Below are 54,964 nucleotides of genomic sequence, written 5' to 3'. Positions count from 1 at the left end.
GTCTCGGTGGAGAACCCGGAGTGCGGAACGGTGAGTTCGGCGATCTCCAGGTCGCTGCTCCCGGGCAGTCTGGCGGCCAGCCACGTCCGCAGCCGCTCCCGGGTCACCTCCGGGTCACGCTGTTGCGGTACCGGCATCGGCGCTCTTCGCGGGTTCGGCCACGGGCGGCGCGGACGGCGCCTGGGCCTTCGGCATGAACAGGGCCGTCAGCACGGCCAGGACGGCGAAGACCGCCCCGGTGAGGAACGCCGCCTGGTAGCCCTCGACGAGGCCCGCGGTGCCGGTGCCGGCGGTCTGGGACGCCGCGACGGTGGCCAGCACCGCCAGCCCGATCGCGCCGCCCACCTGCCGGGTGGTGTTGATGACGCCGGAGGCCAGCCCCGCCTCCTGCGGCGCGATGCCGGTCATCGCGGAGAAGCTGATCGGCATCATCGCCACGCCGGTACCGAAGGTGACCAGCAGCATCGGCACGAACAGGTTGGTGAGGTAGGTGCCGTCGGCGGGGATGAACGACAGCCAGAGCAGGCCGGCGACGACGAGCACCGGGCCGCCCGCGATGAGCAGCCGGGGGTCGACGCGCTTCATCAGGGCCGGACCGCTGTAGGCGCCGATGGTCATGGCCGCGGATCCGGGCAGGAAGGCCAGTCCCGCGTCCAGCGCCCCGTACTTCAGCACGTTCTGCATGTAGAGGGACAGGAAGAAGAAGTGGGCGATCACCGCGCACCCCAGCCACAGCATGGTGAGGTTGGCGACCGTGACCGGGCGGACCTTGAAGAAGCCCAGCGGCATGAGGGGTTCGGCGGCCACCCGCGCCTCGTGCACGACGAACCAGACCAGGAGTGCCGCGCCGCCGATGAGCGGCGCCAGGGTCTCGACCGAGCCCCAGCCCTTGGTCGGGGACTGGACCGTGCCGTACACCATGGCCATCAGGCCGGCGGTGACCAGCAGGGAACCGAACACGTCGAGCCGGGACTTGGCCGCGTCGGCGCGGCTCTCGTGCAGCAGGGTGTAGGCGCCGACGATGGTCAGCAGGCCGATCGGGATGTTGACCCACAGGATCCATCGCCAGTCGACGAGCTGGGTCAGGACGCCGCCGAGCACCGAGCCGACGGCGGCGCCGCCGCCCGCGACCGCGCTCCACGCCGCCATCGCCTTGGGCCGCGCCGGCCCGGTGAAGGTCGTGGTGACGAGGGTCAGGGTCGCCGGGGAGAGGATCGCGCCCCCGAGGCCCTGCGCGGACCGGGCGATGACCAGCGTCGTCGGATCCTGGGCGACGGCCCCGGCGAGCGAGGCGAGGACGAAGAGGGCCAGTCCGGCGACGAAGACGCGACGCCGCCCGAAGAGGTCCGCCGCGCGCCCGCCGAGCAGCAGGAAGCCGGAGTAGGTCAGGGCGTAGGAATTGACCACCCATTGCAGCCCGACCTGGCTGAAGCCGAGGTCGGAGCGGATGGCCGGCAGCGCGACGTTCACGATCGAGACGTCGACGACGACCATGAGCTGGCCGAGGCACAACAGGCTCAGCACGGCCCAGCCAGGGGCTCGTAACGATGGAGCCGACGGAGAAGTCACCAATGTCTCCCAACTATTTGGACTGTGGGTCCAAAGTATTGGGCGGCCCAGTCCAGCAAGTCAACCGTGTTCGCCCAACGAGACGCACACAGGGGCGCGTACATGACAAGCCGTTGGAGCCATGGGCCCGCGCGGCCCATGGGAAGAGGGGACGAGAGGCCGGCCTCAGCGGACGGGGAGGCGGCCGGCCTGGTCCAGCTCGAACTTGTCGGCGAGCAACTGCTCGTGCAGCCTGCCGATCTGCGGGGACGGGCCGAGGCCGAGTTCGTCGTTCAGGATGCGGCGGAGCTGGTGGTATACACCGAGGGCGTCCACCTTCCGGCCCACCTGGTACAGGGCGACCATGAACAGGTAGTAGAGGTTCTCGTTCACGGGATGGGCGCCGGTCAGCACGCTCAGTTCGCTGATGAGGTCGTGGTGGCGCCCGAGGCGCAGGTCCGCCTCGATGCGCTGCTGGGTGGCCTGGAGGCGGCACTCGTTCATGCCGGTGGTCTGGACGGCGAGGAGCGGGCCGTGCTGCACGTCGCTGAGCGCGGGTCCCCGCCACAGCGCCAGCGCCTCGCCGAGCAGACGGGAGGCCGCGCAGTCGTCGCCCGCGTCCAGGGCGGCCACGCCCCGGGCCCGCAGCCTGCGGAAGACCAGCCGGTCGAGCTCGTCCTCCTCCATGACCAGTTCGTACCCGCGGTCACGGGTGACCAGCCGCTCGGCGGCCGGCAGGCGCGGATCGGCGCCCTTCTTCAGCAGCCTGCGCAACTGCATCACATACGTCTGGAGGGTGGGCACCGCGCTGCTCGGCGGTGAATATCCCCAGAGCTCTTCTATGCAGTCGGAAACCGGAACCATCCGTCCGGCGTTAAGTAACAGCAGGGACAGGAGTTTTCGCTGCTTGGGAGCCGTTGGAATATGAATCGCCTCATGCGCTGAGACGTGAAGCGGACCGAGTATTCCATAGCGCATGCCATCCCCCATTGGAAGCTCAGCACTGAAATGTCCGTGAGCCAATGGGAGCAATATTTGCTATAGCCGTCAAGCCTTCAGAAGGTTACGTTCCGATGAAGTGACCGTCGATTATGTATAACAGTTTGCCAACTATGCACCTCTCGTGTCGGAGGCATAATCCACCGGAGCGGACCGGTAGGCGCGCAGGAAAAATGTGGCTGCCGAAGTGGCCAGTTTCTCGATCTCTTCATCGCTCAGCCGCCGGGTTCCGTAGGAGGTGAGCTGCTGTCCGGGAAAGGAGAGGAGCGCCACGAATTGCGAGGCCGCCTCCTCCGGATCCTCCACGGCCAGCACGCCGCCCACGGTGAGCAGGGCCAGGCGCAGGGTCAGCCACTCGACCGCCCGGGGGACGGTGCCGCCACCCGATCCCCCGCAGCGGTCGCCGAGTTCGGGATGGCGGGCCACCTCGGTGATCAGCAGGCGGCGCAGCGCGGACAGCCGCTCGTCGAGCAGCACCTGGAGCAGTTGCCGCCCCACGGCGGTGAGGTCCTCCTCCAGGCGGTCCGGTGTGCGCAGCAGCGAGTCGTCCACCGAGGACTGGGCGTCGACCTCGATCCTCGCGGCCTCGACGACCGCGAGGAACAGGCCCCGCTTGTCGCTGAAGTGGTTGTAGATCGTCTGCTTGGAGACACCCGCGGCGACGGCGATCTTGTCCAGGCTCGCACCACTGAAGCCGTCCTGGATGAACGCCTCTTCGGCCGCCGCCATGACGGCGGCCCGCTTGGCCGGCAGTCCGCGCGGCACGGTCGCTTCGCCCACGGTGCTCCTCGCCCCTGGATCGCCTGTTGGACTCCGAAGTCTAATCCTTTGGGTATCTATTACAAGGGGCGAGGCGGGCCGCCGGGTCAGGGGGCGTACGGCGCCACATGCCCGGCGAACAGGCGCATCGTCCGCTCCGACTCCGCCGCCGGCTGGTTGCCGGAGATGACCTGGAGACTGATCGTGACATCCCCGAACAGGGCTTTGATCTGCCGCAGCGACTCCAGCACCTGATCGGGGTCGCCGACCAGGATCTTGTGCTCGGCGAGCTGGCGGTCGAAGTCGGCGCGGCCGGCCCGTTCGGGGATCTTCTCGTACCCCTGGTAGCCGGAGCTGCGCGTGGTGCTCCAGGAGGCCACGGCCTCCGCGAGGGCGCGACCGGTGAACTCGCTGTAGGTCCTGCCGAGCCGTACCGCCTCCGCCCGGTCCTCGGCGAGGTAGCAGTTGTACGTCATGTGCACCGCGCCCTCGGAGGGGCCGTGCCCCGCGTCCGACCATGCCTTGCGGTAGAGCGCGAGCATCTCGCGCACCTTCTCGGCGCTGTTGATCGACGGCACCATCATGAGGCCGTGTCCGGCCCGGCCCGCGGCGGCGCACGACTCCGGCGAGACCGCCGTGGCGACCAGGATCGGCGGGTGCGGGCGCTGGTACGGCCTGGGCAGCAGGGTGACGGGGCCGAAGGTGTGGAACCGCCCGTCCCAGGTCACGTTCTCCTCGGCCCACAGCCGGCGGCACGCCTCGACGCCTTCCTCGAATCTGGGCCTGCTCTCGTCGAGCGGAATCCCGAACGCGGCGAATTCCTCGGGAAGAAAGGCCCGCCCGAAACCGACGTCGAGGCGGCCCTGGGAGATGTTGTCGAGCATGGCGAGCTTGCCCGCGAGTTTCACCGGGTGGGTGAATGCGGGGATGACCGCCCCCGTGACCAGTCGGATTCGGCTGGTGCGGGCCGCCACCGCGGCGAGAAAGGTGACCGGGTCGGGGCTGTATCCGCCGTAACGGGCGAAATAGTGCTCGACGGTCTTCACATGGTCGAATTCCAGTTCCTCCGCGAGTTCCGCCAACCGGAGGCTGTCGGCGAAATGACTGGCGGCACTCTTGTCCTCGGGACCCGCGGTGGGAAATATATTGATGCCGAATTTCATGAGGCAGTCCTTCCGGTCGGCAGAGAGGCTGCCGGGTCGTGGAGCAGCGGCGGACGGCCGGACGCCGCTCCCGCCACGACCCGGCCGAGCAGCACCGAGTGGTCGCCCGCCTGGATCTCCCGCACCACCCGGCAGACCGCGTAGGCCGCGGTCCACTCCGAGAGGATCGGGCTCGCGGCCGGCCCCGTCTCCCAGGACAGACCCGCGAACTTGGTGTCGCTCTTGCCCGCGAACAGTTCGGCGACGGCCTCGGCGCCCTCCGCCAGGAAGTTCACCGCGAAGGCACCCGAGCGGCGAACGGCGCCCAGGGTGCGGGCCCGTTCGTCGAGGCAGACCAGCAGCAGCGCGGGGCGCAGCGATACGGCGCTCACCGCGTTGCAGGTCATCCCGTGCGGCACCGCGTTCTCGTCCACGCAGGTGACGACGGTGAGCCCGGTGGGGAAGGCCCGGAAGATCTCCCGGAACCGGTCCACGCCGACGTCGCCCATCAGGCGGCCTTCCGGGCGGCGACCAGCGTGCCCGTCGCGCCGATCCGGCTCGCGGTGACGGTGGCGAACCCGGCGGCGAACAGCCGGGCGCGCAGGTCCCCGACCGGGTACTCCGACCCTCCCTCGGACCAGACGAGCATGTTGAGGCTGGCCAGCACGTTGGGGAGCTGGGGCCGGTGCTCGTCGATCATGGGGTCGTAGACCAGCACCGATCCCCCGGGGCTGACCGCCTCGTAGGCCTTGGCCAGCAGCACGTCCCGCCGCTCCTCGGGCCAGTTGTGCAGCACATGCCCGAAGATCACCACGTCGGCCGCGGGCAGCGGATCGGCGAAGAAGTCGCCGGCGGTGAAGGACACGGCGCCGGTGAGCCCGAGCGCCGCCATGTGCCGGTCGAACGCGGGGCGCAGTCCCGGCAGGTCGAAGACCCGGGCGTCCAGGCCCGGGTGGGCCTTGGCGATCTGCGCCGCGAGGTTGCCGCGCGCGCCGCCCACGTCGACGAAGGAGCGGTAGCGGTGCCAGTCGTACTCCGCGAGCTGGGCGGCGAGCGGGGAGTTGAGCACGTCCATCGCGTCGAGGAACCCGTCCCGGTCGGCCGCGGAGTCGTACAGGCCGTCGTAGGGATCACCGGCCCGCACCGCCTGACCGGTGCGCACGCTCTCGGTGAGCCCCCGCCAGGCCGGGTGCAGCACCCCGTCCAGGAAGGCGAGGAAGCCGCCCAGATGGGCCGGGCGGCCGCGGACCAGATAGGTGTCGGCGGCCGGGGCGAGGCGGTACCCGTCAAAGTCGCGCTCCAGCAGGCCGAGCGCGTGCAGCGCCGCCAGCAGGTCCCGTACCGCCCGCGGGTGCAGGCCGTGCCGGTCGGCCAACTCCGCTGCGGACAGGGGGCCTTCGGCGAGCGCGTCGAAGACGCCGAGTTCGAGTGCGGTGAACAGGACCTGGGCCTGGCGCACGCCGGACGCGATCCGCAGGACCGCCTCCGGCCCCGGGCTGGAAGTCATCGCTGGACTGCCTTTCGTCGCAGGGGCGGCTGTTTCGTCGTGGTCGATGGTGCGGTGGCGGGTCAGCCAGCGGCCGTCGGATCCGGTCAGCACGTCCCGGACCACACAGCTGCTGCGCAGCCCCGGACCGTCCGCGCCGGTGTCGACGACCAGCAGGTAGTAACGGGTGCGCACGGTGTCGGCATCGGTGCGCTCGTACGTGAGGGGGCCCACGAAGTGGCGGCGGACGACGCCCGCGTCGGCCCGGCGCCGCACGGTGCGCGCCAGGGCCCGGGCGATGCCGGCGCGGCCCCGGTGCACCGGGGAGGCTCCCGCGGCCCGCATGCGCGCGGACCCCGCGTTGCGGACCAGCGTGGCGTCGGCGGCGAAGGTCGCGGCACACTCCTCGGCCGCGCCGCGGTCGATCAGCCCGTACTGGCGGGTGTAGAACTCCCGCAGCAGCAGGCCGAGTTCAGGGCCGGTGGTTGTCATGGTGGATGTAGCGGTGCGCGACCAGCCAGCTCTCGCCCGCCGGGACCAGCACGTCGTCGCAGACGGTGCTCAGGTGCAGGCCGGCCTCGCCGTCCGCGGGGGTGTCGACGACGATCGCGTAGTAGCGGGCCCGCACCCGGCCCTGCTCCGCGCCGTCCTCGTCCTGTTCGACGCTGAGCATGCCGATCCAGTGGCGCCGGGTCAGGCCGCGCGCGGCGATGACGCCCACGTGGTGCTCCATGCGTTCGGCGAGGACCGCGCGGCCGCGCCTGCCCTCCGGCCGGGTGTCCTGGGCGAAGACGCCGTCCTCGGTGAAGGTGGCGGCCCAGTCCGCGGCGCGGCCGTCGTCGAGGAGCTGCATCTGCCGGTTGAGGAAGTGCTGGACGGAGACGAACTGTTCGGGGGTGGCGGGGGTGGCGGGGGTGCGGGTGGTGGGTGGCAGTGCCTGGGTCTCGGTCATGTCGAGGCGTTCCCTTCCGCGTGGTCCTTGGCATGGCGCATGGTGGTGGTGCTGTTGCGGCCGAGCGCCGAGCGCACGAAGTCCCGGGCGTCGGCCAGGGTGGCGTCCGCGCCGAGCACCCCGGGGACGGCGGCCGGATTCAGTACGACGGTGTGGGCGGAGGTGATGACGGCCCCGTCCGCCGTGTCGCTGAAGGTCCACGCGCCGGTGTGCACCTTCATCAGCGCGGGCACCTTGAGCTGCTTGTAGACGATCCGCTCGTGCGGGAAGCAGAGCCGGACCGACTCGGTGGTGTGGGTGGCGCCGTCGGCGGTCAGGGTGTCCATGCCCAGGCGCTGGACGCCGGGGGCCTCCTCGACGAGGGTGACCCGGGCGACGTGCGGCAGCCGTTCGGCCCACCGCCCCGCCTGGTCGACGAAATCGTAGAGGTCCTTGGCCTGGCCGCGTACGGCCAGCTCGTCCTGGAACGACAGGACCAGGCCGGCGGCGGACTCGGACTCGGCGTTCGCCTTGAGCGCGGCGAGTTCCGCGGTGCTGTTGCGTTCGACCGCGGCCGCGATCCACGCCTCGTTGTCCGGGGTGCCGCCGACCGCCGTGTAGTCGTGCGCGAGCGCCACCCTGCTGGTGTCGTGCCCGGTGGCGGTGATCTCCCAGGCGCCGCCCATGGAGGCGACCGGATGCTGGGAGACCTCCTGCCGGAACTCCACGCGCAGCGCGCCCGGATCGAGGTCGCGGCGCGAGGTCCAGTGCTTGACCGTCTCGCCGGCCGTCGCCCAGATGAGGATGCGCTCCTGCCCGCCGGTCCGCTCCGCGACCTCGGCGTGCACGGTCGGCGGGAAGATCCGCGGCCAGGCCGTCACGTCGGCGATCAGGGCGTAGACGAGCTCGGCGGGCGCCGCGACCTCCGTCTCGTGCAGGGTGTGGTGCACTCGGGGTGCTGCCATGACGTCTCCCGTCCGATCAGTAGGTGCCGAGACCGCCGCAGACGTTGATCGCCTGGGCCGTGATGGGGGCGGCCGCGTCGGTGGTCAGATAGCCGACCAGGCCCGCCACCTCCTCGGGAGTGGAGTAGCGGCCGAGCGGGATCTTCGCCTCGAAACGCCGCAGCACGTCGTCCTCGGTGGTGTCCCAGGCCGCGGCGTAGCCCTCGCGGACCCGCGCCGCCATAGGCGTCTCCACATAGCCGGGGCAGACCGCGTTGACGGTGATGCCGGTCTTGGCCAGCTCCAGGCCGAGCGCCTTGCTGAAGCCCACGACGCCGTGCTTGGACGCCGAGTACGGGGCGCCGAGCACGACGCCCTGCTTGCCGCCGGTGGAGGCGATGTTGATGATCCGCCCCCAGCCGCTCTCCCGCATGCCGCCGTCGGCCAGCACGGCCTTGCTCGTGAAGAACACGCTGTCCAGGTTGGTGCGCATGACGTCGCCCCAGAGCTCGTCGGGGATCTCGGCGGTGATCCCGCCGCCGCTGCGCCCGGCGTTGTTGACGGCGATCTCCACCGGGCCGAAGCGGTCGACGGCGGCCGCGACGAGTGCGCGTACCTCCGCCGGCTCGCGGACGTCGCAGTCGGTGCCGTCCACGTCGTGGCCCGCGGCGCGCAGTTCCTTGACGGTGCGGTCGACGTCTCCCCCACTGCGGGCGCAGACGTACACGCGGTGGCCCTGCTCGGCGAGCGCCTTGGTGACGGCGAGCCCGATACCGCTGGTGGCGCCGGTGACCAGGGCCGTGCGGGACTGTGTCGGTTTCATGGATCTCCTCACGTCAGGCCGCCCCCTCGTGGGCCGGCGGCTCCGTGCCGAACGGGGTGGTGCGCCCGGCCGGGGCGCGGGCGGCGGGCGCGACGGGCGGCGGGCAGCTCGCGGAACGTCACGCGCCCTCCGCCTGCCGCGCCCGGATCAGCACCAGCACCTGGCCGAACGCCACGCGCTCGCCGTCGGCGGCCACCACCGCGGCGACCTCGCCGCGCCAGGGGGACCGCACGGCGTCCCTGAGCCTCATCGCCTCGACGACGCCGAGCTGCTGGTCCTTCTCGACCCGTTCGCCGACCTTGACGAACGGCGGCTCCCCGGGGCCCGCGGCGCCGTGGAAGGTGCCGAAGATCGGGGCGATGACCTCGTGCAGGGAGGGGTCGGTCGCTGGGGCCGCGCCCTGCCGCAGGGCGCCGGCCGGACGGTCCGCGGCGCTCGCGCTCCCGGCGGCGTGGGCCCGCGTCACCTCGCCCGCGTGCTCGCCGGTCCGCGGCGCCGTTCTCGCTATCGGCCCCGGCACCCCGGCCGCCAGCTCGGCGACCAGCTCGGCCAGCTCCCGCGCCAGGCGGCGCAGCCCGTCGTCCCGCTCACTCACCGGCGATCACATCCGGCCGTCGGACCAGCCGGCATGGTTCCGGTGCCCCTCACGACGCGTCGGCCACGGGCTGGTTGACGCGGTCCAGGAACTCCCGGGGGGTGCGTACGGCGGAGATGTCGTCGGCCACCTTCACACCGTGGTGGCGTTCGATGAGGCTGGCGGTCTCCAGCAGGGCCAGCGAGTCGTAGCCGAGGCTGCCGAACTCCACGTCGAGGATGTCGCCGTCGAGGTCCGCCTCGCTCTCCCCGGCGGCCGTGCGCAGCAGTTGCCTGAGGTCGTCGATCGTCACTTCACTCATCAGTGGTTTCCTTCCGCTCGTCGCACGACCATGGCGGAGTTGAAACCGCCGTGGCCGCGCGCCAGCACCAGCGCGACGCGCAGCCGCGCCTGCCGGGGGCCGTCGGTGACCAGGTCGAGCCGGTGCCGGGGGTCGGGTCGGGTGACGTTGATGGTCGGGGGGATCACCTGGTCGCGCAGGGCGAGCAGCGCGGTCGCCAGGTCGAGGGCCGCGCCGCCGGAGTACAGGCGGCCGGTCATGGTCTTCGGGACGGTCACCGGCACCGCGCCCGGTCCGAAGACCGCGTTGACGGCCGCGGCCTCCGCCGCGTCGGCCTCCGCTCGCCCGGCTCCGTCGGCGAAGACGACGTCCACGTCGGCGGGCGTGAGCTCCGCGTCCGCCAGGGCGAGCCGCACGGCGCGACCCAGGGCGGGCGGGCGGCCGCTGTCCGGCGGCGGGTCGAAGGCGGTGCCGTACCCGGCGATCTCCCCGTACGGGTGCCGGGCCCGCTCGGCGGTCGTCAGGTAGAGGATCGCGCCGCCCTCCCCCGGTACGTGGCCGCGGGCCGCCACGTCGAAGGGCAGGAACGCGGCCTGCGGACTCCGCGCCGTGGACAGCTCGCGGCCGGCGAGCTGCGCCACCCAGCCCCAGGGGCACAGCGCCGAGTCGACCCCGCCGGTGAGCATCGCGACCGCGCCCCGGCGCAGGTTGCGCCGCGCCTGGGCCACCGCGTCCAGACCGCCGGCCTGGTCGCCGACCAGCACACCTCCGGGGCCGCGCAGCCCGTGTCTGATGGAGATCTGGCCGGTGTTGACGGCGTAGAACCAGGCGAAGGACTGGTACGCGCTGACATGCTCACTGCCCTTGCTCCACAGCTTCTCCAGCTCGCGCTGGCCGAAGTCGAAGCCGCCCGACGCGCTCGCGGTGAGCACACCGGCCCCGTACTCGGGCAGCTCGGCCGGATCCACACCGGCGTCGGCGAGTGCCCAGTCGGAGGCCACGAGGGCCAGCCGCGTCATCTGGTCGGTCTGCGGCAGCAGCCGGGAGGCCAGGTGCGCGGCCGGGTCGAAGTCCCTTACCTCGCCCGCCAACTGGGACGGGTAGCGGCCGGGGTCGAAGCGGGTGATGCGCCGGATGCCGCTCGTGCCCCGCAGCGTGGCCGCCCAGTAGTCCTCGGTGCCCAGGCCGTTGGGCGAGACGATGCCCAGCCCGTCGACGACCGGCCTCATGCCGCCTCCGGCGCGGTGAGGACCATGGCGCTCTGGAAGCCGCCGAAGCCGCTGCCGACGGTCAGCACGGCGTCGGTGCGGTGGTCGCGCGCGGTCAGCGGCACGTAGTCCAGGTCGCACTCCGGGTCGGGCGTGTGCAGATTGGCCGTGGGCGGCACCACGTCGTGCTGGAGGGCCAGCACGCTCGCCGCGATCTCGATCGAGCCGATCGCGCCCAGCGAGTGCCCGATCATCGACTTGATGGAGCTGACCGGTACCCGCCGGGCGTGCTCGCCGAGGGCGCGTTTGACGGCGGCGGTCTCGTGCCGGTCGTTCTGCCGGGTGCCCGAGCCGTGCGCGTTGACGTAGTCGATGGACTCCACCGGGACCCGGCCCTCGTCGAGGGCGGCGCGGATCGCCTCAGCCATCTCCCGCCCGTCCGGGCGCAGTCCGGTCATGTGGTAGGCGTTGCACCGGGAGGCATACCCGCTGATCTCCGCCAGCACGGGCGCGCCGCGGCGCAGCGCGTGTCCGAGCTCCTCCAGCACGAACATCGCCGCGCCCTCCCCGAGGACGAATCCGTCGCGTGAGCGGTCGAAGGGGCGCGAGGCGTGCTCGGGATCGTCGTTGCGCGGGGTGGTGGCCTTGATCGCGTCGAAGCAGGCGAGGGTGATGGGGGAGATCGGGGCGTCGCACGCCCCGGCGACCATCACGTCGGCCGAGCCCTCGCGGATGAGGTCGACGGCGTGGCCCACCGCGTCGATGCCGGAGGTGCAGCCGGTGGAGACCACCGTGACCGGCCCCTCGGCCCCCACCGCCCAGGCGACCTCGGCCGCCAGCGAGCTGGGGACCAGATAGTCGTAGAGATGGCGCACCGCGTACTCCGGGTCCACCAGCCACTCCCGGCCGGCGTCGCTGACCACCACGTACTCGCGCTCCAGGCTCATGGTGCAGCCCACCGCGCTGCCGACGACCGCCCCGACCCGCCCCGGGTCCTCGGCGCCGAGCCCGACGCCGGACTCGGCGACCGCCCCGCGGGCGGCCACCACGGCGAACTGCGCGGCCCGGTCCATCCGGCGGATCTCCCGCGCGGTGAGGCCGTGCGCGGCGGGATCGAAGTCGCACTCCGCGGCCACCCTCGACCTGAACAGGGAGGCATCGAAACCGGTGATGAGCCGGGTCGCGGTGCGTCCCTCCGTGAGGAGTTGCCAGAACGCCTTGGTGCCGCTCTCCCCGGGTGCGATCACCTCCATCCCGGTGACCACAACCCTCCGACGTGAACTGGTCATCTCTGCCGGTCCTTCCTCCGCCTGCCCGGTCGCCAGTCATGCTGGCAACGCGATCTGGAGACCCGCCGGAGACCGACCAGAGCCGTCTCCACCCGGGCTATAGCGGGACTCCAACGCCGCCGCCGACTCTGGGCGCCATGGTCGTTTTCGTGAACAAGCTCCGGCTGCACGGGCCGCCCGAGGAACTGGAAGCCATCTACGCCCGGGTGGCCGCGCACTTCGCGGCGCAGCCCGGCTTCATCGGCTACCGCCTGGTGCGGTCGACGGACGATCCCGCGGTGTACTTCAACATCGCCGAGTGGCAGGACGAGGCCGCCTTCCGTGCCGCCACCGCCACGGAGGGGTTCCGCTCGGCCGTGCGGGTCGGGAAGGTCTCCACCGGCGACCCGCACCTGTGCGCGGTGGTGGCGGACCATGCCGGCTGAGCCGTATCTGTGTGAGGTCGCGGACGGGGTGTACGCGTACGTGCAGCCGGACGGGGGCTGGTGCGTCAGCAACGCGGGCGTCGTCAGCTCCGCCGGCCGTACGGCGGTGATCGACACCGCCGCCACCGAAGCGCGTGCGCGGGCCCTGCACGCCGCCGTCACCTCGGTCGCCGCGGCGCCCGACATCGTCGTCAACACCCATCACCACGGCGACCACACCTTCGGCAACGCCGCCTTCCCGGGCGCCACCGTGGTGGCCCACCGGGAGGCGCGCCGCGAGATGGAGACGCGGGGCGCGGCGCTGCGGGCGGTGTGGCCCGAGGTGGACTGGGGCGACATGGACCTGGTGCTGCCGTCGCTCACCTTCGAGGACCGGCTCACCGTCCATGTGGCGGACCGGCCGCTCCAGTTGCGGCACGTCGGCCCGGCCCACACCACGAACGACGTGATCGGCTGGCTGCCGGACGCCCGGGTGCTGTTCGCCGGGGACGTGGTGATGCCGGGGTGCGCGCCGTTCGTCCTCATGGGTTCGCTGGAGGGCACGCTGCGGGCGCTGCGCGGGCTCCGCGCCCTCGGACCGCGGACGGTGGTCGGCGGCCACGGGGAGGTGGCCGGCCCGGAGGCGCTCGCGGAGGCCGAGACCTGCCTGCTGTGGACGCGTGACGTCGCCGCCGAGGCCGTGCGGTCGGGGCTGACCCCACTGGAAGCCGCCCGGGAGGCCGGCCCCGGCCCGTACGCCGGGCTGCGCGATCCGGAACGCCTCGTGGCGAACCTGCACCGGGCGTTCCAGGAGGCGGCGGGGGGTGTCCTCGGCGCCCATCTGCCGTCGGCGCCGGTCTTCCGGGAGATGGTGGAGTACAACGGGGGCCGCCCCCTGCGCTGCCTGGCCTGAACCGGGACGGGCTCAGCGGAACGACGCCAGGTGATCGGCGGCCCACTCGGCGAACGAACGGGCGGGCCGCCCGGTCAGCTCGGCCACCGTCGGATGCACGGCGGTACGGACCGCGAGGTCGGCGTGGGCACGGGCCGCCAGGACCGCGTCGGCCGTGTCCGCCGGCATGACGCGCGCCAGGGCCCGCCGGGCCTCCTCGACCGGCTGCTCGGCGAACCGCAGCGGCAGCCCCAGGAGTTCGCCGAGCACCCGCACCTGTCCGGCGGGGGTGATGGGCTCGGGCCCGGTCACCCGGTGGATCTCGCCCCGCCCCGGCCGGGCCAGGGCCACCGCGGCGACGGCCGCGAGGTCGCGCGGATCGACCGGCGTCGACGGGAGCCGGCCGAAGGGGGCCCGGATCACGGTCTCCCCGGCGGCGATCGGACGGGCCCACTGCAACGCGTTGGACATGAAGCCGCCCGGCCGCAGGATCGTCCAGGGCAGGCCGGAGTCCGTCAGGGCCGCCTCACCTGCGGCGTGCCAGTCGGCGAGCACCCGGGCGGCCTCGGCGCCGGTGTGCTCCTCCTCGACCGCGAGCGACGACAGCTGGACGACGTGTTCGACCGCGGCATCCCGCGCCGCGGTCACCATGTTCCGGTCGTGGACGGCACGTCGATGCCCCACACCGGTCAGGAACACGGACGTGACCCCGGCGACGGCGGCCGTCAGCGTCGGGGGCACTCCGAGGTCCCCCTGGACGACCTCGACGCCGTCCGGGAAGGGGACCCGCCCCGGATTCCGGGTCAGGACGCGCACCTTCCGTCCGTCCCGCAGCAGTCGTTCCACCAGCGCACGGCCCACCGTTCCGGAGGCCCCGGTCACAAGGATCATCCCCCGAGGATGACCGCCCCCGCTGGAGCCCGGCACGAGCCCGCTCCAGCGGACCTCTGGCGGTGCTGCCTAGCGTCGTGCCCATGATGCCGAACGGGAAGTCCGCAGTGGTCACGGGCGGTACGACGGGCCTCGGCCGGGCCGTGGCCGAGGCGCTGGTGAACGACGGCTGCCAGGTGGTGTACGCGGCCCGCAAACCGGCCGGGTCCCCGCTGCCGGGGGCGCATTTCCATCCGCTGGACGTACGGGACCCGGACTCGGCGCGGGCGCTGATGGCGGCCGCGGCCGACCGCTTCGGCGGCGTCGACGTCCTGGTGGCCAACGCGGGCACCAGCCGTCCCGGGCCGGTGCGGGCGCTCTCGCACGACGACTGGACGACGGTGATCGACACCAACCTCACCGGCACCTTCGCCTGCGTCTCCGCGGCCCTCCCCTACCTGGAGAAGTCACCGCAGGGCCGGATCGTCACCCTGTCCTCCGCGCTGGCGGTACGCCCGGCCCCCGGTGCCTCCTCGTACGCGGCCTCGAAGGCCGCCCTGGAGATGTTCACCCGGGTCCTCGCGCTGGAGGTGGCCGCCCAGGGCATCACCGCCAACTGCGTCTCCCCCGGTTTCATCGACACGGGCATGGGTCGCCAACTGTCCGAGAACAGCGCGGTCTGGCCCGTCTACGAGGCCAAACTGGCCACCCCTCGCCTGGGCACGGGCGACGAGGTCGCCGCCGCGGTCCGCTATCTGATCGGCCCGGACGCGTCCTACGTCAACGGCCATGTGCTGGAGGTGAACGGCGGCTTGCGCTGGTGATGCGCCACGCGCCCCGGTACGGCGTATTCCACCGCCCCTTCCATTAGAGTCCCCGGGCGAAAGACGGCTCCGGGTGACAGGGCGAGGAATTCATGGCGACGGTCTGCCTGAATATGATCGTGAAGAACGAGGCTCCGACCATTCGGAAATGCCTTGAGTCGGTACGACCGCTGATCGACACCTGGGTGATCGTGGACACTGGGTCGACGGACGGCACCCAGGAAGTGATCCGAGAATGCTTCAAGGACTTTCCGGGGAAGCTCCACGAGCGGTCGTGGAAGGGATTCGACGGCAGTCGCAGCGAGGCGATCGAGCTGGCGCGTGACAGCGCCGACTATCTGCTGTTCATCGACGCCGACGACGAGATGCGGATCCAGCCGGGCTTCCGGATGCCCGAACTGACCCTGGACGCCTACAACATCGCCCTGCACGACGGGCCCGTCGTGCACTGGCGGATGGCGCTGGTCTCGACGAAGCGGGCCTGGCGGTACGTCGGCGTGCTCCACGAGTACATCACCTGCGACTCCCCGCACAGCACCGGAACCCTCGAAGGCGCCCACATCCTCACGATCGGCGGCGGGGCGCGGCTGCGGGGCGAGGGGAAGAGGCAGAAGTACCTGCGGGACGCGGAGGTCCTCACCAAGGCGCTGGCCGACGAACCGGACAACGCCCGTTACGCCTTCTACCTCGCCCAGAGCTGGCGGGATGCCGAGGAACCGGAAAAGGCCCTGGCGGCCTATGACCGGAGGGCGGAGATGGCCGGTTGGGCCGAGGAGACGTACTGCGCCCGGCTTTATGCCGCCCGCCTCGCGGCCGAACTCAAGCGCCCCATGGGTGAATTGACCGACCGATTCCTTCGCGCGTACGAAAGCCGCCCTTCGCGGGCCGAGGCCATCGGCGATCTCGCCCGTCTCTGCCGCCTCGAACGCCGCTGGCCGCTGGCCCACCTGTTCGCCGCACAGGCGACGAGGATCCCCCGGCCCACCGACATCCTCTTCGTCGAGATGTCCTGGCACGAATGGCGCGCCCTGGACGAACTCGCCGTCGCCTCCTACTGGATCGGCGACTACGAGAAGTCCCGCGAGTACTGCGCGCGCCTGCTGGACGAGGGAAGGATCCCGGCCGGGGAGCGTGCGCGCGTCACCGCCAACCTGCGGTTCGCCCAGGACAGACTGGCACCCGCCCCCGCGTGAGCGCCCCCGCCGTCCGACATACTTCGACACGCTCGACGTGCTCGGAACGATCGGATCGACAGGGGAAACGACGTGCGACTTCGCTGTGCGGTGCTGGACGACTTCCAGGGCGTGGCCACCGAGTTGGCCGACTGGTCGGTGCTCGGGGACGCGGTGGAGGTGGTGTCGCTGCGCGAGCACCTGGCCGACGAGGACGCGCTCGCCGCGGCGCTCGCCGACTACGACGTCGTCGTCACCCTGCGCGAACGCGTGGGCTTTCCGGCCACGTTGCTCGCCCGGCTGCCCCGGCTGCGGCTGATCGTGGCGACCGGGATGCGCAACACCGTGATCGACTACGCGGCGGCCGAGGCGCGGGGCGTCACCGTGTGCGGGACGGGGAGTTCCGGCACCCCGCCGGTGGAACTGACCTGGGCGCTGCTGCTGGGGCTCGCCCGGGGGATCGTCGAGGAGAACACGGCGCTGCGCACCGGCGGGCCCTGGCAGTCCACCGTCGGCGCCGATCTGCACGGCGCCCGGCTCGGCGTGCTCGGGCTCGGCCGGATCGGCACCAGCGTCGCGCGGGTCGGTCTCGCCTTCGGCATGCGCGTCGGCGCGTGGAGCCCACGGCTGACCAAGGAGCGCGCCGGGGAGGCGGGGGTCGAACTCCACGCTTCCAAGGAGGAGTTGCTGGCCGGCAGCGACTTCGTCTCCGTGCACGTGCCCGGCGGCGAGCGCACCCGGGGCCTGATCGGTGCCGCCGAACTCGCCCTCCTGAAACCGACCGCCTACCTGATCAACACCTCCCGCGCCTCGGTGGTGGACCAGGACGCCCTGCTCGCCGTATTGCGCGAGGGCCGGATCGCGGGCGCCGGCGTCGACGTCTTCGACATCGAGCCGCTGCCCGCCGACCACCCGATGCGCACCGCCCCGCGCCTGCTCGCCACCCCGCACCTCGGCTATGTCTCCGCGGCCAACTACCGGACGTACTTCACCGAGGCGGTGGAGAACATCCAGGCGTACCTGGCGGGTTCTCCGGTACGACGACTGCCCTGAGCCGCGCCGGAGAGAAGCCTCGGGGAGAAAAGACCTGCCGGTGGGAAGGGTGATCCCCGGTTGATCACCGTGACCCCTGCCGGACGGCCGCGTTGAACGGGAAGCGGGACGGCAGAACCGGCCGTCGCGCTTCCCGAATGACAGAAGGAGAACGTGATGTCTCGCATCACGCAGGCAGCCACCGTGGCCCTCGGCACCGGTGTCGTGCTGATCGGCGGGGCCGGCCTGGCCCTGGCCGGCGCGGACGCCCAGGGCGCGGCCGTCGGTTCGCCCGGTGTGCTGTCCGGCAACGTGGTCCAGGCTCCGGTCGACGTCCCGGTGAACGTGTGCGGTGACACCGTGGACATCATCGCCCTGCTGAACCCCGCCTGGGGCAACGCCTGCTTCAACGAGGACGAGGTTCACGTGCACCCCGGCTACGGCTACGGCGACTGAAGCGCCCGCACGCACCGCGAAGAGCCCCGGCACCTCCGAGCGCCGGGGCTCTTCGCATCCGCCCGCCGGTACGGACTCACGCGTACCGGTAGACCCCGCTCATGTCCTCCAGTTGGTCCGGGGTGTCGTTCCACGGGGGCAGCTTCTGGTGCCGGGCGACGACCCGGCCGTGCTGCGCGTCGCCGCTGCCGGGCGGGTCGGCCGGCAGATAGCGGTGGCTGCTGTGCGCGCGCCGCCAGCGGTCCCACTGCATGTCGAGGTAGGCGTGGTGGAGCCAGAACACCGGGTCGTTGACGGAGGCGGCGCCGAGCATCGCCCCGCCGACCCAGCGGTGCACCCGGTTGTGGTTGTGCCAGGAGGCGCTGCCGCTGCCGGTGCCCCAGCCCTCCAGCTTGTTCCGGAAGCCCCGGGTGACGGTCGAGTCCCAGGGCGCCACGTCGTAGACCGGGTCGTCCAGCGCCCAGCTCACGTCGTCCTTCGTGGGCAGCTTGAGGGGTGCGGCGGCGCGGCCGAGGTCGCGGGTGAGGTAACGGCCGTCGGTGACGCCCTCGTTGATGGTCCAGTTGCCCGTCGCATAGGCGAACGGTCCGGTCGTCACCTGCTGGTCGGAGCGCCGGCCGTTGCCGCCGAGCAGGTCCTTGGTCCAGGGCACCGAGGTCGTCGTGCGGTCCCGGGTCCAGTCCCAGTACGGCACGGTCACCGAGGAGTCGACGCGGCGCAGCGCTTCCTCCAGGTCCAGCAGGAACCGGCGGTGCCAGGGCAGGAAGGAGGGCGCCATGTGGGCGGTCCGCAGATGGGTCTCGCCGTCGGCGGCGTAGTACGCGATGTGGGTGCGCACGAACTCGTCGTACTCGCCGCGCTTCTTGATCTCCAGCAGCGCGTTCACGAACCGTTTCCGCTCGTTCGCGGTGAGGGCGCTGACGTTCTTACGCACGTACGCCATGCCGGCCCCCCCTGCCCATCGCCATGGCCATACCCGTGTCGGTGGTCATGCCCATGTGGCCTCGCGTGTCCTCGGCGCCGCCGGGCAGGGTGTCGTTCAGCGGGCCCGGTGCCAGGTCGCGCAGCTCCTGGCCGGGGCCGAGCTCGTCCACCGCGGCCCGCGCCGCCTCCAGGGGCGTGCGGTACGACGTGTAGTGGTCGACCATGCTCAGCCAGGTGCCGTCGGCCCGCCGCATCAGATGCAGCGGGCGGCCGTCGACGGTGATCCGCCAGGCGTCCTCGGACGCGCTGCGTCCCACCTCCCGCAGCCGGACGCCCTGGATGCGCCGGCCCCGGTACGTCTCGTCGACGGAGCCACCGCCGACGGCCGGGGGCACCGGCCGGGAGGCGGCGACGACCGGCGCGAGGGAGAGGGCGGCGAAGCAGGACAGCAGTCCCCGCGTCACCCGTCTCCGGCCCAGTCCGGCCGTCGTATCCGCTCTGACCTGCTCTGTCGCGCCCGCCGCAACCGCGTCGTCGCCGTCGCCCATCGCCTTCTCCTCGTCCGGGGACAGATGTCTTACCCGCTAAGGGCCAAGGAGGGACGGGGCGTTGGGCCGTACGGCCGTACGGCGCGGTCACCGGGCCGGACCCGCCCGCGCGGCCGGCCGGGGTCCGGTCGTCAGTCGCGCGGGCCGGCGGCCGGCAGTACGACGTGCGCGGCGGCGTACAGGGTCTCCGGGGCGCCCGCGAACGCGGCCAGCGCGGCCGGCTGCACGATCCTGCCGGGCGCGCCCTCGGGCCAGGCGCGGGTGGTGAAGACCAGGTAGGCGAAACCGCGGGCGCGGACGGCGGCGAGCCACTCCGGCGGCGCGGGGGCCTGGGCGATCAGCCGCGGCATCCGCACGACGGCCTGGCCGGCCTCCACCAGCAGGCTGATGGGGAGGTTGGGCCGGTAGGTGCCGTCGACCAGTTCACCGCCGACCGGCAACCCGTTGCCCACCAGCAGTTGTTCGACCGCGGCCGCCGTGACCGGGGGGCCGCCCGCGGCGTCCCCGAGGGAGTAGGCCAGCAGGTAGGGCATGTCGGTGCCGTCGGAGGCCGCGCCGGTCCAGGGCAGCACGACCAGCGTGCCGAGGTCGGCGCCGGGGCGCAGTTCCGTGGGGGTTGAGGTCACCGCGCGACCCTATCGACGCGCCTCGGGGCGGCTCGGCGGCTGCTCACCCGTCCGGACCAGTGGGCCGGGGGGCTCCACACGAACGAGCGAAGCGGCCTCGAACGGGGCGGGGCCGGTGCCGCGGATGCGGTACCGGCCCCGGTCGTGCAGGGGGTGTCAGATCTGCGGGGGCATGCCGCCGAGCAGCGGGTTGTGCTGGTTCAGCGTGGCGGTGGCGCCCTTGACGGTGTGCAGCGGGGAGCCCTTGTCCTCGGTGTCGAGCACGTGCGACTCGTGCCGCAGCGGCATCGCGTCCCGCAGGGTGCCGGGGCCCTTGGCGACCTGCTTGACGGCGCCGTTGAGGCTGGAGGGCGTCAGGCCGGCCGCGCTGTGGGCGAACGCGGGCGCGGCGACGCCGGCGAGGGCGACGGAACCGGCGAGGACGGCGGCAGCCTTCAGGGACTTCATCGTGTTCCTTTCTTCGGCAACGCCGTGCCTAACGAGCACCACCGCGGACCGGAAACCCTGCCGCTCGGAAGACATATGAAAATCCCTCACCCGGACATGGCCGTCCGGTGTCGGGGGTCAGCCGGTCGTGGAGGGGGTCGGGGAGGTGGTGGGGGTGGTCGGGGAGGTGGGGGTCGGGGTGACCGAGGAGGTCGGGGTCGGCGTCGGGGTGGCGGACGAAGTCGGGGTCGGGGTGCCGGACGCGGTCGGGGTCGGGGTGACCGAGGACGTCGGGGTCGGGATGGTGGAGGACGTCGGGGTCGGGGTGGCGGCGAGGCTCGGCAGCCCGGTGCCGGAGAAGGCGGCGGTCAACTGGTCGACCAGGGCGGTGGCGCTGGAGACCACCTGGTCGACGTGGGAGACGACCGCGTCCACCAGGGCGTCCACCGCGGCCAGCACGTCGTCGACGAGGTCTCGGGCGACGGGCACGCGGCGGGCCAGGCCCTGCGGGACCGGAGCGAGCGGTACAGCGGGCGACGCGGACGGCTTGGGGAGCGCCGACTGGGACTCGGACCCCGAGGGGACGACGGCGGGCGCCGCGGCCTCGGCGGGCGAGGCGGACGCGGCGGACGCGGCGGGCGAGGCGGGCGAGGCGGGCGCGACCGGGGTCGCGGGCGTCGCGGGGGCCGCCGGATCCGCGACCCTCCCCTCCGCCGCGGCGCGCCGGACGGCCTTCTTCGCGGCGTCGCCGAGCCGTTCGGCCTCCGCCGCGGGCAGTCTGCCCTCCGTCAGCGAACGGTCGAGCAGGTCGGCGACCGGCTTGGGCAGGGACCCGGCGTGATCCAGGGCCCTGACCTGGGCGAGCAGTTTCGCGGCGCCGGGCAGGGATTCCTGGGAGGCCGGGGCGCCGGCACGGCCTGCCGTCTCGTCGACGGCGACGGCGACGGCCACCGGCCCGGTGATCGCGGCGATGACGGCGGCGCTGAGGACGGTGGAGGCGAGGCGCCGGGCAGGCACAGCACGCATGGGGGTTCCTTTCGGCTGGGCGTCGAGGTCTCAGCCCACCGTCAGTTCGCCCCTCACACCCCGCAACCGCTCGTTACGCCACGTGCCCGGCCGGCACGAAAGAACCGGCCGCCCACCACCGCGACGGATGCGCGGAGTGGACGGCCGGTCGAAGGGGTGCGCCCCGGACGTCAGTCGTTGACGCAGACGTTGCCGAACGCCGAGTCCAGCAGCCCGATGACGGTGATGCTGTCGCCGCAGACGTTGACCGGGATGTGGATCGGGGCCTGGATGACATCGCCCGAGACGACGCCCGGCGAGTTGGCGGCCACGCCGTCCGCCTTGGAGTCGGCGGCGGCGACACCGGCGACACCGGCGACGGCCGCGACGGCGGCGGAGGTCAGGACCAGACCCTTGGCGATACGCGACATGGAGAGGTACTCCTTGAAATAGACACAACATCCGGGCGAATACCCGGCGTTGTGTCAACGCGTCGCGGCTCGTGGGGTTGTGCCGCCAAAGGAGTGACGAACGACGAGGATGCGCCCCAACCCCCGTACAGGCGTGCGGGGGTTGGGGCGGCGGGTGCCGGGCGTCGGCGGTCCGGCACCCGGCGTGTCACCGGCGGGCGGCCGTCCGGCCCCGGCGGAACAGCACCGCACCGGCCATGATCAGCGCGGCGCTGGCGGCCGTCGTCGCCATCATGGCCTTGGCGTTGCCACCGGTGTGCGGCAGGCTCGGCGGCTCGTCGTTGCCGTACGAACCGGGCGGGGTCGGCTCGTCGTTGCCGTAGGACGGCGGCTTGGGCTCGTCGCTGCCGTAGGAGGACGGCTTGGTCGGCTCGTCGCTGCCGTACGAGGTCGGGGTGGGCTTCTCGCTGCCGTACGACGACGTGGGCTCGTCGCTGCCGTACGACGTGTGCGTGGGCTTCGGCTCCGGCTTGCCGTACGAGGACGGCTTGGGCTCCTCGTGCCCGTAGGAGGACGGAGTCGGCTTGGGCTCGTCGTGGCCGTACGAGGACCGAGTCGGCTCCGGCTTGCCGTACGAGGACGGCGTGGGCTCGTCGTCGCCGTACGAGTCGTCACCGTAGGAGTCGTCGCCGTACGAGTCCTCGCCGTACGAGTCCTCGCTGTGGCTGGTCGGGGTCGGGGTGGCGGTGGGGGTACCGCTGACACGGGCACAGGAGGTGCCGAACGCGAGGTTCGGCACCGCGGCCGCGTCCACGGAGCTGCCGCAGCCGTTCGCCAGGGCCCGCCCCGGGGCGTGGGTGCTGTTGGCGGTCAGCACACTCGGCGAGCCCTTGGCAGTGGCCTGCGCGTTGGAGTCGGCGAGCGCGGCCGTGCCGTACAACGACAGGACGCCGGTCGCGGCCGCTGCGGCCACGACCATGCCCTTGCTGAGGGTCTGTCGCAATCTCGTAGTCTTCCTGCTCGAACTGCTCGAAGAATGTGGGAAGGCCGGCCCCGGGGCACAGGATCCACGGATCGTCGGTCCGAGACCGGCCGGAACGCACGGGGGTCTGGATCACGTCGCGGGAGAGCACGCCCGGAGAGTTCGCGGCGACGCCCTCGGCGCCGGAATCGGCGAACGCGGGTGCCGCCCCACCAGTGCCAGGACGGCACCGGCGACGCCTGCGGCGCTCTTCCTCATGATCTGCCCCTTTTTCTGGCCGTCAGGTTGACCGGCAGGTTGCACAACGAGGGATAGACAATCGGAGGAAAAGAAGAACGCACTGCGGCCGCTAATTCACCCGGACGCCCCCAAGGAATTGACAGCTTGGACGATGAACGGACTGTCCGCTCGGCGGTGGGGATCCCCGGAACGCGAACGACCTAGGACACGATGTCCTTGCGGGCGAATCCCCGGAAGGCCAGGGCGAACAGCACGAGCGCGCAGGTGACCGAGAGCGCGGCGCCCTGGATCATCCCGGACCACTCGGCACGGGGCTGGAGGGCGTCGGCCCAGGCGAACTGCCAGTGCGCGGGCAGGAAGTCGCGCCAGTGGCCGAGGGCGGTGACGGCGTCCAGGACATTGCCGACGATGGTCAGCCCGACCGCGCCGCCGACCGCGCCGAGCGGGGCGTCCGTCCTGGTCGACAGCCAGAACGCAAGTCCCGCGGTGACCAGTTGGGACACGAAGACGTAGGCCACGGCCACCACGAGCCGCTGGACGGCCGTGCCGGTGTCCAGTGCGCCGCCGGTCGGGATCTGGAGCGGTCCCCCGCCGTAGGCGACGGTGCCGACGGCGAGGGCGACGGCCGGCAGCAGCACCATCGCGGCGAGGCTCAGCCCGAGCGCCACGACCAGCTTGGACCACAGCAGCCGGGCCCGGGGCACGGGCGCGGCCAGCAGATAGCGCAGCGAGGACCAGTTGGCCTCCGAGGCCACCGTGTCCCCGCAGAACAGGGCGACCGGCACGACCAGCAGGAATCCGGCCGAGACGAACAGGTTCACCGCGGCGAAGTTGGCCCCGGACGCGGTGGCCGTGTCCATCAGGGTGACCTGGCCTGCGCGGCCCGAGGGATGGCCGACGGCGAAGGCGATCACCAGCACGAAGGGCAGTACGGCGAGGAGCGCGCCCATGACCAGGGTGCGGCGCCGCTTGAGCTGGCGGACCAGCTCCACGCGCAGGGGCAGGGTGCCCCGGGTGCGGTAACCGGAGGCCACCTCGGTGAGGGTGCTCATGCGGAACCTCCGATCAGGGTGAGGAAGGCGTCCTCCAGGCGGCGGTGCGGGCCGACCGAGGCGACCGGCACCGAGAGCCGCACCAGCTCCGCGACGAGCCGCTCGGCGGTGCCGCCCGCCTCCAGGCGGACCAGCAGCCCGTCGTCGGTGCGCACGGCGGAGGCGACGCCGGTCAGGGCGGCCACCTTCTCCACGACCGGCTCCTCCACGGGGCCTGCGGTGCCGACGAGCAGGGTGTCGCCGGAGCCGACGATGTCCCGCACGGGTCCGGCCTGGACGAGCCGGCCGCGGTCCATCACCACCAGGTGGGTGCAGGACTGTTCGACCTCGGACAGGAGATGGCTGGAGACGATCACGGTGCGTCCGGCGGCCGCGTAGCGGATCATCACCTCGCGCATCTCGCGGATCTGGGGCGGGTCGAGGCCGTTGGTGGGCTCGTCCAGGATGAGCAGGTCGGGCAGGCCGAGCATGGCCTGGGCGATGGCCAGGCGCTGGCGCATGCCCTGGGAGTACGTGCGCACGGCGCGGGCGAGCGCGTCGCCGAGCCCGGCGATCTCCAGGGCCTCCGCCAGGTGGGCGTCCTCGGCCGGGCGGCCGGTGGCCCGCCAGTACAGCTCCAGGTTCTCCCGCCCGGACAGGTGCGGCAGGAAGCCCGCGCCCTCCACGAAGGCGCCGACCCGGGACAGCACCGGGGCGCCGGGGCGGATCGCGTGCCCGAAGACGCGGATCCCGCCCTCGTCCGGGGTGATCAGGCCCATCAGCATGCGCAGGGTGGTGGTCTTGCCCGCGCCGTTGGGCCCGAGCAGGCCGAGCACCTGGCCCCGCTCGACCCGGAAGGACAGCTCGCGCACCGCGTACCGCTCGGCGGAGCGGGCGTACCGCTTGCCGAGGCCCTCGATGACCAGGGGGACGTCGGCCAGCGCGGGGTCGGGCGCGGGGGCGGTCGTACGACGGCGGGCGGTCAGCAGCAGGACGGCGGCGGCCCCCGCGCCGGCGAGCGGCAGCCACCACACCCAGGCGGGCAGCGGGGCCGCCGCGGTGGTCACGGCGGGCGCCGTCGGGACGCTCAGCGCGCTCCTGAGGGTGACGGTGTACTCGGCCGGGGCGGCAGGCGACGCGTAGCCGAGGTCGGTGGCGGCGAGGACCAGGCGGAGCCGGTGGCCCTTCTGCACCTCGTGGTCGATGGCCGGCAGGGTGACGGTGACGTCCTTGCCGGATCTGGCGCCGGTCACCCGGAAGGGGGTGACGAGCTGGGCGGGGAGCACCTGCCGCTTGCCGTCGGGGCCGACATCGTAGACCTTGCCGAACAGCACGGCGTCGCCGCTGGAGGAGGTGACGTGGACGCGGGCGGTGGGGGTGCCGGTGATCTGGAGGGTCCGGGTCAGCGGGGCGGAGTCGAAGCGGGCGTACTGGCCGGGGAAGTCGAGGGCGGTGCCGAGGCCGAGCGCGGACAACTGGCCGAGGCCGCCGGAGCCGCCGAGGCCGGGCAGCGCGGAGACGGCGGGCGGGCTCGCGCCGGCCGGATTGGCGATGTGCTGCGTGCCGCCGGTCAGGGCGACGTCGTGCCGGTCGGCGCGCAGGCCCGGGTAGGCGTCCGCGCTCGCCCCGCGCAGTCGGGCGGTGCCGTCCGTCGAGTCGACGCCTCCGGTGCGGGTGATCCGGAAGGCGGGGCCGGTGTCGGTGCCCTTGTCGCCCTTCAGGTACCGGTCGAACCAGGCGCGCACCCGGTGCTGGACGCGGCCGGTCTCCAGGTCGCCGCCGTCGTGTCCGCCCGCGATCCAGTCGACGTCGACCGGGGCGCCGGCCGCCTTGATGGCGCGCGCGGCGGCGTCGGCCTGGCCGAGCGGGAAGAGCGAGTCCGTCTGGCCCTGCACCAGCAGGGTGGGCACCTTGACGCGGGAGCCGACGGCGGACGGCGAGCGCTCCTGGAGCAGGGCGCGGGCGGCCGCGTCCGGGGTGCCGGAGGTGGCGACCCGCTCGTACATCCGGCACAGCTCGGGCTCGAAGCGGGCGCAGCCGCCGCCCTCGCCGAAGAAGACCCCGGCCCACAGCTTCTTGTACACGCCGTTCGGGAACAGGGCGTCCGCGAGGTTCCAGTAGGTCAGGGCCGGGGCGATGGCGTCCACCCGGTGGTCGTGGCCCGCGGCGAGCAGGGAGACCGCGCCGCCGTAGGAGCCGCCGGCCACGCCCACGCGGGGGTCGCCGGGCTTGTCGAGCCGCACCTGGGGCTGCCGCGCGAGCCAGTCGACGAGCCGGGAGACGTCGGCGACCTCGTGCTCCGGGTCGTTCAGACCGATCTTGCCGGTGGACCTGCCGAAGCCGCGCGCGGACCAGGTCAGGACCGCGTACCCGTCGCGGGCGAGGTCCTCGGCCTGCTGCCGCATGTCGTCCTTGCTGCCGCCGAAGCCGTGCGCCAGCAGCACGGCGGGCCGGCGGCCGGCGGGGCCTGCGGTGAAGTACGAGGTGTCCAGGCGCACCCCGCCCGGCATGGCCATCATCCGGTCGGCCCGGTGCACCGGCGGCGGTCCGCCGGAGGCGGCGGCCGTCCAGGTCCCGGCGCCCGCGAGCACCACGACGGCGGCCGCGGCGGCCATCAGCCGCCGCGGTCCCCTGAGCAGCCCGCGCAGCCTGGCGGAACGAAGATCCATGCCCCAACGGTACGGGCCGCCACTGACATCCGCCTCGGCCCTCAGGGCTGGATCAGGGCCCCTCCCCGGGGACTACGGCCGGCGGCCCCCTACTTCATCCGTGGTAGCACGGCACAGCCCCCGGTACCGGAGGTGAGGGGGTACCGGGGGCTGTGCGGGGCGGGGGCTCAGGCCTCCTGGGCGTCCTCGGGGATGGACACCAGCCAGCGGGTGTCCTGGCGCGGGCGGAGGTAGAAGGCCCAGTAGAGCGTGGCGACGACGGTGATGCCGCCGGTCCAGATCAGGTAGGAGACGTCCTGCTCGACCAGGATGTAGACCAGCACGGCGATCAGCAGGACCGGCATGGCGGGCCACAGCGGCATCCGCCAGGCCCTGCGGGTGCCGTGGCCGCCGCGGCGGGCCAGCAGGGCGGCGACGGCGACCAGGAGGTAGAGGGCGGTGACGGCGACGCCGGTCACGCCGTAGAGGGTGTCCAGGTTGACGAAGCAGAGGAACGCGCCGGGGACGCCCACGAGCAGGGTGGCGACCCAGGGGGAGCCGAAGCGGCCGAGCTTGGACAGGGCGTTGTTGACCGGCGAGGGCCAGGCCTTGTCGCGGGCGGAGGCGAACAGGACGCGGGAGTTCTGGATGACCATCACGATGCCCGCGTTGATGATCGCCAGGGCGACGCAGAGGCTGACGAAGGTGCCGACGGCCGAGTTGCTCCAGGCGATGACCATGTCGCTGATGTTGCCGCCGGTCAGGGACGTGAGGTCACCGGCGCCCAGGGTGATCGCGGTGACCGGCACCAGGATGACCACGCTGGAGATGACCAGGGTCGCGAGGACGGTGCGGGCGACGTTGCGGCGCGGGTTCTCCAGCTCCTCGGAGAGATAGACGGCGGTGGAGAAGCCCTGGGTGGCGAAGAGCGCGATGGCGAGCCCCGAGAGGACCATCCCGGCCGTCACCGGGTTGACGTGGGCGTGGTCGCCGGCGATCTGGAAGGAGGTGAGGGCGCCCGGCCCGCGATGGGCGTGGGCGAAGCCCAGCACGGCGACGACGCCGGCCGCGATGACCTCAAGGACCAGGAAGATGCCGGTGATCCAGGCGTTGGCGCGCAGGTCGAGCAGGCCCGCGAGGGTGGCCGCGATCATCACGCCGGCGCCGGTCCAGGCCGGGTCGAGGTGGACGATCGGGGCGAGGTAGTCGGCGGTGCCCATCGCGATGACCGGGGGGACGATCATGACGACCAGGAGCGACATCACGAAGGCCAGCCAGCCGGCCAGCCGTCCGGCCAGGGTGGAGACCATGGCGTACTCGCCGCCCGCGCTGGGGATCAGGGTGCCCAGCTCCGAGTAGCAGAAGGCGACCGGGATGCAGAGCAGCGCGCCGATGGCGAGACAGAGCGCCGTCGCCGTGCCCAGGCTGGAGAACAGGTCGGGCACGATGACGAAGAGCGTGGAGGCGGGTGTCACGCACGAGAGGGTGAGCAGGGTGCCGCCGACCACGCCGATGGAGCGCTTGAGCTTCTGGGGGCTGTCCGGGGCCTCTGGCAGGCTCGTCTCGACAGGGCGGAGCGTGTCGGTCATGCGGCGGAATCCGATCGACTGGTGCGTGAGGGTGGGGGTTCGGGAGCGCTATCGCCTCCGGCGGATCGTCGTCGTACGTTCGTCTCGTCCGCTCCCGGCGCCCATAGGGAACCCCGACGAAAACCACCACGTCAATGGGTGTTTGCCTTCGGAATCCGCACTAAGGGCGGCCTTCACTCCGGATCAGATTCGCAGGTCACAACACCCTATAGGTGCATCCATCAAGCCTGTGCACGATCCGACCTTGCTTTCGAAGGTCATCCACGGCGAAACCCCTTCGTCACCCGTTTCCTCCACATGAACGGGAACCGCAGCGGACGTGTCAAAAAAATGTCGGGCCGTCCGGTATCCGGACGGCCCGACAGGGGCAGGTCACCTGCCCGGCGTCACGCTCAGTGGTTGCGCGGGAACCCGAGGTCCACGCCGGCGGGGGCGTCGGCCGGGTCGGGCCAGCGGGTGGTGATCACCTTGCCGCGGGTGTAGAAGTGCGTGCCGTCGTTGCCGTAGATGTGGTGGTCGCCGAAGAGCGAGTCCTTCCAGCCGCCGAAGGAGTGGTAGCCCACCGGCACCGGGATCGGCACGTTGACGCCGACCATGCCGGCCTCGATCTCGAGCTGGAAGCGGCGGGCGGCGCCGCCGTCCCGGGTGAAGATCGCGGTGCCGTTGCCGAACGGCGAGGCGTTCATCAGCGCCACGCCCTCCTCGTACGTGTCCACGCGCAGCACGCACAGCACCGGGCCGAAGATCTCGTCCTGGTACGCCTTGGCGGTCGTGGGCACCTTGTCCAGCAGCGAGATGCCGATCCAGTGGCCGTCCTCGTGGCCCTCGACCGTGTAGCCGGTGCCGTCGAGGACCACCTCGGCGCCCTCGGCGGCCGCGCCGGTGACGTAGGAGGCCACCTTGTCGCGGTGCGCGGCGGTGATCAGCGGGCCCATCTCGGAGGCCGGGTCGTTGCCCGGACCGATCTTGATCTTCTCGGCGCGCTCCCGGATCTTCGCCACCAGCGCGTCGCCGATCGAGCCGACCGCGACGACCGCCGAGATCGCCATGCAGCGCTCGCCGGCCGAGCCGTAGGCCGCGGAGACGGCCGCGTCGGCCGCCGCGTCCAGGTCGGCGTCCGGCAGCACCAGCATGTGGTTCTTGGCGCCGCCCAGCGCCTGCACCCGCTTGCCGTGGGCGGAGGCGGTGGTGTGGATGTAGCGGGCGATCGGGGTGGAGCCGACGAAGGAGACGGCCTGCACGTCCGGGTGCTCCAGGAGCCGGTCCACGGCCACCTTGTCGCCGTGCACCACGTTGAACACGCCGTCCGGGAGCCCGGCCTCGGCCAGCAGCTCGGCGATGCGGACGGAGGCGGACGGGTCCTTCTCGCTCGGCTTGAGGACGAAGGTGTTGCCGGTCGCGATGGCGATCGGGAACATCCACATCGGGACCATCGCCGGGAAGTTGAACGGCGTGATGCCCGCGACCACACCGAGCGGCTGGCGGATCGAGGCCACGTCCACCCGGCTCGCGACCTGCGTGGACAGCTCGCCCTTGAGCTGCACGTTGATGCCGCAGGCCAGGTCCACGATCTCCAGGCCGCGGGCGACCTCGCCGAGCGCGTCGGAGTGCACCTTGCCGTGCTCGGCGGTGATCAGCTCCGCGATCTCGTCGCGGTGCGCGTCCAGCAGCGCCCGGAACTTGAAGAGGATGGTGGTGCGCTGCGCGAGCGAGGACTGGCCCCAGGTCGCGAAGGCGTCCTTCGCGGCGGCGACCGCGGCGTCCACCTCCTCGACCGACGCGAACGCGACCTTCGTGGTCACCGCGCCGGTCGCCGGGTCGGTGACCGGCCCGTACGTGCCCGACGCGCCTTCGACGGTCTTCCCGCCGATCCAGTGGTTGACGATCTTCGTCATGCCCAGAGACTCCTTCTCACAGATGGCGGCGTCGGGTCGAGACGTGCCGTTCGTACCGCTCACGTGCCGTGACCGCGGGCGTTCGGGTCGCGGTCGCGGCCACAGGAACATCCCACCAGGCCTGCGCTCCGGGCGCGCCCGACACAGTGTCGGACGTTTCGGTCTCGACGTAGACACATGTGGGAGTGTCGGCGGCCCGCGCCTCGGCGAGCGCCGCGCGCAGCTCCGCCAGCGTCCCCGCCCGCAGCACCCGCATGCCCAGGCTGGCCGCGTTGGCCGCGAGATCGACGGGCAGCGGGGCGCCGGTGTACGCCCCCTCTCCGTCCCTGAACCGGTACCCGGTGCCGAACCGCTCGCCGCCCACCGACTCGGAGAGACCGCCGATCGACGCGTACCCGTGGTTCTGCACCAGCAGCACCTTGATCGCGATGCCCTCCTGTACGGCGGTCACCAGCTCCGTCGGCATCATCAGGTACGTGCCGTCCCCGACCAGCGCCCACACGTTCCGCTCGGGCGCCGCCAGCTTCACGCCGAGCGCGGCCGGGATCTCGTAGCCCATGCAGGAGTAGCCGTACTCCAGGTGGTACTGGTCGCGGGAGCGCGCCCGCCACAGCTTGTGCAGATCGCCGGGGAGCGAGCCGGCCGCGTTGATCACGATGTCCGACTCGTCCACCAGGGCGTCGAGGGCGCCGATGACCTGCGGCTGGGTCGGCCGGGCGGCCGGCTCCCCCGCGAAGCAGGCGTCGACGCGCCGCTCCCAGCGCTCCTTGCCCGCCGTGTACGCGTCGACGTACGCGCCGTCCGTCCGGTGGGCGGCCAGCGCCTCCGTCAGCTCCTCCAGGCCGCGGCGGGCGTCCGCGACCAGGGGCAGCGCGGCCAGTTTGTGGGCGTCGTGGGGCGCGATGTTGAGGTGCAGGAAGCGGACGTCCGGGTGCTGGAAGAGGGTGCCGGAGGCGGTGGTGAAGTCGGTGAACCGGGTGCCGACGCCGATCACCAGGTCCGCGGCGCGCGCCAGTTCGTCGGCGGTCGCGGTGCCGGTGTGGCCGATCCCGCCGACGTCCTGCGGATGGTCGTACCGCAGGGCGCCCTTGCCCGCCTGGGTGGACGCGACGGGGATGCCGGTCGCCGCGGCGAACGCGGCGAGGGCCGCCTCGGCGCGGCTGTGGCGGACGCCGCCGCCCGCGACGACAAGAGGGCGGCGCGCGGCCCGGACCGCCGCCGCCGCGCGGGCCAGCTCCGCCGGGTCCGCGCCCGGCCGCCGTACGGTCCACACCCGCTCGGCGAAGAACTCCTCGGGCCAGTCGTACGCCTCCGCCTGCACGTCCTGCGGCAGGGCGAGGGTGACCGCGCCGGTCTCCACGGGGTCGGTGAGCACCCGCATCGCCCGCAACGCGCCCGGGACCAGTTGCTCGGGGCGGGTGATCCGGTCGAAGTAGCGGGACACCGGGCGCAGCGTGTCGTTGACCGAGACGTCGCCCGCGTGCGGCACCTCAAGCTGCTGGAGCACCGGGTCGGCGGGGCGGGTGGCGAAGACGTCGCCGGGGAGCAGCAGGACGGGGAGGTGGTTGACGGTGGCGAGGGCGGCGCCGGTGACCAGGTTGGTGGCGCCGGGGCCGATCGAGGTCGTCACCGCGTGCGTGGCGAGGCGGCCCGATTGGCGGGCGTAGCCGACGGCCGCGTGCACCATGGACTGCTCGTTGCGGCCCTGGTGGTACGGCATCACGTGCGCGTACTCGACCAGGGCCTGGCCGATGCCCGCGACGTTGCCGTGGCCGAAGATGCCCCAGGTGGCGCCGATCAACCGCCGCCTTTCGCCGTCGCGTTCGGTGTGCTGGGCAGCGAGGAAGCGGACCAGCGCCTGGGCGACGGTCAGCCGGATCGTCATCGGTAGCCCCCGGTGGTCTCGGTGTGGTCGGGGTGGAAGCTGATCCGCCACTCCCGCGTCTCGCCGGGCCCGGCCATGACGTTCAGGTAGTACATGGCGTGCCCCGGCTGGGCGATGGCCGGGCCGTGCCAGCCGTCGGGGACGAGGACGGTGTCGCCGGAGCGGACCTCGGCGAGCACGTCGGCGCCGCCCGCGCGGGAGGGGAACACCCGCTGGTAGCCGAGGCCGTTGGGCCCCTCGATCTCGAAGTAGTAGATCTCCTCCAGCTCGCACTCCTCGCCCGGCCGGTGCTCGTCGTGCTTGTGCGGCGGGTACGAGGACCAGTTGCCGCCGGGGGTGAGGACCTCGACGGCGATCAGCCGGTCGCAGTCGAACGCGTCGGCGGCGGCGAAGTTGCGCACCTGGCGGGCGCAGTTGCCGCTGCCGCGCTGCTCGACGGGGACCTCCGGCGCGGGGCCGTAGCGGGCGGGGAGTCGTCGCTCGCACTTCGCTCCTGCCAGGGCGAAGCGGCCTCCCGCGCCGGAGGCGATCTGGACCCGGGCGTCCCGGGGTGCGTACGCGAAGTCCGAGGCCCCCGCGAACACGCTGTCCCGACCCAGGAGTTGGAACTCGGTTTCCTCGATTCGAACGGTACATCCGCCTTCCAGCGGAAGCACGATCCACTCACTGTTCCCGGTGATGAACGTATGGCTACCACCCGGGGACAACTCGACGATACGCAGACTGCCGTATCTCCACCCGGCGCGCACCGGATCGATGTCGACGGCGTATTCGGCACCGGCGGTGGTGCCCCTGGGCAGATACAGGTCGTTACCGGTCATACGGCCCTCACAGCAGTCCTGCGGCGGTGTCCACGGCGGCGGCCACGTCGCCGTCCGCCGGGTACAGCAGCGAGCGGCCGGCCATCAGGCCGCGCACGGTGGGGAGTCGGAGCGCGCCGCGCCACTTCTCGTAGGCGGCGAGCCGGTCGGCGGGCGAGTCGCCTATGTCGCCGCCGAGCAGGACGGCGGGCAGCGTCGAGGCCGCCATGACGCGGGCCATGTCGTCCGGGTCCGCGGTCACCGGCACCTTCAGCCAGGTGTAGGCCGAACTGCCGCCGAGGCCCGAGGCGATGGCGATGGACCGGGCGACGGCCTCGGCGGAGAGGTCGTTGACGAGTTCCCCCTCGGGGGTGCGGCGGCTGATGAACGGCTCCACGAAGACCGGGAGCCGGCGCGCGGCCATGGCGTCGACGGCGCGGGCGGCCGACTCCAGGGTGGTCAGGGAGCCGGGGTCGGTGTAGTCGAGGCGCAGCAGCAGCTTGCCCGCGTCGAAGCGGAGGCGCTCGATGTCCTCGGGGCGGTGGCCGGTGAACCGGTCGTCCAGCTCGAAGCTCGCGCCCCGCAGCCCGCCGCGGTTCATCGAGCCCATGACCACCTTGTGGTCCAGGGCGCCGAGCAGCAGCAGGTCGTCCAGGATGTCGGCGGTGGCAAGGACGCCGTCGACGCCGGGCCTGGACAGCGCGAGACACAGGCGCCCGAGCAGGTCGGCGCGGTCGGCCATGGCGAGTTGCCGGTCGCCGACGCCGAGGACGCCGCGGGCGGGGTGGTCGGCGGCGACGATCAGCAGCCGGCCGTCGCCGTTCAGCAGGGGGCGGCGCCGGCGGCGGGCGGCGGCCTCGGCGATCGCCTCGGGGTGCCGCGCGCGGACGCGGGCCAGCTCGGCGATGTCGACGCGGGGCCGGCCGTCGGCGCGGCCCGTGCTCACCGCACGGCTCCGGCGGCGAGCACGGCGGCCACCTCGTCGGGGGTGGGCATCGCGGAGGAGCACTCCAGGCGGGAGGCGACGATGGCCCCGGCCGCGTTGGCGTACCGCATGGTGGCCGCCAGGTCCCAGCCGGCCAGCAGCCCGTGGCACAGGGAGCCGCCGAACGCGTCTCCGGCGCCGAGGCCGTTGAGGACGGTGACGGGGAGCGGGGAGACCTCGGCCTCCTCGCCGCCCGCGCTGACGGCGAGGACCCCCTTGGGTCCCTGTTTCACCACGGCGAGCCTCACTCCGGCGGCCAGCAGCGCCTTCGCGGCGGCGTGTGGTTCGCGGGTGCCGGTGGCGATCTCCACCTCGTCCAGGTTGCCGACGGCGACGGTGGCGTGGCGCAGGGCCTCGGCGTAGACGGGGCGGGCCGCGTCGGGGTCGCGCCAGAACATCGGCCGCCAGTCGAGGTCGAAGACGGTGATGGCGGACCGCTCCCGGTGGGCGAGGGCGGTGAGGGTCGCGGTACGGCTCGGCTCCTCGCTGAGCCCGGTGCCGGTCACCCAGAAGATCCGGGCCGCGCGGACCGCGTCGAGGTTCAGCTCGCCCGCCTCGATCTCCAGGTCGGGGGCCTTGGGCTGCCGGTAGAAGTACAGCGGGAAGTCGTCCGGCGGGAAGACCTCGCAGAAGGTGACGGGGGTCGGGAGGCCGGGTACGGGGGTGACCCAGCGGTCGTCGACGTCGAACGCGCGCAACGCGTCGTGCAGGTAGGCGCCGAACGGGTCGTCACCGGTGCGGGTGATCACGGCCGTGGTGCGCCCGAGCCGTGCCGCCGCCACCGCGACGTTGGTCGCCGAGCCGCCGAGGAACTTGCCGAAGGACGTCACCTGCGCGAGCGGGACCCCGGTCTGCAGCGGATACAGATCCACTCCGATCCGCCCCATGGTGATCAGGTCGTACGGCATCGACTCCCCTTCGTCACGGGTCTTCCCGGCTTTGTAGTCCTGCCCCGGGAACGCTGTCAATATTTTGTCCGGACATTCGGACGACGAATGGGAGGTCATGCCCAGGCCGGCGGCCGGCCACACCCGGGCCCCGTGGAACGCTTTGCGGCAGCCGTGTCACAAATACCCGTCTTCTGTCACACATGTCGCGCGTACGCGGGCGCTGCGTCACACCCGCTCGACAGGGGCTGACCGCTGGTGACAGTGCGTCGTTGTCCAGGCGCAGGCTTGTTGATCGTCAGGAGGTGCAGTTCATGACCGACCGCAGGCTCTGGTCCTACAAGGAGATCGCGGCGCACATCAAGGTGCAGCCGGACACCGTACGGTCCTACCGCAAGCACGGGTTACTGCCCGCGCCGGACCACGTGGAGGGCGGCAAGCCCTACTGGTACGCGGACACCGTCCGCGCCTGGGTGGCCGCCCGGCCGAGCAGCCGCGGCCGCCGCCCCGACTGAGCAGCCCGCCGCCCGCCGGGTGTCACGACCACGGCTCGACGACCGTCACCCCGGCCCCCGGCGCCTCGCCCATCCCCGCGAGGGCCGCCGGGGCCGCGTCGAGCGGGATGGCGGACGTCACCAGGCGGTCCGGGCGCAGGGCGCCGGAGCGGACCATCTCCAGCATGCCGGGGTAGGTGTGGGCGGCCATGCCGTGGCTGCCGATCAGTTCCAGTTCCAGCGCGATCGTGCGGGCCATCGGCACCGGGGTCGTGCCGTCGGCCGAGGGCAGCAGCCCGACCTGCACGTGCCGGCCGCGCCGGCGCAGGGAGCCGACGGACGCGGCGCAGGTGACGGGCGAGCCGAGGGCGTCCAGGGAGAGGTGGGCACCGCCGCCGGTCAGTTCCCGGACCGCCGCGGCCGTGTCGGGCACCGTACGCGCGTCCAGGCAGTGCGCCGCCCCGAACCGGCGCGCCAGTTCCAGCGCCCCGGGCGAGATGTCGACGGCGACCACCCGCGCCCCGGCCGCCGCCGCGATCATCACCGCGGACAGGCCGACCCCGCCGCAGCCGTGCACCGCGACCCACTGCCCGGCCGCGACCCGCCCCTGCCGCACCACGGCACGGAAGGCGGTGGCGAAGCGGCAGCCGAGTCCCGCGGCGGTGGCGTACGCCATGTCCTCCGGGACCGCCACCAGGTTGACGTCGGCGTGGTCGAGGGCGACGTACTCGGCGAAGGAGCCCCAGTGGCTGAAGCCGGGCTGGGTCTGCCGCTCGCACACCTGCTGGTCGCCCGCCGCGCAGGCCGCACAGGTGCCGCAGGCGCAGACGAACGGCACGGTGACCCGGTCGCCGGGCCGCCAGCCGGTCACCCGGGCGCCCACCGCCTCGACCACACCGGCCAGTTCGTGTCCGGGCACGTGCGGCAGCACGATGTCCGGGTCGTGGCCCATCCAGCCGTGCCAGTCGCTGCGGCACAGCCCGGTCGCCTCGACGCGCACCACGACCCCGTGCTCCGCCGGCGCCGGGTCGGGCACCTCGCGCACCTCGGCCGGCTTCCCGAACTCCTCGAACAGCACCGCTCTCATGCGCCTCACCCTTTCACGCCGTCGCGCGCCGCCGCCGTGCGGCCATCACGCGTACGGCGCACGAGGACGGCGCCGGACCGGGACATCTGCCTAAGGTGCGGAGGAATCACCCGCCCGCGCACCACCCCCGTCCGGCGATCCGCCCCCGCCCCAGCCCGAGGGGACGACCCACGTGAGCCACCCCCCGCCGCCCGGCACGCCCAAGGCCCGCATCCCGCACCCGCAGCAGCCCCCGCCGCCGTACCCCCGCATCGGCGCGGGCCTGTGGCAGCGCTGCCTCAGCGGCGGGCTCGCGGTGTGGGTGCCGACCGCGGGGGTGGCCCTCGCGGCCCGGAGCACGGCGGCGCTCGCGACGCCCGTCCTGCTGGGCGCCTTCCTGGTGCCGGTGGTCTTCGTGCTGTGGGCGTACGAGCGGCACGGCCGTGACCTCGGCGTCAGCGCGGTCCTCGGCTGCTTCCTGGCGGGCGGCGCGCTCGGGGTGCTCGGCGCCTCGCTCGCGGCGTCGTCCGCGCCCGTCCCCTCCCCCGGCCGGTTCCTGACCGTCGCCCTGGCCGAGGAGGCGGCCAAGCTGGGGGCGCTGGTGTTCGCGCTGCGCCGGCAGCCGGCCGTCCGCGGCGTGCGGGCCGGGCTGGTGCTCGGCGCCGCCGTCGGCGTCGGCTTCGCGGCGATGGAAAGCGCCGGACACGTGCTCGACGCGGCCCTGTGGGCCCCGGACCCCTGGGGGCAGCTGGAGACGGAGCTGGCGCGCGGGCTGCTCGCGCCCCTCGGGCAGGGCTCCTGGACCGCGGTCACGGGCGGCGTCCTGCTGGCGCTGCGCCGTCCCGACGGGCGCTTCCGGTACGCCCCGCCGGTGGTCGCCGCCTGCGTGGGCGCCGCCCTGCTGCACGCCCTGACGGACACGGCCCGCGGGATCGCGCCGTGGCTGGTGGTCCGGCTCACGGGCCGGGGCGCGCGGACCGGGCTGTTCGCGCCGGGGTACCCGCCCCAGCCGAGCGCCGCGCAGCAGCATCTGCTCACCCTGGTCTCCGCGCTCGGCCCGACGCTCGTCGCGCTGGCCGGACTCGCCTGGGCGCTGTCACTCGCCCGACGGAATCCTCCTTGGAAAAATACCCCCTAGGGGTATAGTCTGGAGACAGTGGGGAACCATCGGGAACAGCACCGGCCCCACGTGTCACGACGAGGAGAACGACATGAGCGCCCAGACCGACACCCCGGCCTCCGTCACCACCGTCTACCAGGTGACCGGCATGAGCTGCGGCCACTGCGAGGGAGCCGTCTCCGGCGAGATCTCCCAGCTCCCCGGCGTCGCCTCGGTGCAGGCCGTCGCGTCGAGCGGCGAGGTGACCGTCGTCTCCGCGGCCCCGCTGGACGACGAGGCCGTCCGCGCCGCCGTGGACGAGGCCGGCTTCGAGCTGGCCGGCAAGGCCTGAGCACCGCCCTTCCACAGCCCCGACCGGCCGTGCCGACCAGCTGATACTGGCTCCGCGCGGTCCGGTCCGATGTCTGGAGTCCGGACATGACCAGCACCATCGCGAAGACAGCCGTGAACGCGGAGACAGCCGTGGCCCCCGGCACGACCTCCGAGGTCGAACTGCTCATCGGCGGGATGACCTGCGCCTCCTGTGCGGCGCGCGTGGAGAAGAAGCTCAACCGGATGGACGGCGTCAGCGCCACCGTCAACTACGCCACCGAGAAGGCGAAGGTCAGCTACGGCGCGGGCGTCGAGGTCGCCGACCTCATCGCCACCGTCGTCAAGACCGGGTACACCGCCGAGGAACCCGCCCCGCCGCGGCCCGAACCCGAGGCCGCGGCCCCGGATTCCGCCGGGCAGGACCCCCAACTCGGCGCCCTGCGCCACCGGCTGCTCGTCTCCGCGCTGCTCGCCCTCCCCGTGGTGCTGCTCGCGATGATCCCGGCCCTCCAGTTCGACAACTGGCAGTGGCTCTCCCTCACCCTCGCCGCGCCCGTCGTCGTCTGGGGCGGCGCGCCCTTCCACCGCGCCGCCTGGACCAACGCCCGGCACGGCGCGGCCACCATGGACACCCTGGTCTCGGTCGGCACGCTGGCCGCGTTCGGCTGGTCGCTGTGGGCGCTGTTCTTCGGCCACGCCGGGATGACCGGCATGCACGACGAGTTCCGCCTCACCGTCTCCCGCATGGACGGCGCCTCCACCATCTACCTGGAGGTCGCCTCCGGCGTCGTCGCGCTGATCCTGCTCGGCCGCTACCTGGAGGCCCGCTCCAAGCGGCGCGCCGGCGCGGCCCTCAAGGCCCTGCTGGAGCTGGGCGCCAAGGACGTCGCCGTGCTGCGGGAGGGGCGCGAGGTGCGGGTGCCCGTGTCCTCGCTGGCGGTCGGCGACCGGTTCGTCGTACGGCCCGGCGAGAAGGTCGCCACCGACGGCACCGTCGTCGAGGGCGTCTCCGCGGTCGACGCCTCCATGCTGACCGGCGAGTCGGTGCCGGTGGACGTCGGCCCCGGCGACAAGGTCACCGGCGCCACGGTCAACGCGGGCGGGCGCCTCGTCGTCGAGGCCACCCGGGTCGGCGCCGACACCCAGCTCGCGCGGATGGCCCGGCTGGTGGAGGACGCGCAGAGCGGCAAGGCCGAGGTGCAGCGGCTCGCCGACCGCGTCTCCGCGGTGTTCGTGCCCGTGGTCATCCTGATCGCGCTCGCCACCTTCGGCGTCTGGCTCGGCGTCACCGGGGACGCGGTCTCCGCGTTCACCGCCGCCGTCGCCGTGCTGATCATCGCCTGCCCCTGCGCGCTGGGCCTCGCCACGCCGACCGCGCTGATGGTCGGCACCGGGCGCGGCGCCCAGCTCGGCATCCTGATCAAGGGCCCCGAGGTGCTGGAGTCCACGCGCCGGGTCGACACCGTCGTCCTGGACAAGACCGGCACCGTCACCACCGGCCGGATGACCCTCCAGACGGTCCTCGCCGCCGACGGCGAGGACGAGAAGGAGCTGCTGCGCCTCGCGGGCGCCCTGGAGCACGCCTCCGAGCACCCCGTCGCCCGCGCCATCGCGGCCGGCGCCGAGGAGCGCGTCGGCACGCTGCCGGTGGCCGAGAGTTTCGAGAACGTCCCCGGGCGGGGCGTGCGCGGGCGCGTGGACGGCCGCGAGGTGGCCGTGGGGCGCCTGTACGACGACGTTCCCGAGGAGCTGGCCCGGGCGGCCGCCGAGGCCGAGCGGGAGGGCCGTACGGCCGTCCTGGCGGGCTGGGACGGCCGGGCCCGCGGGGTCCTCGCCGTCGCCGACGCGATCAAGGAGACCAGCGCCGAGGCGATCCGCGAGCTGCGCGCCCTCGGGCTGACGCCGGTGCTGCTCACCGGGGACAACCGGACGGTCGCCGAGTCGGTCGCGAAGGCCGTCGGCATCGACGCCGGGCAGGTGTACGCCGAGGTGCTGCCCGAGGACAAGGTGGACGTCGTACGACGGCTGCAGGACGAGGGCCGCGCGGTGGCCATGGTCGGCGACGGGGTCAACGACGCGGCCGCCCTCGCCACCGCCGACCTGGGCCTCGCGATGGGCACCGGCACGGACGCGGCGATCGAGGCGGGCGACCTGACGCTGGTCCGCGGCGACCTGCGCACGGCCGCGGACGCCATCCGGCTGTCCCGGCGGACGCTGGGCACGATCAAGGGCAACCTGGTGTGGGCGTTCGGCTACAACGTGGCCGCGCTGCCGCTGGCCGCCGCGGGACTGCTGAACCCGATGATCGCGGGTGCCGCGATGGCGTTCTCCTCCGTGTTCGTGGTGACCAACAGCCTGCGACTGCGCCGGTTCCGCTGAGGGTTCGGCGAGATTCCACGCGAGGTCGCGCGAAGCGGAAGCCGGGGTCCCCCTAGAGACGGGCGCGGGCCTCACATAAGCTCTTCACAAGGCTCGCGCATCTTCCTTACGTTCGGGCTCCGATCAACAGATCGGGGCTCTTGCGTACCAAAGGGACATATGCAAGAGACGCAGATCACAGTGCTGTGAACGTAACCATCGAAGGGGTTCGAAGGTCTAAGTTGGCGATGTCGGATCGGCGTCTTGGGGGGCGCTGTTCCGACGTCTGGGGATGTCTTGGGGGACTTCCCCGGAGATGCGTTGCCGGGGCACGTACACCGGGAAGCTTTGAGCGGCCCTCCCGGCGTGCTTGTCCCGGCAGACCGCAATCGACAGCGATTCAGGCGCTGTCCTCTCCGAGCGCCCGGCCCGGATCCCGTGGGGGGAATCCGCACCGGGACATGGGAAGGCGCCCTGGTCGTCGGCCCGTGGGGGGACCGGCGACTCAGGGCGCCTTCTTCTTCGGCTGTACCGGCTACACCCGAGCCCGGTGTGTTCCGGGCTCGGTGAGCTCGCCGGGGCTCAGCGCTCCTCGACGGGGACGAAGTCGCGCTCGACCACGCCCGTGTAGATCTGGCGCGGGCGGCCGATGCGGGAACCCGGCTCCTTGATCATCTCGGTCCACTGGGCGATCCAGCCCGGCAGCCGGCCGAGGGCGAACAGGACCGTGAACATCTCGGTCGGGAAGCCCATGGCCCGGTAGATCAGACCGGTGTAGAAGTCGACGTTCGGGTAGAGGCTGCGCGAGACGAAGTAGTCGTCGGAGAGCGCGTGCTCCTCCAGCTTGAGCGCGATGTCCAGCAGCTCGTCGGACTTGCCGAGGGCGGAGAGGACGTCGTGCGCGGCGGCCTTGATGATCTTGGCGCGCGGGTCGAAGTTCTTGTAGACCCGGTGGCCGAAGCCCATCAGGCGGACGCCGTCCTCCTTGTTCTTCACCTTGCGGATGAAGGTGTCGACGTCGGCGCCCGAGTCGCGGATGCCCTCCAGCATCTCCAGGACGGACTGGTTGGCGCCGCCGTGCAGCGGGCCCCACAGCGCGTTGATGCCGGCCGAGATCGACGCGAACATGTTGGCCTGCGACGAGCCGACGAGGCGGACCGTGGAGGTCGAACAGTTCTGCTCGTGGTCGGCGTGCAGGATGAGCAGCTTCTCCAGCGCGGAGACGACGACCGGGTCCAGCTCGTACTCGTCGGCCGGGACCGAGAAGGTCATGCGCAGGAAGTTCTCGACGTAGCCGAGGTCGTTGCGCGGGTAGACGAACGGGTGACCGATCGACTTCTTGTACGCGTACGCCGCGATCGTCGGCAGCTTGGCCAGCAGCCGGATCGTGGAGAGGTCGCGCTGCTTCTCGTCGAACGGGTTGTGGCTGTCCTGGTAGAAGGTGGACAGCGCCGAGACGACCGAGGACAGCATGGCCATCGGGTGGGCGTCGCGCGGGAAGCCCTTGTAGAAGTTCTTGACGTCCTCGTGCAGCAGCGTGTGCCGCGTGATCTCGTCCTTGAAGACCGTCAGCTCGTCGGCGGTGGGCAGCTCGCCGTTGATCAGCAGGTACGCCACCTCCAGGAAGGTGGAGCGCTCGGCCAGCTGCTCGATGGGGTAGCCGCGGTAGCGGAGGATGCCCGCCTCGCCGTCGAGGTAGGTGACCGCGGATTTATAGGCGGCGGTGTTGCCGTACCCGCTGTCGAGGGTCACCAGCCCGGTCTGGGTGCGCAGCTTCCCGATGTCGAAGCCCTTGTCGCCGACGGTGCTGTCGACCACCGGGTAGGTGTACTCGCCGTCGCCGTACCGCAGTACTACAGAGTTGTCGCTCACGTCTTCCCTCACCGACGTAGTGCCTCATCTTCGAGGTGCCCTGACTGTCTCTACCATCCCCCATTTGGCTCAGGAGAGTGCACTCGGGGTCGACCATTAGACCTATTGACGGCACTCAGTGCCGCCAACCTGCTCATCCTGCCCCCTCGAAGAGGCAACCGGAAGTGCTCTGTGACCTTCCTGACTCATTTGATCGATCATTTCTTCGCGATGAGCCTGGAGTCCAGCGCCGTACACCGCCGACCGGCCGACACGGTGCGTACGGCCTGGCCGATCGCCCTGCGGGAGCCGACCAGGACGACCAGCCGCTTGGCCCTCGTCACGGCCGTGTAGAGCAGGTTTCGCTGCAGCATCATCCATGCTCCCGTGGTGACGGGGATCACCACGGCGGGATATTCACTTCCCTGTGAACGGTGGATGGTCACCGCGTACGCGTGGGCGAGTTCGTCCAGTTCGTCGTATTCATACGGAACCTCCTCGTCCTCGTCCGTCAGCACCGTCAGCCGCTGGTCGACCGGGTCGAGCGCGGTGACGACGCCCACGGTGCCGTTGAAGACCCCGTTCTTCCCTTTCTCGTAATTGTTCCGGATCTGGGTCACCTTGTCCCCGACACGGAAGACCCGCCCGCCGAACCGCTTCTCGGGCACGTCGGGGCGCGCCGGGGTGATGGCCTGCTGGAGCAGCCCGTTGAGCGTGCCGGCCCCGGCCGGTCCCCGGTGCATCGGCGCGAGCACCTGCACGTCCCGGCGCGGGTCGAGCCCGAATCTGGCCGGGATCCGCCGTGCCGCCACGTCCACGGTGAGCCGGCCGGCCTCCTCCGTGTCGTCCTCCACGAAGAGGAAGAAGTCCTTGAGCCCGTCGGTGAGGGGGTGCTGCCCCGCGTTGATCCGGTGCGCGTTGGTGACGACACCGGACTGCTGGGCCTGCCGGAAGACGCGGGTGAGCCGGACGGCGGGGACGGGGCTGTCCTCGGCGAGCATGTCCCGCAGCACCTCACCGGCGCCGACGCTGGGCAACTGGTCGACGTCTCCGACGAACAGGAGGTGCGCGCCCGGCGGTACGGCCTTCACCAGCTTGTTGGCGAGGAGGAGGTCCAGCATGGACGCCTCGTCCACCACCACCAGGTCGGCGTCGAGCGGCCGCTCCCGGTCGTACGCCGCGTCGCCCCCGGGCCTCAGCTCCAGCAGCCGGTGCACGGTGGACGCCTCGGCCCCGGTCAGCTCGGCCAGCCGCTTGGCGGCGCGCCCGGTCGGCGCGGCGAGCAGCACCTTGGCCCGCCGGGCGCGGGCCAGCTCCACGATGGAGCGGACGGTGAAGGACTTGCCGCAGCCGGGGCCGCCGGTGAGGACGGCGACCTTGCGGGTGAGCGCGAGCCGGACGGCGGCCTCCTGCTCGGGCGCGAGGTCGGCGCGGGTGCGCGTCCGCAGCCAGCCGAGGGCCTTGTCCCAGTCCACGTCCTGGAAGCCGGGCATGCGGTCCTCGTCGGTGCGCAGGAGGCGCAGCAACTGGGCGGCGAGGGACAGCTCGGCGCGGTGGAAGGGCACGAGGTAGACGGCGGTGACGCTCTGCTCTCCCCCGTCGGGCCCCGGCACCTTCTCCCGCACGACCCCGGGGTCGCCGCCCTCCTCCGGCTCCTGGGCCAGCTCGGCGAGGCACTCGATGACGAGCCCGGTGTCGACCTGGAGCAGCTTGACGGCGTCGGCGATGAGCCGCTCCTCGGGGAGGTAGCAGTTGCCCTGGTCGGCGGACTGGGAGAGGGCGTACTGGAGACCGGCCTTGACGCGCTCGGGGCTGTCGTGGGGGATGCCGACGGACTGGGCGATCTTGTCGGCGGTGAGGAAGCCGATGCCCCAGACGTCGGCGGCGAGCCGGTAGGGGTTCTTCCTGACCACGTCGATCGACGCGTCGCCGTACTTCTTGTAGATCCGCACGGCGATGGAGGTGGACACCTCGACGGTCTGGAGGAAGAGCATGACCTCCTTGATCGCCTTCTGCTCCTCCCACGCCTCGGCGATCTTCTTGGTCCGCTTGGGCCCGAGCCCCGGCACCTCGATCAGCCGCTTGGGCTCCTCCTCGATGACGCGGAGGGTGTCGGTGCCGAAGTGCTGGGTGATCCGGTCGGCGAAGACGGGCCCGATCCCCTTCACCAGCCCCGAGCCGAGGTACCGCCGCATGCCCTGGACGGTGGCGGGCAGCACGGTGGTGTAGTTCTCGACCTGGAACTGCTTCCCGTGCTGGGGATGCGACCCCCACCGCCCCTCCATCCGCAGGGACTCCCCGACCTGGGCACCGAGCAGCGCGCCGACGACGGTGAGCAGCTCACCGGCCCCCCGGCCGGTGTCGACCCGGGCAACGGTGTACCCGTTCTCCTCGTTGGCGTACGTGATCCGCTCCAGCACCCCTTCGAGCACGGCCGTCCGCCGCTCACCGGTCTGCGTCCCCGCCTGTTGCGCCATGGTCCGACGGTACTGGGCACGTGTGACAGGTGGCGGCGCAGGTGACGGTCCCGGGTGAATCCACGATCTCCAGATGCGACTTTTGCCGATCCGGCTCGTTGATCACGTCGTACGACAGGAGGGAGTGTCGATGGTCGGCTCGTCGCACGAGGCGTTGCACCGGATCTTCCAGAAGGATCCGAAGATCCTGACGCAGGCGTTGCAGCGGGTGCTGCACGTGCCGTTCCCCGAGCCACGGGAGATCGCGGCGCTGAACGTGGACCTCACCGAGATCGAACCAGTCGAGCGGCGGGTGGACACGCTGCTGCGGGCGAAGACGGACGAGGGCACCTACTTGCTGGTGGTGGAGTCGCAGGGAAAGGTGGACGAGCGGAAACGGGGCAGCTGGCCGTACTACCTCTCCTACCTGTACGAGAAGTACCGCTGCGAGCCGGTGCTGATCGTGATCACGCAGAGCAGCACGACCGCCCAGTGGGCCTCGCGGCCCATCCGGTTCGGGTTCCGGGGCTGGCACTCGCTGACGGTGCGTCCGCTGGTGCTGGGGCCGGACAACGTGCCGGTGATCACCGACGAGGGGGCGGCCGTGCGGGACCCGTCCCTCGCGGTGCTTTCGGCCATGACACACGGGCGTGGCCCGCAGGCTCCGGCCATACTGGAATCCCTGGTGGCCGCTCTGCGGTCCGTCGACGAAGACACCGCCGCGGTCTTCGCACAGTTCGTCGACTCCTGCCTGACCAACCCCCAGGCGAAGCAGATGTGGAGGGAATTGATGAAGACGGTCCAGTACTTCTGGCGCCACCCACTGGCCGAGCAGGTGCGGGAGGAAGGGCGAGAGGAAGGCCGGGAAGAAGGGCGGGAAGAAGGGCGGGAGGAAGGGCGCATCGAGGCCTGTCGGCAGATGGTCCTCCGCCTCCTCGAATGGCGCCACATCCCCGTCCCCGACACCGCCCGCGAACGCATCGAGGCCTGCACCGACCTCCACCAACTGGAGGCATGGGCCGAACAGGCCGTACACGCGGCTGGCACCACGGAGTTGTTCACCGAGAAGTGAATCCCGGGACCGCAAGATCGGGGGTGGCGTAGATAACAGGGATCCAGTACTTCTGGCGCCACCCCCTGGCCGAGCAGGTGCGTGAGGAAGGCCGGGAAGAAGGGCGGGAGGAAGGGCGCATCGAGGCCTGTCGGCAGATGGTCCTCCGCCTCCTCGAATGGCGCCACATCCCCGTCCCCGACGCCGCCCGCGAGCGCATCGAGGCCTGCACCGACCTCCACCAACTGGAGGCATGGGCCGAACAGGCCGTACACGCGGCCGGCACCACGGAGTTGTTCACCGAGGAGTGATTGTTCACCGAGGAGTGAATCCCGGGACCGGGAGATCGGGGCGCTATGACGGGACCCCGTCCACCGCCTCCTCCCCGGTCCCGTCGGATGTGTGCCCGTGATGCCCATGGCCAGCGAGTAGAGGCGTCATCGCCGAGTAGAACCCGCAGATCGCCGGCCGGAACCGCTCATCACGATTCGGTTTCGGCCACCCTCACCCCCTTGTCACCGCTCATGTAATCGATTCCAATCGTTTCTCGCGTCTCGATGTAATCGATTCCAAGCGTCACGAGTTCACAAGGAGGTGGGCCGGAGGTGGCGAGTATCAAGGATGTCGCCGCCGCGGCGGGCGTGTCCGTCGCGACGGTGTCGCGGGTGTTGAACGCGCATCCGTCCGTGAGCGCCGATGCGCGTACCCGTGTGCTGGCCGCCGTGGAGGCGCTGGGGTACCGGCCGAACGCCGTGGCGCGTTCGCTGCGGACCGACCAGACCCACACCCTCGGCCTCGTCATCAGCGACGTGCTGAATCCGTACTTCACCGAACTGGCCCGCTCCGTGGAGGAGGAGGCCCGTTCCCTCGGGTACAGCGTGATCATCGGGAACGCCGACGAGCGGCCCGATCTCCAGGACCACCACGTGCGCAACCTGCTGGACCGGCGGATCGACGGGCTCCTCGTCTCCCCCACCGACGGCGGGTCCCCGCTGATGCTGGACGCCGCCCGCGCCGGTACGCCCATGGTGTTCGTGGACCGCTGGATCCCCGGCGTCGACGTCCCCGTCGTACGCGCCGACGGACGGGCCGCCGTACAGGATCTCGTCTGCCACCTCCACCGGCTCGGGCACCGGCGGGTCGCGATCATCGCCGGGCCCGCCGCCACCACCACCGGCAGCGAGCGCGTCGAGGCCTTCCGCGCCGCGCTGGCCGAATTCGGACTCCCCCTCCCCGACGTCTACATCGGCCAGGGCGACTTCCAGGCCGCCAGCGGACGCCGGGTCACCGAGGGCTTCCTCGATCTTCCCGAGCCGCCGGACGCGGTCTTCGCGGCGGACAACCTGATGGCGCTCGGCGCCCTGGACGCGGTCCGCGCGCGCGGGCTGCGGGTGCCGGACGACATCGCGCTGGCCGCGTTCGACGACATCCCGTGGTTCGTGCACACCGACCCCCCGGTCACCGCGATCGCCCAGCCCACGGGCGAGCTGGGCCGGGCCGCCGTACGCGCCCTGGTCGACCGGATCGAAGGGCGGCCGGCCGCGTCCGTCGCCCTCGCCGCCCGGCTCGTCGTACGCCGCTCCTGCGGTGAGACCGGTGAAACCGGTGCGGCCGGCGAGACCGGCCAGACCGGCCAGACCGAGGAGAGAGCCAGTCCCCGGCTCGTCCCGGCGCCCGCTTCCCCCACCCCGCCCCTCCCCCCAGTGCAAAGGAGCACGACGTGAGCAACCCGGACGAGTTGCTGCGCATCGAGGGCATACGCAAGACCTTTCCCGGCGTGGTCGCGCTCGACAGTGTCGACTTCGACCTGCGCCGGGGCGAGGTGCATGTGCTGCTCGGTGAGAACGGAGCCGGCAAGAGCACACTCATCAAGATGCTCTCCGGCGCCTACACGCCCGACTCCGGGCGGATCCTCGCCGGCGGCCAGGAGGTGCGCATCCATGGTGCGCAGGACTCCGAGCGGCTCGGGATCGCCACCATCTACCAGGAGTTCAACCTGGTACCGGACCTGACCGTCGCCGAGAACATCTTCCTCGGCCGGCAGCCGCGCCGGTTCGGCATGATCGACCGGGGGCGGATGGAGGCCGAGGCCGCGAAGCTCCTGGAGCGGGTCGGCGTGCAGGTCTCGCCCCGCGCCCGGGTGCGTGAACTGGGCATCGCCCGGCTCCAGATGGTGGAGATCGCCAAGGCGCTGAGCCTGGACGCGCGCGTGCTCATCATGGACGAGCCGACCGCCGTGCTGACCTCGGAAGAGGTCGAGAAGCTCTTCGCCATCGTGCGGCAGCTGCGCGCGGACGGCGTGGGGATCGTCTTCATCACCCACCACCTCGACGAGATCGCCGCGTTGGGAGACCGGGTCACCGTCATCCGGGACGGCCGGAGCGTCGGGCAGGTGCCCGCCTCCACCCCCGAGGACGAGCTGGTACGGCTCATGGTCGGACGCTCCATCGAGCAGCAGTACCCGCGTCGACGCCCCGACAAGGGCGCCGCGTTGCTCAGTGTCGAGGGGCTGACCCGCGACGGCGTCTTCCACGACGTGAGCTTCGAGGTGCACGCCGGTGAGGTCGTCGGCATCGCCGGACTCGTGGGCGCCGGGCGGACCGAGGTCGTGCGGGCCGTGTTCGGCGCGGATCCGTACGACGGCGGCGCCGTGAAGGTCGACGGCCACGCGCTGCGGCGCTCCGACGTGAACGCCGCGATGGCGGCCGGGATCGGGCTCGTGCCCGAGGACCGCAAGGGGCAGGGCCTCGTGCTCGACGCCTCCGTCGAGGAGAACCTGGGTCTGGTGACCATGCGCGCCGCGACCCGCGCGGGGCTGGTCGACCGCAAGGCGCAGCACGTCGCGGCCGAGCGGATCGCCGGGCAGCTGGGCGTGCGGATGGCCGGGCTCGGCCAGCACGTGCGCACGCTCTCCGGCGGCAACCAGCAGAAGGTCGTCATCGGCAAGTGGCTGCTGGCCGACACCAGGGTGCTGATCCTCGACGAGCCGACGCGCGGCATCGACGTGGGCGCCAAGGTGGAGATCTACCAGCTGATCAACGAGCTGACGGCCGCCGGTGCCGCCGTACTGATGATCTCCAGCGACCTGCCCGAGGTGCTCGGCATGAGCGACCGGGTGCTGGTGATGGCCCAGGGCCGCATCGCCGGAGAACTCACGGCCGACGAGGCCACCCAGGACGCCGTGATGGCGCTCGCCGTATCCAACCCCACCACCGACAACACCGCGAAGGAGGCCACCCGTGGCCACTGACACGCTCAAGAGCACGACGGGAGCGAGTGGCGCCCCGGGCGGCCTGCGCCGGCTGCTGCTCGACAACGGCGCGCTGACCGCGCTGATCGTCCTGGTCATCGCCCTGTCGGCGCTGTCCGGTGACTTCCTGACGACGGACAACCTGCTCAACATCGGTGTCCAGGCCGCCGTGACGGCGATCCTCGCCTTCGGTGTCACCTTCGTGATCGTCGCGGCGGGCATCGACCTGTCCGTGGGCTCGGTGGCCGCGCTGTCGGCGACGGTGCTGGCGTGGAGCGCCACCCAGCACGGGGTGCCGGTCGTACTCGCCGTCGTGCTCGCCGTGGCCACGGGTGTCGCGGCCGGTCTGGTGAACGGTTTCCTCATCGCCTACGGCAAGCTGCCGCCGTTCATCGCGACGCTCGCCATGCTGTCGGTGGGGCGCGGTCTGTCGCTGGTGATCTCCGGCGGTGTGCCGATCCCGTTCCCCGACTCGGTCTCGCACCTCGGGGACACCCTCGGCGACTGGCTGCCGGTGCCGGTCCTGGTCATGATCGTCATGGGCCTGCTGGCCGCGTTCGTGCTCGGCCGCACCTACATCGGTCGCTCGATGTACGCGATCGGCGGCAACGAGGAGGCCGCGCGCCTGTCCGGCCTGCGGGTGAAGAAGCAGAAGCTCGCGATCTACGCCCTGTCCGGTGTGTTCGCGGCGGTGGCGGGCATCGTGCTGGCCTCCCGGCTGTCCTCCGCGCAGCCGCAGGCCGCCGACGGCTACGAGCTGGACGCGATCGCGGCGGTCGTCATCGGCGGTGCCTCGCTCGCGGGCGGCACCGGCAAGGCGTCCGGCACCCTGGTCGGCGCGCTGATCCTCGCGGTGCTGCGCAACGGCCTCAACCTCCTGAACGTCTCCGCCTTCTGGCAGCAGGTCGTGATCGGTGTCGTCATCGCGCTGGCGGTGCTGCTCGACACCGTGCGCCGCAAGGCGGGTGCCACCCCGGTGACCACCGGTGGCGGCGGCAACAAGGGCAAGCAGGCGGCGACGTACGGGCTCGCGGCCGTGGTGACCGTGGCGATCGTCGGCGCGACCTCCTTCCTGCACAACGGCGACTCCGCCGGCGCCAAGCCGAAGATGGGCCTGTCGCTGTCGACCCTGAACAACCCGTTCTTCGTGCAGATCCGCTCCGGCGCGCAGGCCGAGGCGAAGAAGCTGGGCGTGGACCTGACGGTCACCGACGCGCAGAACGACGCCTCCCAGCAGGCCAACCAGCTCCAGAACTTCACCAGTTCCGGCCTGGACGGGATCATCGTCAACCCGGTGGACTCGGACGCGGCGAGCAACTCGGTCAAGGCCGCCGACAAGGCGAAGATCCCGGTGATCGCGGTCGACCGCGGCGTCAACAAGGCCGACGTGAACGCCCTGGTGGCCTCGGACAACATCGCCGGCGGTGAGCAGGCGGCCAGGACGATCGCCGAGAAGCTGGGCGGCAAGGGCAAGATCGTGATCCTCCAGGGTCAGGCGGGCACCTCGGCGGCGCGTGAGCGTGCGCAGGGCTTCGCCGACGGTCTGAAGGCCTACCCGGGCATCAAGGTGGTGGCCCAGCAGCCCGCCGACTTCGACCGCACCAAGGGCCTCGACGTGATGTCGAACCTGCTCCAGGCCCACCCCGACGTGCAGGGCGTCATCGCCGCCAACGACGAGATGGCCCTCGGCGCGATCAAGGCGCTGGGTTCCAAGGCCGGTACGTCGGTGCCGGTGGTCGGCTTCGACGGCACCCCGGACGGCCTGAACGCGGTCAAGGCGGGCACGCTGTACGCCTCGGTCGCGCAGCAGCCGAGCCAGCTCGGCCGGATCGCCGTGGACAACGCGCTCAAGGCGTCCCAGGGCAAGAAGGTGGAGCAGATGGTGAAGGTGCCGGTGAAGGTGGTCACGAAGGACAACGTGGCCGGATTCAACGGCTGACGAAGACACCTCGGGCGGGCGGTCGTACACCATGGGTGCACCATGGGGGCGACCGTCCGCCCCGGTTCGTTTCTCAGGTTTCACAGGTTTCATGGGAGTCAACTGATGTACGACTACGACCTGTTGGTCGTGGGTTCGGCCAACGCCGACCTGGTGATCGGTGTCGAGCGGCGGCCGGCCGCCGGTGAGACGGTGCTCGGCGGCGATCTGTCCACGCACCCCGGCGGCAAGGGCGCCAACCAGGCGGTCGCCGCGGCCCGGCTGGGGGCCCGTACGGCCCTGCTGGCGCGGGTCGGCGACGACGGCCACGGCCGGCTGCTGCTCGACTCCCTGCGCTCGGCCGGCGTCGACCCGGCGGGGGTGCTGACGGGCGGGGCGCCGACCGGGGTCGCGCTGATCACCGTCGACCCGTCGGGGGACAACAGCATCGTGGTGTCGCCGGGCGCCAACGCCCGCCTCACCCCGGCGGACGTCCGGGCGGCCGAGGGCCTGCTGCGCGCCTCCCGCGTGGTCTCGGCCCAGCTGGAGATCCCGCTGGAGACGGTGGCGGAGTTGGTACGGAACCTGCCGTCCGGCACCCGTTTCGTGCTCAACCCCTCCCCGCCGCGCCCGCTGCCCGCCGAGGTACTGGCGGCCTGCGACCCGCTGATCGTCAACGAGCACGAGGCGCGGGTGATCCTCGGCGAGCCCACCGGGGCGGACCCCGAGGACTGGGCGCGCGGGCTGCTGGCCCTGGGCCCGCGCTCGGTGGTGGTCACGCTCGGCGCCGAGGGCGCGCTGGTGTACGACGGCTCGGGCGCGAGTCGGGTGGCGTCGGTGAAGGTCGACGCGGTGGACACCACGGGCGCGGGCGACGCGTTCACGGCCGCGCTGGCGTGGCGGCTGGGCGCGGGCGCGAGCCTCGCGGAGGCGGCGGGCTACGCGGCCCGGGTCGGCGCGGCGGCCGTGACGAAGGCGGGGGCCCAGGAGTCGTACCCGACGGCCGAGGAGGTCGAGGCACTGTGAAGAAGGCGGGCATCCTCAATCGTCATCTGGCCGGTGCGCTGGCCGAGTTGGGGCACACGGACGAGATCCTGGTGTGCGACGCGGGCATGCCGATCCCGCACGGGCCGCGCGTGGTGGACCTGGCGTTCCGGGCCGGGGTGCCGTCCTTCGCGGAGGTCTTCGAGGGGCTGATGGACGAGCTGGTGATCGAGGGCGCCACGGTTGCTGAGGAGCTGCGCGGGGCCCATCTGGACCTGCTGGAGCGGCGGTTCGCCAACCTGGACTTCGTACCGCACGAGCGGCTCAAGGAGTTGTCGGCGGGCGCGCGGCTGATCGTGCGCACGGGCGAGGCGAGTCCGTACGCCAACGTGCTGCTGCGGTGCGGGGTGTTCTTCTAGTCTCGGGAAACTCTGGCGGCCCGGGACTCCAGGTAGCGCTGTTCGGCGAGGCTCGCGGTGGCCTTCGCGGCGCGCCGGTAGTGGTCGTACGCCCCCCGCGTGTCACCGGCGCGCTCCAGCAGATGCGCCCGGACGGACAGCAGCCGGTGGTGGCGGGCCATCCGGGTGTCGCCGTCCAGGGTGGCGAGGAGGGCGAGCCCGGCCTCGGGGCCCTCGGTCTCCGCGAGGGCGATCGCGCGGTTGAGGGTGACCATGGGATTGGGTGCGATGCGCTCCAGGATGAGGTAAAGGGCGTACACCTGGGCCCAGTTGGCCTCCTCGGCCTTGGCCGCGTCGGCGTGGGTGGCGGCGATGGCGGCCTGGAGCCGGTAGGGGCCGAGGTCCGGTCCGGCCAGCGCAGCCGCGACCAGGTCGGTGCCCTCCTCGATCAGGGCGTGGTCCCACGTCGTACGGTCCTGCTCCGCCAGCGGCACCAGGTCGCCGGACGCGGTGGTGCGGGCCGGGCGCCGGGCGTGGGTCAGCAGCATCAGCGCGAGCAGCCCGGTGACCTCGCCGTCCTCGGGGAGCCGGGCGTGCACGGCCCGGGTGAGCCGGATGGCCTCGCGGGCGAGGTCGGGGCGGTCCAGGCGGTCGCCCGAGGAGGCGGTGTAGCCCTCGTTGAAGATCAGGTAGAGCACGTGCAGGACGACCGGCAGCCGCTCCCGGAGTTCCGGGGCCCCCGGCCGGGGGAAGGTGCCGCCGACCGCCCTGACGCGCTGCTTGGCCCGGCTGATCCGGGCCGCCATCGTGGCCTCCGGCACCAGGAAGGCGCCGGCGATCTCGGCCGTGGTCAGGCCGCCGACGGCCCGCAGGGTCAGGGCGGTCTGGGAGGCCGGGGTCAGCGTCGGATGGCAGCACAGGAACAGCAGGAGCAGGGTGTCGTCGGTGTCCGGCACCTCGCCCGGGGCCACCTCGGCGGCGGTGGCGGCCTCCCGCTCGCGGCGGGCGAGGTCGCTGCGCGCCTGGTCGACCAGCCGGCGGGCGGCGACGGTGGTCAGCCACCCGCGCGGACTGGCGGGCACGCCCTCGGCCGGCCACTGCGCGGTGGCGGCGAGGACGGCCTCCTGCACGGCGTCCTCGCAGTCCTCGAAGCGGCCGTTCCTGCGTACGAGCGCGCCGAGGACCCGCGGCGCGAGGTCGCGCAGCAGGCCCTCGATGTCCGGCACCGCCGGGAGTTCGGTCATGCCTCCAATTGTCCGCAGGCGAACATCACCTGGCGCACCTCGACCCCCAGGCCCTCGATCGCGGCGTCCGGAATCATCGCGGCCAGCTCGATCGCCCGCTCCCGGTCCTCGCAGTCGACCAGGTAGAAGCCGCCCAGGTGCTCCTTGGCCTCCAGGAAGGGGCCGTCGGTGACGACCGTCCGCCCGCCGCGCACGGTGACGACGGCGGACTGCGACGGGTCGGCCAGCGCCTGCGTGGTGACCAGTTCGCCGGACTCCTTCAGCGTCTCGATGAACTTCCCGTGCCCCTCCTGGACCGCCGCCTTCTCCTCGTCGGTCAGCGCGTCCAGCACGGCCGGGTTGATGTGCAGGCCGATCAGGAACTGCATGTCGTACTCCTCGTGGTTCACGGGCCCCTGCCGGGCCCTTCACCCTGTAGTCGGAGCCGCGTCGGGCGTCTTGACATCCTCCGCCACGGATTCCGGGAGATCCCTCAGCCGCGCGCCCCTGCTGTCCGCGATCCGCTTGACCTCTTTCAGCGACTCGCTGAGGCGGCGGACCAGGTAGCGCAGCTCCTCCCGGGTCAGCTGCGGCTGCTCCGCGAGCAGCTCGGTGGCGTGCGCCAGCAGGCCGCCCGCCATGCCGAGCTGCACGGTCTCGACCTGGTCCGCGACCCGGGAGACGTACCCCGTGCCGTCTCCGATGAGGTAGCAGGGCTTCTCCTCGGGCCCGGTCCAGGGAAGCAGACGTTCGTTCATGCGTAGGTCTCCACGAGATCGAGGTAGGGGCGGACGAGTCGGCTGTCCTCGCCCCGGAGGGGGGCCTGGCCGAGGTGGTAGGTCGTGGGTCCGCCGACGTACGGGCAGGAGTACGACGGGTACACCGGCCTGCGGCGCCGCCGCCCGTGGAGCAACAGCTCGGCCAACCGGGCGAGGAGTTTTGTCATGCCGACCTGCCGTTTCGTGTGCGGTGACTGCGGTGTGTGGCGAATTGGTCACAGCGTGGGGTGGCGGTGGCTACGCTTGCTAGAGGTGGGGGGTTGACATTTGCGCTTGTCAGCAAGGGAGTTGGCCGGATGAGCGTTGACCGCAGACCACGGACACCGCGAGAGAAGTACGGGGAGGAGTTGAGGCTGCGGCGATTGTCAGCCGGGCTCACCCAGGAAGAACTGAGCGAGCAGATCGTGTGCTCGCCGACGTTGATCAGCCATTACGAGTCGGGAAGGCGGCTGCCCAAGCCCGACGACGCACGGCGGATCGATCGAGCGCTCGGGTCAGATGGGTTCTTCGAACGGTGGCTGGAGGACCTGGAGTCGAAGTACAGCGACTACTTCGCCGTCGCTGCGGAGCTTGAACAAGAGGCCACGCTGGTCCAGCAGTACGGACTGTCCCTCGTCCCTGGGGTGCTCCAGACCGAGGGCTACGCAAGCGCCGTATTCCGCTCGTTCTGGCCGAACTACACGGCCGGGGAACTTGAAAAGTTCCTCGTCAACCGAATGAAACGCCGCCGCATGTTCGAAGGTCCCGCGCAGCCAGTCGTCTGGACACTCCTTGATGAGTCGGCGCTGCGGCACTGCGTCGGTGGTCCCGAGGTCATGGCCGAACAGCTGCACAAGATCGCCGACATGGCCGAGTCGGGACGGCTGCGGCTCCATGTGCTTCCACATCGCGTCGGAGCGCACGCCCTCATGCAGAGCGACCTCACGCTCATGAGCTTCGCGGACTCCGCCCCTGTGGCCTACGTAGAGGCCGTTTTCACCGGCAACTTGATGGATGATCCATCAATGGTGAAGGCCAGCCAGACCGCCTACTCTCTGGCCCTGAGCGACGCGTTGTCGCAACAGGAATCACTTGCCCTCGTCAGAGCGGCAGCGGAGGAACACGCACATGCTGAGCAATGAACACACCGTCTCCGACGCGTCCACCCTCACCGGGTGGTACAAGTCCAG

56 protein-coding genes and 1 pseudogene (2 of these 57 cut by a window edge) are annotated in these 54,964 nt (G+C 72.1%); 19 read left to right on the top strand and 38 right to left on the bottom strand.

Features of this window, described 5'->3' with window-relative positions:
* The 14 genes from AB0927_RS01540 to AB0927_RS01475 form a co-directional block, all read right to left on the bottom strand.
* Positions 1-137 carry the 5' portion of a phosphotransferase family protein gene (locus AB0927_RS01540; RefSeq protein WP_366665423.1) on the bottom strand. Its footprint begins 952 nt before the window's first position, so only the first 137 of its 1,089 coding nucleotides appear in the window; its start codon is at positions 135-137; the stop codon falls past the left edge of the window.
* The gene (locus tag AB0927_RS01535) at positions 115-1,524 is read right to left on the bottom strand and encodes an MFS transporter (protein WP_366665422.1); all 1,410 of its coding nucleotides are present in this window, start codon (positions 1,522-1,524) and stop codon (positions 115-117) included. Before AB0927_RS01535 ends, AB0927_RS01540 begins: the two co-directional genes overlap by 23 nt.
* A 210-nt stretch (positions 1,525-1,734) precedes the next feature.
* A complete protein-coding gene (locus tag AB0927_RS01530) occupies positions 1,735-2,526 on the bottom strand; it encodes an AfsR/SARP family transcriptional regulator (protein WP_366665421.1) in 792 nt (263 codons plus the stop codon).
* A gap of 132 nt (positions 2,527-2,658) precedes the next feature.
* The gene (locus tag AB0927_RS01525; RefSeq protein WP_366665420.1) at positions 2,659-3,327 is read right to left on the bottom strand and encodes a TetR/AcrR family transcriptional regulator; all 669 of its coding nucleotides are present in this window, start codon (positions 3,325-3,327) and stop codon (positions 2,659-2,661) included.
* A gap of 86 nt (positions 3,328-3,413) precedes the next feature.
* Entirely contained in the window at positions 3,414-4,469 is a 1,056-nt protein-coding gene (locus tag AB0927_RS01520) for an LLM class flavin-dependent oxidoreductase (RefSeq protein ID WP_366665419.1), read from the bottom strand.
* The gene (locus AB0927_RS01515) at positions 4,466-4,957 is read right to left on the bottom strand and encodes a flavin reductase family protein (RefSeq protein WP_366665418.1); all 492 of its coding nucleotides are present in this window, start codon (positions 4,955-4,957) and stop codon (positions 4,466-4,468) included. Before AB0927_RS01515 ends, AB0927_RS01520 begins: the two co-directional genes overlap by 4 nt.
* Entirely contained in the window at positions 4,957-6,426 is a 1,470-nt protein-coding gene (locus AB0927_RS01510) for a methyltransferase (RefSeq protein ID WP_366665417.1), read from the bottom strand. Before AB0927_RS01510 ends, AB0927_RS01515 begins: the two co-directional genes overlap by 1 nt.
* Positions 6,407-6,886, bottom strand: a complete 480-nt coding sequence (locus tag AB0927_RS01505; protein WP_366665416.1) for a nuclear transport factor 2 family protein — start codon at positions 6,884-6,886, stop codon at positions 6,407-6,409. Before AB0927_RS01505 ends, AB0927_RS01510 begins: the two co-directional genes overlap by 20 nt.
* Positions 6,883-7,830 carry an aromatase/cyclase gene (locus AB0927_RS01500; RefSeq protein ID WP_366665415.1) on the bottom strand — a complete coding sequence of 316 codons (948 nt, stop codon included), beginning with the start codon at positions 7,828-7,830 and terminating at the stop codon, positions 6,883-6,885. Before AB0927_RS01500 ends, AB0927_RS01505 begins: the two co-directional genes overlap by 4 nt.
* 16 nt (positions 7,831-7,846) lie before the next feature.
* Complete coding sequence (locus tag AB0927_RS01495; protein ID WP_366665414.1) at positions 7,847-8,632, bottom strand: SDR family NAD(P)-dependent oxidoreductase; 786 nt, start codon at positions 8,630-8,632, stop codon at positions 7,847-7,849.
* Between the two features lie 118 nt (positions 8,633-8,750).
* Positions 8,751-9,227, bottom strand: coding sequence for a biotin/lipoyl-containing protein (locus AB0927_RS01490; RefSeq protein WP_366665413.1), 477 nt, complete (start codon positions 9,225-9,227; stop codon positions 8,751-8,753).
* A 49-nt stretch (positions 9,228-9,276) separates the two neighbouring features.
* Positions 9,277-9,528, bottom strand: coding sequence for an acyl carrier protein (locus AB0927_RS01485; protein ID WP_366665412.1), 252 nt, complete (start codon positions 9,526-9,528; stop codon positions 9,277-9,279).
* Positions 9,528-10,736 carry a ketosynthase chain-length factor gene (locus tag AB0927_RS01480; RefSeq protein WP_366665411.1) on the bottom strand — a complete coding sequence of 403 codons (1,209 nt, stop codon included), beginning with the start codon at positions 10,734-10,736 and terminating at the stop codon, positions 9,528-9,530. Before AB0927_RS01480 ends, AB0927_RS01485 begins: the two co-directional genes overlap by 1 nt.
* Complete coding sequence (locus AB0927_RS01475; protein ID WP_366665410.1) at positions 10,733-12,004, bottom strand: beta-ketoacyl-[acyl-carrier-protein] synthase family protein; 1,272 nt, start codon at positions 12,002-12,004, stop codon at positions 10,733-10,735. Before AB0927_RS01475 ends, AB0927_RS01480 begins: the two co-directional genes overlap by 4 nt.
* 137 nt (positions 12,005-12,141) lie before the next feature.
* On the opposite strand from AB0927_RS01475, the gene AB0927_RS01470 reads away from it, so the two are divergent.
* Both AB0927_RS01470 and AB0927_RS01465 read left to right on the top strand, forming a co-directional pair.
* Positions 12,142-12,429 carry an antibiotic biosynthesis monooxygenase family protein gene (locus AB0927_RS01470; protein ID WP_366665409.1) on the top strand — a complete coding sequence of 96 codons (288 nt, stop codon included), beginning with the start codon at positions 12,142-12,144 and terminating at the stop codon, positions 12,427-12,429.
* The gene (locus AB0927_RS01465; protein WP_366665408.1) at positions 12,419-13,321 is read left to right on the top strand and encodes an MBL fold metallo-hydrolase; all 903 of its coding nucleotides are present in this window, start codon (positions 12,419-12,421) and stop codon (positions 13,319-13,321) included. The genes AB0927_RS01470 and AB0927_RS01465 overlap by 11 nt, the downstream gene beginning before the upstream one ends.
* Positions 13,322-13,333: 12 nt before the next feature.
* Here the strand turns inward: AB0927_RS01465 and AB0927_RS01460 are convergent, their stop codons facing one another.
* Positions 13,334-14,191, bottom strand: a complete 858-nt coding sequence (locus tag AB0927_RS01460; protein WP_366665407.1) for an NAD(P)H-binding protein — start codon at positions 14,189-14,191, stop codon at positions 13,334-13,336.
* Between the two features lie 83 nt (positions 14,192-14,274).
* Between AB0927_RS01460 and AB0927_RS01455 the strand changes: the two genes are divergently transcribed.
* The 4 genes from AB0927_RS01455 to AB0927_RS01440 all read left to right on the top strand — a co-directional run bounded on the left by AB0927_RS01455 (position 14,275) and on the right by AB0927_RS01440 (position 17,654).
* Positions 14,275-14,994 carry an SDR family NAD(P)-dependent oxidoreductase gene (locus tag AB0927_RS01455; protein ID WP_366665406.1) on the top strand — a complete coding sequence of 240 codons (720 nt, stop codon included), beginning with the start codon at positions 14,275-14,277 and terminating at the stop codon, positions 14,992-14,994.
* A gap of 113 nt (positions 14,995-15,107) precedes the next feature.
* Positions 15,108-16,187 carry a glycosyltransferase gene (locus AB0927_RS01450; RefSeq protein ID WP_366665405.1) on the top strand — a complete coding sequence of 360 codons (1,080 nt, stop codon included), beginning with the start codon at positions 15,108-15,110 and terminating at the stop codon, positions 16,185-16,187.
* A gap of 72 nt (positions 16,188-16,259) precedes the next feature.
* Entirely contained in the window at positions 16,260-17,219 is a 960-nt protein-coding gene (locus AB0927_RS01445) for a D-2-hydroxyacid dehydrogenase family protein (RefSeq protein WP_366665404.1), read from the top strand.
* A 156-nt stretch (positions 17,220-17,375) separates the two neighbouring features.
* Entirely contained in the window at positions 17,376-17,654 is a 279-nt protein-coding gene (locus tag AB0927_RS01440; RefSeq protein ID WP_366665403.1) for a chaplin, read from the top strand.
* 76 nt (positions 17,655-17,730) lie between these two features.
* Here AB0927_RS01440 and AB0927_RS01435 read toward each other — a convergent pair whose 3' ends face one another.
* From AB0927_RS01435 to iolC, 16 genes and pseudogenes are all read right to left on the bottom strand, one after another.
* On the bottom strand, positions 17,731-18,597 hold the full coding sequence (locus AB0927_RS01435) for a tyrosinase family protein (RefSeq protein WP_366665402.1): 867 nt from the start codon (positions 18,595-18,597) through the stop codon (positions 17,731-17,733).
* Positions 18,581-19,126: a tyrosinase family oxidase copper chaperone gene (locus tag AB0927_RS01430; protein WP_366665401.1), complete on the bottom strand. Its 546-nt coding sequence runs from the start codon at positions 19,124-19,126 to the stop codon at positions 18,581-18,583. Before AB0927_RS01430 ends, AB0927_RS01435 begins: the two co-directional genes overlap by 17 nt.
* 131 nt (positions 19,127-19,257) lie before the next feature.
* Complete coding sequence (locus tag AB0927_RS01425) at positions 19,258-19,752, bottom strand: DUF5949 family protein (protein WP_366665400.1); 495 nt, start codon at positions 19,750-19,752, stop codon at positions 19,258-19,260.
* Between the two features lie 156 nt (positions 19,753-19,908).
* On the bottom strand, positions 19,909-20,199 hold the full coding sequence (locus AB0927_RS01420) for a hypothetical protein (RefSeq protein WP_366665399.1): 291 nt from the start codon (positions 20,197-20,199) through the stop codon (positions 19,909-19,911).
* Positions 20,200-20,316: 117 nt separating this feature from the next.
* The gene (locus AB0927_RS01415) at positions 20,317-21,204 is read right to left on the bottom strand and encodes a hypothetical protein (protein WP_366665398.1); all 888 of its coding nucleotides are present in this window, start codon (positions 21,202-21,204) and stop codon (positions 20,317-20,319) included.
* Positions 21,205-21,374: 170 nt separating this feature from the next.
* A complete protein-coding gene (locus AB0927_RS01410) occupies positions 21,375-21,614 on the bottom strand; it encodes a chaplin (RefSeq protein WP_366665397.1) in 240 nt (79 codons plus the stop codon).
* Positions 21,615-21,801: 187 nt separating this feature from the next.
* Entirely contained in the window at positions 21,802-22,596 is a 795-nt protein-coding gene (locus AB0927_RS01405) for a chaplin family protein (protein WP_366665396.1), read from the bottom strand.
* Positions 22,597-22,693: 97 nt separating this feature from the next.
* Positions 22,694-22,833, bottom strand: a pseudogene (locus AB0927_RS01400) (chaplin family protein); the annotation flags it as partial.
* A 182-nt stretch (positions 22,834-23,015) separates the two neighbouring features.
* Positions 23,016-23,867: an ABC transporter permease gene (locus tag AB0927_RS01395; RefSeq protein WP_366665395.1), complete on the bottom strand. Its 852-nt coding sequence runs from the start codon at positions 23,865-23,867 to the stop codon at positions 23,016-23,018.
* On the bottom strand, positions 23,864-26,515 hold the full coding sequence (locus AB0927_RS01390; RefSeq protein WP_366665394.1) for an alpha/beta fold hydrolase: 2,652 nt from the start codon (positions 26,513-26,515) through the stop codon (positions 23,864-23,866). Before AB0927_RS01390 ends, AB0927_RS01395 begins: the two co-directional genes overlap by 4 nt.
* Before the next feature lie 167 nt (positions 26,516-26,682).
* Positions 26,683-28,083: an APC family permease gene (locus tag AB0927_RS01385; protein WP_366665393.1), complete on the bottom strand. Its 1,401-nt coding sequence runs from the start codon at positions 28,081-28,083 to the stop codon at positions 26,683-26,685.
* 392 nt (positions 28,084-28,475) lie between these two features.
* On the bottom strand, positions 28,476-29,978 hold the full coding sequence (mmsA, locus tag AB0927_RS01380; RefSeq protein ID WP_366665392.1) for a CoA-acylating methylmalonate-semialdehyde dehydrogenase: 1,503 nt from the start codon (positions 29,976-29,978) through the stop codon (positions 28,476-28,478).
* Positions 29,979-29,994: 16 nt separating this feature from the next.
* The gene (iolD, locus tag AB0927_RS01375; protein ID WP_366665391.1) at positions 29,995-31,863 is read right to left on the bottom strand and encodes a 3D-(3,5/4)-trihydroxycyclohexane-1,2-dione acylhydrolase (decyclizing); all 1,869 of its coding nucleotides are present in this window, start codon (positions 31,861-31,863) and stop codon (positions 29,995-29,997) included.
* On the bottom strand, positions 31,860-32,684 hold the full coding sequence (iolB, locus tag AB0927_RS01370; RefSeq protein ID WP_366665390.1) for a 5-deoxy-glucuronate isomerase: 825 nt from the start codon (positions 32,682-32,684) through the stop codon (positions 31,860-31,862). Before iolB ends, iolD begins: the two co-directional genes overlap by 4 nt.
* Positions 32,685-32,691: 7 nt before the next feature.
* Complete coding sequence (locus tag AB0927_RS01365; protein WP_366665389.1) at positions 32,692-33,609, bottom strand: deoxyribose-phosphate aldolase; 918 nt, start codon at positions 33,607-33,609, stop codon at positions 32,692-32,694.
* On the bottom strand, positions 33,606-34,556 hold the full coding sequence (gene iolC / locus AB0927_RS01360) for a 5-dehydro-2-deoxygluconokinase (RefSeq protein ID WP_366665388.1): 951 nt from the start codon (positions 34,554-34,556) through the stop codon (positions 33,606-33,608). The genes AB0927_RS01365 and iolC overlap by 4 nt, the downstream gene beginning before the upstream one ends.
* A 293-nt stretch (positions 34,557-34,849) precedes the next feature.
* On the opposite strand from iolC, the gene AB0927_RS01355 reads away from it, so the two are divergent.
* Positions 34,850-35,050, top strand: a complete 201-nt coding sequence (locus AB0927_RS01355) for a MerR family transcriptional regulator (protein WP_366665387.1) — start codon at positions 34,850-34,852, stop codon at positions 35,048-35,050.
* A gap of 22 nt (positions 35,051-35,072) precedes the next feature.
* On the opposite strand, the gene AB0927_RS01350 is transcribed toward AB0927_RS01355, so the two are convergent.
* On the bottom strand, positions 35,073-36,116 hold the full coding sequence (locus tag AB0927_RS01350; protein WP_366665386.1) for a zinc-dependent alcohol dehydrogenase family protein: 1,044 nt from the start codon (positions 36,114-36,116) through the stop codon (positions 35,073-35,075).
* Positions 36,117-36,288: 172 nt separating this feature from the next.
* Here AB0927_RS01350 and AB0927_RS01345 point away from each other — a divergent pair, with 172 nt between their 5' ends.
* The 3 genes from AB0927_RS01345 to AB0927_RS01335 all read left to right on the top strand — a co-directional run bounded on the left by AB0927_RS01345 (position 36,289) and on the right by AB0927_RS01335 (position 39,906).
* Positions 36,289-37,233, top strand: a complete 945-nt coding sequence (locus tag AB0927_RS01345) for a PrsW family glutamic-type intramembrane protease (RefSeq protein ID WP_366665385.1) — start codon at positions 36,289-36,291, stop codon at positions 37,231-37,233.
* A 73-nt stretch (positions 37,234-37,306) separates the two neighbouring features.
* Positions 37,307-37,546: a heavy-metal-associated domain-containing protein gene (locus AB0927_RS01340; RefSeq protein WP_366665384.1), complete on the top strand. Its 240-nt coding sequence runs from the start codon at positions 37,307-37,309 to the stop codon at positions 37,544-37,546.
* Between the two features lie 86 nt (positions 37,547-37,632).
* Positions 37,633-39,906, top strand: a complete 2,274-nt coding sequence (locus AB0927_RS01335; protein ID WP_366665383.1) for a heavy metal translocating P-type ATPase — start codon at positions 37,633-37,635, stop codon at positions 39,904-39,906.
* A gap of 561 nt (positions 39,907-40,467) precedes the next feature.
* On the opposite strand, the gene AB0927_RS01330 is transcribed toward AB0927_RS01335, so the two are convergent.
* On the bottom strand, positions 40,468-41,757 hold the full coding sequence (locus AB0927_RS01330) for a citrate synthase (RefSeq protein ID WP_366665382.1): 1,290 nt from the start codon (positions 41,755-41,757) through the stop codon (positions 40,468-40,470).
* Between the two features lie 197 nt (positions 41,758-41,954).
* The gene (locus tag AB0927_RS01325; protein ID WP_366665381.1) at positions 41,955-44,213 is read right to left on the bottom strand and encodes an ATP-dependent RecD-like DNA helicase; all 2,259 of its coding nucleotides are present in this window, start codon (positions 44,211-44,213) and stop codon (positions 41,955-41,957) included.
* Between the two features lie 130 nt (positions 44,214-44,343).
* Between AB0927_RS01325 and AB0927_RS01320 the strand changes: the two genes are divergently transcribed.
* From AB0927_RS01320 to rbsD, 7 genes are all read left to right on the top strand, one after another.
* Positions 44,344-45,264 carry a hypothetical protein gene (locus AB0927_RS01320; protein WP_366665533.1) on the top strand — a complete coding sequence of 307 codons (921 nt, stop codon included), beginning with the start codon at positions 44,344-44,346 and terminating at the stop codon, positions 45,262-45,264.
* Positions 45,265-45,401: 137 nt separating this feature from the next.
* Complete coding sequence (locus AB0927_RS01315; RefSeq protein WP_366665380.1) at positions 45,402-45,554, top strand: hypothetical protein; 153 nt, start codon at positions 45,402-45,404, stop codon at positions 45,552-45,554.
* A 294-nt stretch (positions 45,555-45,848) separates the two neighbouring features.
* Entirely contained in the window at positions 45,849-46,967 is a 1,119-nt protein-coding gene (locus AB0927_RS01310) for a LacI family DNA-binding transcriptional regulator (RefSeq protein ID WP_366665379.1), read from the top strand.
* On the top strand, positions 46,964-48,493 hold the full coding sequence (locus AB0927_RS01305; protein ID WP_366665378.1) for a sugar ABC transporter ATP-binding protein: 1,530 nt from the start codon (positions 46,964-46,966) through the stop codon (positions 48,491-48,493). Before AB0927_RS01310 ends, AB0927_RS01305 begins: the two co-directional genes overlap by 4 nt.
* Positions 48,483-50,432 carry a substrate-binding domain-containing protein gene (locus AB0927_RS01300; protein WP_366665377.1) on the top strand — a complete coding sequence of 650 codons (1,950 nt, stop codon included), beginning with the start codon at positions 48,483-48,485 and terminating at the stop codon, positions 50,430-50,432. Before AB0927_RS01305 ends, AB0927_RS01300 begins: the two co-directional genes overlap by 11 nt.
* A 105-nt stretch (positions 50,433-50,537) precedes the next feature.
* On the top strand, positions 50,538-51,437 hold the full coding sequence (locus tag AB0927_RS01295; RefSeq protein WP_366665376.1) for a ribokinase: 900 nt from the start codon (positions 50,538-50,540) through the stop codon (positions 51,435-51,437).
* Complete coding sequence (rbsD, locus tag AB0927_RS01290; protein ID WP_366665375.1) at positions 51,434-51,814, top strand: D-ribose pyranase; 381 nt, start codon at positions 51,434-51,436, stop codon at positions 51,812-51,814. Before AB0927_RS01295 ends, rbsD begins: the two co-directional genes overlap by 4 nt.
* On the opposite strand, the gene AB0927_RS01285 is transcribed toward rbsD, so the two are convergent.
* Genes AB0927_RS01285 through AB0927_RS01270 form a run of 4 tightly spaced genes read right to left on the bottom strand, consistent with a single transcriptional unit; the run spans position 51,811 to position 53,962 of the window.
* Positions 51,811-53,037, bottom strand: a complete 1,227-nt coding sequence (locus tag AB0927_RS01285; protein WP_366665374.1) for a DUF6596 domain-containing protein — start codon at positions 53,035-53,037, stop codon at positions 51,811-51,813. The genes rbsD and AB0927_RS01285 overlap by 4 nt on opposite strands.
* Entirely contained in the window at positions 53,034-53,405 is a 372-nt protein-coding gene (locus AB0927_RS01280; RefSeq protein ID WP_366665532.1) for a YciI family protein, read from the bottom strand. Before AB0927_RS01280 ends, AB0927_RS01285 begins: the two co-directional genes overlap by 4 nt.
* A 39-nt stretch (positions 53,406-53,444) precedes the next feature.
* The gene (locus AB0927_RS01275) at positions 53,445-53,774 is read right to left on the bottom strand and encodes a hypothetical protein (RefSeq protein WP_366665373.1); all 330 of its coding nucleotides are present in this window, start codon (positions 53,772-53,774) and stop codon (positions 53,445-53,447) included.
* On the bottom strand, positions 53,771-53,962 hold the full coding sequence (locus AB0927_RS01270; protein ID WP_366665372.1) for a hypothetical protein: 192 nt from the start codon (positions 53,960-53,962) through the stop codon (positions 53,771-53,773). The genes AB0927_RS01275 and AB0927_RS01270 overlap by 4 nt, the downstream gene beginning before the upstream one ends.
* A gap of 129 nt (positions 53,963-54,091) precedes the next feature.
* On the opposite strand from AB0927_RS01270, the gene AB0927_RS01265 reads away from it, so the two are divergent.
* Both AB0927_RS01265 and AB0927_RS01260 read left to right on the top strand, forming a co-directional pair.
* Positions 54,092-54,916 (top strand): helix-turn-helix transcriptional regulator, encoded by an 825-nt coding sequence (locus tag AB0927_RS01265; protein ID WP_366665371.1) that lies wholly within the window; start codon positions 54,092-54,094, stop codon positions 54,914-54,916.
* Positions 54,903-54,964: the 5' portion of a DUF397 domain-containing protein gene (locus AB0927_RS01260; protein WP_366665370.1), read on the top strand. It continues 163 nt past the right edge of the window; the window shows 62 of its 225 coding nt (coding positions 1-62); it begins with the start codon at positions 54,903-54,905; the stop codon falls past the right edge of the window. The genes AB0927_RS01265 and AB0927_RS01260 overlap by 14 nt, the downstream gene beginning before the upstream one ends.

Origin of the sequence: Streptomyces sp. NPDC048106 (genome assembly GCF_040706415.1) — a bacterium.
Classification (GTDB): Bacteria; Actinomycetota; Actinomycetes; order Streptomycetales; family Streptomycetaceae; genus Streptomyces.
This window is presented reverse-complemented; position numbering and strand designations above follow the sequence as displayed.

Bases quoted from the DNA above. Each gene is read 5' to 3' on its own strand.
- AB0927_RS01500 (WP_366665415.1), bottom strand. From the start codon at position 7,830: ATGGCAGCACCCCGAGTGCACCACACCCTGCACGAGACGGAGGTCGCG.
- AB0927_RS01430 (WP_366665401.1), bottom strand. From the start codon at position 19,126: ATGGGCGACGGCGACGACGCGGTTGCGGCGGGCGCGACAGAGCAGGTC.
- AB0927_RS01480 (WP_366665411.1), bottom strand. From the start codon at position 10,736: ATGAGGCCGGTCGTCGACGGGCTGGGCATCGTCTCGCCCAACGGCCTG.
- AB0927_RS01485 (WP_366665412.1), bottom strand. From the start codon at position 9,528: ATGAGTGAAGTGACGATCGACGACCTCAGGCAACTGCTGCGCACGGCC.
- AB0927_RS01270 (WP_366665372.1), bottom strand. From the start codon at position 53,962: ATGACAAAACTCCTCGCCCGGTTGGCCGAGCTGTTGCTCCACGGGCGG.
- AB0927_RS01470 (WP_366665409.1), top strand. From the start codon at position 12,142: ATGGTCGTTTTCGTGAACAAGCTCCGGCTGCACGGGCCGCCCGAGGAA.
- AB0927_RS01415 (WP_366665398.1), bottom strand. From the start codon at position 21,204: ATGCGTGCTGTGCCTGCCCGGCGCCTCGCCTCCACCGTCCTCAGCGCC.
- AB0927_RS01420 (WP_366665399.1), bottom strand. From the start codon at position 20,199: ATGAAGTCCCTGAAGGCTGCCGCCGTCCTCGCCGGTTCCGTCGCCCTC.
- AB0927_RS01280 (WP_366665532.1), bottom strand. From the start codon at position 53,405: ATGCAGTTCCTGATCGGCCTGCACATCAACCCGGCCGTGCTGGACGCG.
- AB0927_RS01460 (WP_366665407.1), bottom strand. From the start codon at position 14,191: ATGATCCTTGTGACCGGGGCCTCCGGAACGGTGGGCCGTGCGCTGGTG.
- AB0927_RS01355 (WP_366665387.1), top strand. From the start codon at position 34,850: ATGACCGACCGCAGGCTCTGGTCCTACAAGGAGATCGCGGCGCACATC.
- AB0927_RS01295 (WP_366665376.1), top strand. From the start codon at position 50,538: ATGTACGACTACGACCTGTTGGTCGTGGGTTCGGCCAACGCCGACCTG.
- AB0927_RS01530 (WP_366665421.1), bottom strand. From the start codon at position 2,526: ATGCGCTATGGAATACTCGGTCCGCTTCACGTCTCAGCGCATGAGGCG.
- AB0927_RS01455 (WP_366665406.1), top strand. From the start codon at position 14,275: ATGATGCCGAACGGGAAGTCCGCAGTGGTCACGGGCGGTACGACGGGC.
- iolD (WP_366665391.1), bottom strand. From the start codon at position 31,863: ATGACGATCCGGCTGACCGTCGCCCAGGCGCTGGTCCGCTTCCTCGCT.
- AB0927_RS01465 (WP_366665408.1), top strand. From the start codon at position 12,419: ATGCCGGCTGAGCCGTATCTGTGTGAGGTCGCGGACGGGGTGTACGCG.
- AB0927_RS01520 (WP_366665419.1), bottom strand. From the start codon at position 4,469: ATGAAATTCGGCATCAATATATTTCCCACCGCGGGTCCCGAGGACAAG.
- AB0927_RS01275 (WP_366665373.1), bottom strand. From the start codon at position 53,774: ATGAACGAACGTCTGCTTCCCTGGACCGGGCCCGAGGAGAAGCCCTGC.
- AB0927_RS01335 (WP_366665383.1), top strand. From the start codon at position 37,633: ATGACCAGCACCATCGCGAAGACAGCCGTGAACGCGGAGACAGCCGTG.
- iolC (WP_366665388.1), bottom strand. From the start codon at position 34,556: ATGCCGTACGACCTGATCACCATGGGGCGGATCGGAGTGGATCTGTAT.
- AB0927_RS01350 (WP_366665386.1), bottom strand. From the start codon at position 36,116: ATGAGAGCGGTGCTGTTCGAGGAGTTCGGGAAGCCGGCCGAGGTGCGC.
- AB0927_RS01265 (WP_366665371.1), top strand. From the start codon at position 54,092: ATGAGCGTTGACCGCAGACCACGGACACCGCGAGAGAAGTACGGGGAG.
- AB0927_RS01495 (WP_366665414.1), bottom strand. From the start codon at position 8,632: ATGAAACCGACACAGTCCCGCACGGCCCTGGTCACCGGCGCCACCAGC.
- AB0927_RS01440 (WP_366665403.1), top strand. From the start codon at position 17,376: ATGTCTCGCATCACGCAGGCAGCCACCGTGGCCCTCGGCACCGGTGTC.
- AB0927_RS01325 (WP_366665381.1), bottom strand. From the start codon at position 44,213: ATGGCGCAACAGGCGGGGACGCAGACCGGTGAGCGGCGGACGGCCGTG.
- AB0927_RS01390 (WP_366665394.1), bottom strand. From the start codon at position 26,515: ATGGATCTTCGTTCCGCCAGGCTGCGCGGGCTGCTCAGGGGACCGCGG.
- AB0927_RS01435 (WP_366665402.1), bottom strand. From the start codon at position 18,597: ATGGCGTACGTGCGTAAGAACGTCAGCGCCCTCACCGCGAACGAGCGG.
- AB0927_RS01505 (WP_366665416.1), bottom strand. From the start codon at position 6,886: ATGACCGAGACCCAGGCACTGCCACCCACCACCCGCACCCCCGCCACC.
- iolB (WP_366665390.1), bottom strand. From the start codon at position 32,684: ATGACCGGTAACGACCTGTATCTGCCCAGGGGCACCACCGCCGGTGCC.
- AB0927_RS01475 (WP_366665410.1), bottom strand. From the start codon at position 12,004: ATGACCAGTTCACGTCGGAGGGTTGTGGTCACCGGGATGGAGGTGATC.
- AB0927_RS01450 (WP_366665405.1), top strand. From the start codon at position 15,108: ATGATCGTGAAGAACGAGGCTCCGACCATTCGGAAATGCCTTGAGTCG.
- AB0927_RS01515 (WP_366665418.1), bottom strand. From the start codon at position 4,957: ATGGGCGACGTCGGCGTGGACCGGTTCCGGGAGATCTTCCGGGCCTTC.
- AB0927_RS01340 (WP_366665384.1), top strand. From the start codon at position 37,307: ATGAGCGCCCAGACCGACACCCCGGCCTCCGTCACCACCGTCTACCAG.
- AB0927_RS01395 (WP_366665395.1), bottom strand. From the start codon at position 23,867: ATGAGCACCCTCACCGAGGTGGCCTCCGGTTACCGCACCCGGGGCACC.
- AB0927_RS01510 (WP_366665417.1), bottom strand. From the start codon at position 6,426: ATGACAACCACCGGCCCTGAACTCGGCCTGCTGCTGCGGGAGTTCTAC.
- AB0927_RS01410 (WP_366665397.1), bottom strand. From the start codon at position 21,614: ATGTCGCGTATCGCCAAGGGTCTGGTCCTGACCTCCGCCGCCGTCGCG.
- mmsA (WP_366665392.1), bottom strand. From the start codon at position 29,978: ATGACGAAGATCGTCAACCACTGGATCGGCGGGAAGACCGTCGAAGGC.
- AB0927_RS01315 (WP_366665380.1), top strand. From the start codon at position 45,402: ATGGTCCTCCGCCTCCTCGAATGGCGCCACATCCCCGTCCCCGACGCC.
- AB0927_RS01320 (WP_366665533.1), top strand. From the start codon at position 44,344: ATGGTCGGCTCGTCGCACGAGGCGTTGCACCGGATCTTCCAGAAGGAT.
- AB0927_RS01385 (WP_366665393.1), bottom strand. From the start codon at position 28,083: ATGACCGACACGCTCCGCCCTGTCGAGACGAGCCTGCCAGAGGCCCCG.
- AB0927_RS01285 (WP_366665374.1), bottom strand. From the start codon at position 53,037: ATGACCGAACTCCCGGCGGTGCCGGACATCGAGGGCCTGCTGCGCGAC.